The sequence below is a fragment of the Autumnicola lenta genome, assembly GCF_031846515.1.
In the GTDB taxonomy this organism is placed as follows: domain Bacteria; phylum Bacteroidota; class Bacteroidia; order Flavobacteriales; family Flavobacteriaceae; genus Autumnicola; species Autumnicola lenta.
In genome coordinates this window covers 1-57,671 of sequence record NZ_JAVRHO010000014.1, presented here as the reverse complement: position 1 = coordinate 57,671, position 57,671 = coordinate 1, and the positions used below count along the sequence as shown (strand labels likewise).

General features: G+C 38.8%; 59 protein-coding genes (1 of these 59 running past the window's edge). 45 read left to right on the top strand and 14 right to left on the bottom strand.

Features of this window, described 5'->3' with window-relative positions:
- From ybeY to RM545_RS11070, 4 genes are all read left to right on the top strand, one after another.
- Positions 1 to 144 carry the 3' end of an rRNA maturation RNase YbeY gene (gene ybeY / locus RM545_RS11085; protein WP_311495386.1) on the top strand. 276 nt of this gene lie to the left of the window's left edge, so only the last 144 of its 420 coding nucleotides appear in the window; its start codon lies beyond the left edge, outside the window; the stop codon is at positions 142 to 144.
- Between the two features lie 20 nt (positions 145 to 164).
- Positions 165 to 2,036, top strand: a complete 1,872-nt coding sequence (gene mnmG / locus RM545_RS11080) for a tRNA uridine-5-carboxymethylaminomethyl(34) synthesis enzyme MnmG (RefSeq protein ID WP_311495344.1) — start codon at positions 165 to 167, stop codon at positions 2,034 to 2,036.
- A 62-nt stretch (positions 2,037 to 2,098) separates the two neighbouring features.
- Positions 2,099 to 2,941 carry a class I SAM-dependent methyltransferase gene (locus RM545_RS11075; protein WP_311495343.1) on the top strand — a complete coding sequence of 281 codons (843 nt, stop codon included), beginning with the start codon at positions 2,099 to 2,101 and terminating at the stop codon, positions 2,939 to 2,941.
- Between the two features lie 235 nt (positions 2,942 to 3,176).
- Complete coding sequence (locus tag RM545_RS11070) at positions 3,177 to 3,692, top strand: OmpH/Skp family outer membrane protein (RefSeq protein WP_311495342.1); 516 nt, start codon at positions 3,177 to 3,179, stop codon at positions 3,690 to 3,692.
- A gap of 143 nt (positions 3,693 to 3,835) precedes the next feature.
- Here RM545_RS11070 and RM545_RS11065 read toward each other — a convergent pair whose 3' ends face one another.
- Positions 3,836 to 4,990, bottom strand: coding sequence for a DNA polymerase III subunit (locus tag RM545_RS11065; protein ID WP_311495341.1), 1,155 nt, complete (start codon positions 4,988 to 4,990; stop codon positions 3,836 to 3,838).
- Positions 4,991 to 5,137: 147 nt separating this feature from the next.
- Here RM545_RS11065 and RM545_RS11060 point away from each other — a divergent pair, with 147 nt between their 5' ends.
- The 3 genes from RM545_RS11060 to RM545_RS11050 are packed head-to-tail and all read left to right on the top strand — an operon-like array spanning position 5,138 to position 8,948.
- Complete coding sequence (locus RM545_RS11060; protein WP_311495340.1) at positions 5,138 to 6,322, top strand: phosphoglycerate kinase; 1,185 nt, start codon at positions 5,138 to 5,140, stop codon at positions 6,320 to 6,322.
- Between the two features lie 41 nt (positions 6,323 to 6,363).
- On the top strand, positions 6,364 to 7,947 hold the full coding sequence (locus RM545_RS11055; RefSeq protein WP_432264584.1) for a lytic transglycosylase domain-containing protein: 1,584 nt from the start codon (positions 6,364 to 6,366) through the stop codon (positions 7,945 to 7,947).
- 23 nt (positions 7,948 to 7,970) lie between these two features.
- Positions 7,971 to 8,948, top strand: coding sequence for a DUF4837 family protein (locus tag RM545_RS11050; protein WP_311495339.1), 978 nt, complete (start codon positions 7,971 to 7,973; stop codon positions 8,946 to 8,948).
- 48 nt (positions 8,949 to 8,996) lie between these two features.
- Here the strand turns inward: RM545_RS11050 and RM545_RS11045 are convergent, their stop codons facing one another.
- Positions 8,997 to 9,206 carry a twin-arginine translocase TatA/TatE family subunit gene (locus RM545_RS11045; protein ID WP_311495338.1) on the bottom strand — a complete coding sequence of 70 codons (210 nt, stop codon included), beginning with the start codon at positions 9,204 to 9,206 and terminating at the stop codon, positions 8,997 to 8,999.
- 218 nt (positions 9,207 to 9,424) lie between these two features.
- Between RM545_RS11045 and RM545_RS11040 the strand changes: the two genes are divergently transcribed.
- From RM545_RS11040 to RM545_RS11015, 6 genes are read left to right on the top strand one after another with little or no spacing between them, the layout of a single operon-like run.
- Positions 9,425 to 10,294 (top strand): M23 family metallopeptidase, encoded by an 870-nt coding sequence (locus tag RM545_RS11040; RefSeq protein ID WP_311495337.1) that lies wholly within the window; start codon positions 9,425 to 9,427, stop codon positions 10,292 to 10,294.
- A gap of 2 nt (positions 10,295 to 10,296) precedes the next feature.
- The gene (locus RM545_RS11035) at positions 10,297 to 11,778 is read left to right on the top strand and encodes a GH3 auxin-responsive promoter family protein (RefSeq protein WP_311495336.1); all 1,482 of its coding nucleotides are present in this window, start codon (positions 10,297 to 10,299) and stop codon (positions 11,776 to 11,778) included.
- Between the two features lie 25 nt (positions 11,779 to 11,803).
- Positions 11,804 to 13,492 (top strand): DUF6909 family protein, encoded by a 1,689-nt coding sequence (locus RM545_RS11030; RefSeq protein ID WP_311495335.1) that lies wholly within the window; start codon positions 11,804 to 11,806, stop codon positions 13,490 to 13,492.
- 9 nt (positions 13,493 to 13,501) lie between these two features.
- On the top strand, positions 13,502 to 14,047 hold the full coding sequence (gene rfbC / locus RM545_RS11025; protein ID WP_311495334.1) for a dTDP-4-dehydrorhamnose 3,5-epimerase: 546 nt from the start codon (positions 13,502 to 13,504) through the stop codon (positions 14,045 to 14,047).
- Positions 14,044 to 14,910, top strand: a complete 867-nt coding sequence (rfbD, locus tag RM545_RS11020; RefSeq protein ID WP_311495333.1) for a dTDP-4-dehydrorhamnose reductase — start codon at positions 14,044 to 14,046, stop codon at positions 14,908 to 14,910. Before rfbC ends, rfbD begins: the two co-directional genes overlap by 4 nt.
- Positions 14,910 to 15,725: a glycosyltransferase family 2 protein gene (locus RM545_RS11015; protein WP_311495332.1), complete on the top strand. Its 816-nt coding sequence runs from the start codon at positions 14,910 to 14,912 to the stop codon at positions 15,723 to 15,725. The genes rfbD and RM545_RS11015 overlap by 1 nt, the downstream gene beginning before the upstream one ends.
- On the opposite strand, the gene RM545_RS11010 is transcribed toward RM545_RS11015, so the two are convergent.
- Positions 15,718 to 17,028, bottom strand: coding sequence for a phenylacetate--CoA ligase family protein (locus tag RM545_RS11010; protein WP_311495331.1), 1,311 nt, complete (start codon positions 17,026 to 17,028; stop codon positions 15,718 to 15,720). The genes RM545_RS11015 and RM545_RS11010 overlap by 8 nt on opposite strands.
- 87 nt (positions 17,029 to 17,115) lie before the next feature.
- Here RM545_RS11010 and purD point away from each other — a divergent pair, with 87 nt between their 5' ends.
- A complete protein-coding gene (gene purD, locus RM545_RS11005) occupies positions 17,116 to 18,390 on the top strand; it encodes a phosphoribosylamine--glycine ligase (protein WP_311495330.1) in 1,275 nt (424 codons plus the stop codon).
- Here purD and RM545_RS11000 read toward each other — a convergent pair.
- Positions 18,382 to 18,612 (bottom strand): DUF6341 family protein, encoded by a 231-nt coding sequence (locus tag RM545_RS11000; protein WP_311495329.1) that lies wholly within the window; start codon positions 18,610 to 18,612, stop codon positions 18,382 to 18,384. The two genes, purD and RM545_RS11000, sit on opposite strands and share 9 nt — an antisense overlap.
- A 47-nt stretch (positions 18,613 to 18,659) precedes the next feature.
- Between RM545_RS11000 and RM545_RS10995 the strand changes: the two genes are divergently transcribed.
- The 3 genes from RM545_RS10995 (at position 18,660) to RM545_RS10985 (ending at position 21,416) form a co-directional block, all read left to right on the top strand.
- Positions 18,660 to 19,583 (top strand): DUF6427 family protein, encoded by a 924-nt coding sequence (locus RM545_RS10995; protein WP_311495328.1) that lies wholly within the window; start codon positions 18,660 to 18,662, stop codon positions 19,581 to 19,583.
- 135 nt (positions 19,584 to 19,718) lie between these two features.
- Positions 19,719 to 20,327, top strand: a complete 609-nt coding sequence (locus RM545_RS10990) for a DUF4254 domain-containing protein (protein WP_311495327.1) — start codon at positions 19,719 to 19,721, stop codon at positions 20,325 to 20,327.
- Between the two features lie 6 nt (positions 20,328 to 20,333).
- Complete coding sequence (locus tag RM545_RS10985) at positions 20,334 to 21,416, top strand: glycosyltransferase family 9 protein (protein ID WP_311495326.1); 1,083 nt, start codon at positions 20,334 to 20,336, stop codon at positions 21,414 to 21,416.
- Between the two features lie 73 nt (positions 21,417 to 21,489).
- Here the strand turns inward: RM545_RS10985 and RM545_RS10980 are convergent, their stop codons facing one another.
- Entirely contained in the window at positions 21,490 to 22,539 is a 1,050-nt protein-coding gene (locus RM545_RS10980) for a ferredoxin--NADP reductase (RefSeq protein ID WP_311495325.1), read from the bottom strand.
- A gap of 97 nt (positions 22,540 to 22,636) precedes the next feature.
- On the opposite strand from RM545_RS10980, the gene RM545_RS10975 reads away from it, so the two are divergent.
- The 19 genes from RM545_RS10975 (at position 22,637) to RM545_RS10885 (ending at position 41,136) form a co-directional block, all read left to right on the top strand.
- Entirely contained in the window at positions 22,637 to 24,118 is a 1,482-nt protein-coding gene (locus RM545_RS10975; protein WP_311495324.1) for a DUF5687 family protein, read from the top strand.
- A gap of 9 nt (positions 24,119 to 24,127) precedes the next feature.
- Complete coding sequence (locus RM545_RS10970) at positions 24,128 to 24,859, top strand: ABC transporter ATP-binding protein (protein ID WP_311495323.1); 732 nt, start codon at positions 24,128 to 24,130, stop codon at positions 24,857 to 24,859.
- A gap of 92 nt (positions 24,860 to 24,951) precedes the next feature.
- A complete protein-coding gene (porW, locus tag RM545_RS10965; RefSeq protein ID WP_311495322.1) occupies positions 24,952 to 27,480 on the top strand; it encodes a type IX secretion system periplasmic lipoprotein PorW/SprE in 2,529 nt (842 codons plus the stop codon).
- The gene (locus RM545_RS10960) at positions 27,481 to 27,696 is read left to right on the top strand and encodes an AtpZ/AtpI family protein (protein ID WP_311495321.1); all 216 of its coding nucleotides are present in this window, start codon (positions 27,481 to 27,483) and stop codon (positions 27,694 to 27,696) included.
- Positions 27,696 to 28,079, top strand: a complete 384-nt coding sequence (locus RM545_RS10955) for a hypothetical protein (RefSeq protein ID WP_311495320.1) — start codon at positions 27,696 to 27,698, stop codon at positions 28,077 to 28,079. The genes RM545_RS10960 and RM545_RS10955 overlap by 1 nt, the downstream gene beginning before the upstream one ends.
- A 136-nt stretch (positions 28,080 to 28,215) precedes the next feature.
- Positions 28,216 to 29,304 carry a F0F1 ATP synthase subunit A gene (atpB, locus tag RM545_RS10950; protein ID WP_311495319.1) on the top strand — a complete coding sequence of 363 codons (1,089 nt, stop codon included), beginning with the start codon at positions 28,216 to 28,218 and terminating at the stop codon, positions 29,302 to 29,304.
- Between the two features lie 25 nt (positions 29,305 to 29,329).
- Complete coding sequence (atpE, locus tag RM545_RS10945; protein ID WP_311483444.1) at positions 29,330 to 29,551, top strand: ATP synthase F0 subunit C; 222 nt, start codon at positions 29,330 to 29,332, stop codon at positions 29,549 to 29,551.
- Between the two features lie 84 nt (positions 29,552 to 29,635).
- Positions 29,636 to 30,130, top strand: a complete 495-nt coding sequence (locus RM545_RS10940; RefSeq protein WP_311495318.1) for a F0F1 ATP synthase subunit B — start codon at positions 29,636 to 29,638, stop codon at positions 30,128 to 30,130.
- A 7-nt stretch (positions 30,131 to 30,137) separates the two neighbouring features.
- The gene (gene atpH, locus RM545_RS10935; RefSeq protein WP_311495317.1) at positions 30,138 to 30,692 is read left to right on the top strand and encodes an ATP synthase F1 subunit delta; all 555 of its coding nucleotides are present in this window, start codon (positions 30,138 to 30,140) and stop codon (positions 30,690 to 30,692) included.
- Between the two features lie 41 nt (positions 30,693 to 30,733).
- Positions 30,734 to 32,320: a F0F1 ATP synthase subunit alpha gene (atpA, locus tag RM545_RS10930; RefSeq protein WP_311495316.1), complete on the top strand. Its 1,587-nt coding sequence runs from the start codon at positions 30,734 to 30,736 to the stop codon at positions 32,318 to 32,320.
- An 88-nt stretch (positions 32,321 to 32,408) separates the two neighbouring features.
- Positions 32,409 to 33,269, top strand: coding sequence for an ATP synthase F1 subunit gamma (atpG, locus tag RM545_RS10925; RefSeq protein ID WP_311495315.1), 861 nt, complete (start codon positions 32,409 to 32,411; stop codon positions 33,267 to 33,269).
- Positions 33,270 to 33,632: 363 nt separating this feature from the next.
- Positions 33,633 to 34,076 carry a hypothetical protein gene (locus RM545_RS10920; RefSeq protein ID WP_311495314.1) on the top strand — a complete coding sequence of 148 codons (444 nt, stop codon included), beginning with the start codon at positions 33,633 to 33,635 and terminating at the stop codon, positions 34,074 to 34,076.
- 49 nt (positions 34,077 to 34,125) lie between these two features.
- Entirely contained in the window at positions 34,126 to 35,568 is a 1,443-nt protein-coding gene (locus RM545_RS10915; RefSeq protein ID WP_311495313.1) for an oligosaccharide flippase family protein, read from the top strand.
- Positions 35,565 to 35,999: a dUTP diphosphatase gene (gene dut, locus RM545_RS10910; protein ID WP_311495312.1), complete on the top strand. Its 435-nt coding sequence runs from the start codon at positions 35,565 to 35,567 to the stop codon at positions 35,997 to 35,999. Before RM545_RS10915 ends, dut begins: the two co-directional genes overlap by 4 nt.
- Positions 36,000 to 36,023: 24 nt before the next feature.
- Positions 36,024 to 36,671 (top strand): hypothetical protein, encoded by a 648-nt coding sequence (locus tag RM545_RS10905; RefSeq protein ID WP_311495311.1) that lies wholly within the window; start codon positions 36,024 to 36,026, stop codon positions 36,669 to 36,671.
- Positions 36,672 to 36,681: 10 nt separating this feature from the next.
- Positions 36,682 to 37,692, top strand: coding sequence for a sugar phosphate nucleotidyltransferase (locus RM545_RS10900; protein ID WP_311495310.1), 1,011 nt, complete (start codon positions 36,682 to 36,684; stop codon positions 37,690 to 37,692).
- A gap of 82 nt (positions 37,693 to 37,774) precedes the next feature.
- The gene (locus RM545_RS10895; protein ID WP_311495309.1) at positions 37,775 to 39,145 is read left to right on the top strand and encodes a tetratricopeptide repeat protein; all 1,371 of its coding nucleotides are present in this window, start codon (positions 37,775 to 37,777) and stop codon (positions 39,143 to 39,145) included.
- Positions 39,146 to 39,919 carry a lipoprotein insertase outer membrane protein LolB1 gene (gene lolB1, locus RM545_RS10890; protein WP_311495308.1) on the top strand — a complete coding sequence of 258 codons (774 nt, stop codon included), beginning with the start codon at positions 39,146 to 39,148 and terminating at the stop codon, positions 39,917 to 39,919.
- Positions 39,916 to 41,136: a murein hydrolase activator EnvC family protein gene (locus RM545_RS10885; protein ID WP_311495307.1), complete on the top strand. Its 1,221-nt coding sequence runs from the start codon at positions 39,916 to 39,918 to the stop codon at positions 41,134 to 41,136. The genes lolB1 and RM545_RS10885 overlap by 4 nt, the downstream gene beginning before the upstream one ends.
- A 76-nt stretch (positions 41,137 to 41,212) precedes the next feature.
- Here the strand turns inward: RM545_RS10885 and RM545_RS10880 are convergent, their stop codons facing one another.
- Together RM545_RS10880 and RM545_RS10875 are read right to left on the bottom strand one after the other, a co-directional pair.
- Positions 41,213 to 41,722 carry an acyl-CoA thioesterase gene (locus RM545_RS10880; protein ID WP_311495306.1) on the bottom strand — a complete coding sequence of 170 codons (510 nt, stop codon included), beginning with the start codon at positions 41,720 to 41,722 and terminating at the stop codon, positions 41,213 to 41,215.
- A gap of 61 nt (positions 41,723 to 41,783) precedes the next feature.
- Positions 41,784 to 42,713 (bottom strand): HU domain-containing protein, encoded by a 930-nt coding sequence (locus tag RM545_RS10875; protein WP_311495305.1) that lies wholly within the window; start codon positions 42,711 to 42,713, stop codon positions 41,784 to 41,786.
- A 96-nt stretch (positions 42,714 to 42,809) separates the two neighbouring features.
- Between RM545_RS10875 and dprA the strand changes: the two genes are divergently transcribed.
- Complete coding sequence (dprA, locus tag RM545_RS10870; RefSeq protein WP_311495304.1) at positions 42,810 to 43,910, top strand: DNA-processing protein DprA; 1,101 nt, start codon at positions 42,810 to 42,812, stop codon at positions 43,908 to 43,910.
- Positions 43,911 to 43,919: 9 nt separating this feature from the next.
- Here the strand turns inward: dprA and RM545_RS10865 are convergent, their stop codons facing one another.
- Entirely contained in the window at positions 43,920 to 44,339 is a 420-nt protein-coding gene (locus RM545_RS10865; protein ID WP_311495303.1) for a hypothetical protein, read from the bottom strand.
- Between the two features lie 44 nt (positions 44,340 to 44,383).
- Entirely contained in the window at positions 44,384 to 45,352 is a 969-nt protein-coding gene (trpS, locus tag RM545_RS10860; RefSeq protein ID WP_311495302.1) for a tryptophan--tRNA ligase, read from the bottom strand.
- A gap of 75 nt (positions 45,353 to 45,427) precedes the next feature.
- Between trpS and RM545_RS10855 the strand changes: the two genes are divergently transcribed.
- The gene (locus RM545_RS10855) at positions 45,428 to 46,171 is read left to right on the top strand and encodes a lysophospholipid acyltransferase family protein (RefSeq protein WP_432264583.1); all 744 of its coding nucleotides are present in this window, start codon (positions 45,428 to 45,430) and stop codon (positions 46,169 to 46,171) included.
- On the opposite strand, the gene RM545_RS10850 is transcribed toward RM545_RS10855, so the two are convergent.
- The 4 genes from RM545_RS10850 to recA form a co-directional block, all read right to left on the bottom strand.
- Complete coding sequence (locus RM545_RS10850; protein ID WP_311495300.1) at positions 46,168 to 47,631, bottom strand: cell envelope integrity TolA family protein; 1,464 nt, start codon at positions 47,629 to 47,631, stop codon at positions 46,168 to 46,170. The two genes, RM545_RS10855 and RM545_RS10850, sit on opposite strands and share 4 nt — an antisense overlap.
- Before the next feature lie 31 nt (positions 47,632 to 47,662).
- Positions 47,663 to 48,205 (bottom strand): RNA polymerase sigma factor, encoded by a 543-nt coding sequence (locus RM545_RS10845; protein WP_311495299.1) that lies wholly within the window; start codon positions 48,203 to 48,205, stop codon positions 47,663 to 47,665.
- 12 nt (positions 48,206 to 48,217) lie between these two features.
- Complete coding sequence (locus tag RM545_RS10840; RefSeq protein WP_311495298.1) at positions 48,218 to 48,718, bottom strand: hypothetical protein; 501 nt, start codon at positions 48,716 to 48,718, stop codon at positions 48,218 to 48,220.
- Between the two features lie 107 nt (positions 48,719 to 48,825).
- A complete protein-coding gene (gene recA / locus RM545_RS10835) occupies positions 48,826 to 49,839 on the bottom strand; it encodes a recombinase RecA (RefSeq protein ID WP_311495297.1) in 1,014 nt (337 codons plus the stop codon).
- 206 nt (positions 49,840 to 50,045) lie between these two features.
- On the opposite strand from recA, the gene trhO reads away from it, so the two are divergent.
- From trhO to RM545_RS10800, 7 genes are all read left to right on the top strand, one after another.
- Positions 50,046 to 51,077, top strand: a complete 1,032-nt coding sequence (trhO, locus tag RM545_RS10830) for an oxygen-dependent tRNA uridine(34) hydroxylase TrhO (RefSeq protein ID WP_311495296.1) — start codon at positions 50,046 to 50,048, stop codon at positions 51,075 to 51,077.
- A 208-nt stretch (positions 51,078 to 51,285) separates the two neighbouring features.
- Complete coding sequence (locus RM545_RS10825) at positions 51,286 to 52,455, top strand: PSP1 domain-containing protein (RefSeq protein ID WP_311495295.1); 1,170 nt, start codon at positions 51,286 to 51,288, stop codon at positions 52,453 to 52,455.
- Complete coding sequence (locus RM545_RS10820; protein WP_311495294.1) at positions 52,448 to 52,939, top strand: gliding motility lipoprotein GldH; 492 nt, start codon at positions 52,448 to 52,450, stop codon at positions 52,937 to 52,939. Before RM545_RS10825 ends, RM545_RS10820 begins: the two co-directional genes overlap by 8 nt.
- An 11-nt stretch (positions 52,940 to 52,950) precedes the next feature.
- Positions 52,951 to 55,287 carry a penicillin-binding protein 1A gene (locus RM545_RS10815; protein ID WP_311495293.1) on the top strand — a complete coding sequence of 779 codons (2,337 nt, stop codon included), beginning with the start codon at positions 52,951 to 52,953 and terminating at the stop codon, positions 55,285 to 55,287.
- 110 nt (positions 55,288 to 55,397) lie between these two features.
- On the top strand, positions 55,398 to 56,096 hold the full coding sequence (locus RM545_RS10810) for a CoA transferase subunit A (protein ID WP_311495292.1): 699 nt from the start codon (positions 55,398 to 55,400) through the stop codon (positions 56,094 to 56,096).
- 32 nt (positions 56,097 to 56,128) lie between these two features.
- The gene (locus RM545_RS10805) at positions 56,129 to 56,488 is read left to right on the top strand and encodes a four helix bundle protein (protein ID WP_311495291.1); all 360 of its coding nucleotides are present in this window, start codon (positions 56,129 to 56,131) and stop codon (positions 56,486 to 56,488) included.
- 149 nt (positions 56,489 to 56,637) lie between these two features.
- Positions 56,638 to 57,291 (top strand): 3-oxoacid CoA-transferase subunit B, encoded by a 654-nt coding sequence (locus RM545_RS10800; protein ID WP_311495290.1) that lies wholly within the window; start codon positions 56,638 to 56,640, stop codon positions 57,289 to 57,291.
- A gap of 87 nt (positions 57,292 to 57,378) precedes the next feature.
- Here the strand turns inward: RM545_RS10800 and RM545_RS10795 are convergent.
- Positions 57,379 to 57,671, bottom strand: a 293-nt coding sequence (locus RM545_RS10795) for a DUF6616 family protein (protein ID WP_311495289.1), incomplete at its 5' end; no start/stop codon positions are given.

Below are 57,671 nucleotides of genomic sequence, written 5' to 3'. Positions count from 1 at the left end.
GTAGATTTTGATGAGGAATTAAAAAGAGTTATTATACACGGGGTGTTGCATCTTTGTGGATATAAGGATAAATCTGAAAGTGAAAGCGCTTTGATGCGACAAAAAGAAAACGAAAAAATGGAATTGTTCCACGTGGAACAATAACTGTAAAAAGAAGAAATTGAATGTTTGAAAAGGAATATGATGTTATAGTTGTTGGAGCGGGTCACGCAGGGAGTGAGGCTGCGGCTTCTGCTGCTAATTTGGGTTGCAAAACTCTTCTTGTAACAATGAATTTGCAGAATATTGCGCAAATGAGTTGTAATCCTGCAATGGGCGGGATCGCTAAAGGACAAATTTTAAGGGAGATTGATGCTCTTGGCGGCTATAGCGGATTGGTTAGTGACACCAGCGCGATTCAGTTTAAGATGCTTAATAAATCAAAAGGACCTGCGATGTGGAGTCCAAGGGTGCAGAGCGATAGAATGCGTTTTTCTGAAGACTGGCGGATAAGATTGGAACAAACTGCGAATCTGGATTTTTACCAGGAAATGGTTGCTGGTTTAATAATAGAAAATGGAAAAGTAACAGGAGTTAAAACTTCCCTTGGACTTGAAATAAAAGGAAAGTCTGTAGTATGTACTAACGGAACTTTTTTAAATGGGCTTATTCATATAGGGGATAAAAATTTTGGTGGAGGAAGAGCAGGGGAGAGAGCTGCTACCGGTATAACAAAAGATCTTATTGAAGCAGGATTTGAAGCTGGCAGAATGAAAACCGGAACACCTCCTCGTGTAGACGGAAGGTCTTTGGACTATTCAAAAATGGTGGAGCAGCCAGGGGATGAAAATCCTGGTAAGTTCTCTTATTTGGATGAAACAAAGCCGCTGCAAAAACAGAGGTCTTGTCATATGACTTATACTTCTAATGAAGTTCATGAAATTTTAAAAGAAGGTTTTGACAGATCACCTATGTTTAACGGAAGAATTAAAAGCATTGGTCCAAGGTATTGTCCTTCTATAGAAGATAAAATAAATCGTTTTGCAGATAAGGATCGGCATCAGCTTTTTGTGGAACCAGAAGGATGGAATACTGTCGAGGTTTATGTAAATGGCTTCTCTACTTCATTACCGGAAGATGTACAATTTAAAGCATTAAAATCTGTTGGGGGTTTTGAGAATGTAAAATTCTTTCGTCCGGGGTATGCGATCGAATATGATTATTTTCCGCCTACTCAATTAAAGCATACACTCGAGACAAAATTGGTTGAAGGTTTATACTTTGCAGGACAAATTAATGGTACGACAGGATATGAAGAAGCAGCTTGCCAGGGATTAATGGCAGGAATAAATGCGGCTTTAAAAGTACAGGAAAGAGAGGAATTCATAATACAAAGGAATGAAGCTTACATTGGTGTTTTAATCGACGATTTAATCACAAAGGGAACAGAGGAGCCGTATCGAATGTTTACGTCGAGAGCAGAATACAGAACTTTGCTGAGACAGGATAATGCTGATTTTCGTTTAACAGAACGCTCTTATAATTTAGGTCTTGCTTCTGAAAAGCGAATGTTTCGCATGGAAGAGAAAAAGAAAAAGTCTATGGAGTTTGTTACTTTTTTAAAGGAGCAAAGTGTAACTCCCGAATATTCTAATCCGGTTCTTGAAGACAATAGTTCAGCTTTAATGAAGCAAAGTGATAAGATTTTCAAGATCTTTTCAAGGCCTAATATAGCTATGTCCGATATTCGATATTTTCCCGGGGTTGAAGAGTATATTCAGGAGCATGATCTTAACGAAGAGGAGCTGGAACAAACAGAAATTCAGGTGAAGTACTCAGGATATATAGAAAAGGAAAAGAATAATGCAGATAAGCTCAACCGACTTGAGGATATGAAAATTCCGAAGAATTTTGATTATTCCAAGATAAAATCTATGTCTTTTGAAGCACGGGAAAAACTGAACAAGATTCAGCCTACTTCAGTTTCTCAGGCATCAAGAATAAGCGGAGTAAGTCCAAACGATGTTTCAGTTTTGCTGGTATATATGGGAAGATAATTTGAAATTGTTCCACGTGGAACTATGACTCTAATTTCTATTATTAAATTTTTATTCTCTTTATGGCTGACCAAAAATTTTTTCTTTCCTGTAAAGACTATCTTGTTTCAGGGGAAGAATTCGATCTTTTCTGGAGTGATAAGTATGAAATTCTTGAAACAAAACCTGCTCCACTAGATCTCTCTTTTTATTACTCCAGTGACAATTATATTTCCCATACAGATTCCAAAGAAACGTTTAGAGAAAAATTATATCAGCGGGTAAAAAATTTTATGCTGAACAAAAAGCTGGGATGGATAAAGAAATATAAAATGTCCGGCAAATTATTAGATGTTGGTGCTGGTACTGGTGATTTTTTAATTGAAGCAAAGAAGCAGGGGTTTACAGCTTATGGAGTAGAGCCAAACGAAACAGCTAGGGGAGTGGCTTTTCATAAAGATGTGAATTTGGAAAAAAGCTTTAAGGATCTTGAAGATACTAACTTTGACGTTATTTCTATGTGGCATGTTCTGGAGCATATCCCAGATCAGGAAAAAGAAATTACTTCGCTATACAATTTATTAACTGAAGATGGAATTTTAATAGTAGCTGTTCCCAATTTTAAAAGTTATGATGCTACTTTTTATAAAGAATATTGGGCAGGTTATGATGTGCCCCGCCATCTTTATCATTTTTCTCAAAATGGTCTCACCTCGTTTTTTTTTGACAACAACTTTGAGCTGGTAGAAAAGCGTCCGCTTATTTTCGATTCCTATTATGTAAGTTTACTTTCTGAAAAACATAAGACGGGATCATGGAATTATTTCCGGGCATTCTACACCGGCCTTAAGTCAAATATGAGAGCTCGATCCTCTTCTGAATATTCCTCTCTAGTTTATTTCTTTAGAAAAAGACAAAAACCTTAAATAAAGCTTTATTTAAGGTTTTTGGCAATAAAAACATATAACGACCTGCTTTGGGGGAGAAAGGCTTGAAAAAAGCTTCTAATGGGATGAGTTTTTATAGAATAAGTTTATTTGTGTTTACATAAGAATCATTATTTCTTATAAATACTATTATTATTCTTATATCGGACTTCAGTGGAAATATTTATTTACTTTCTTACATTTGCGCCAAATTAAATTTTAAGAAAATAAGAACATGAAAAAAATTTTAGCAATTCTGGTTTTAGGAATTTTTATGACTTCCTGTAATCAGGAAAAAACAGCATATGTTGATACTTCAAAATTAATTCAGGAGTATAAGGAGATGAAAGATGTGGAGGCGGAATTTACAGCTAAGTCAGATTCTGTAAGACAACAATTGGATGCCGCTGCCAGCGAATTTCAAAAACAAGTTCAGGAATACCAGGCTAACATGAATACTATGAGCCAGACTGAACGCCAGGAGAAAGAACAGGAATTAATGAGACAGCAGCAAATGTTACAGCAACAGCAACAAAGCCAGGGTGGTCAATTACGCGCCCAAAGTGATGCTGCCGTAGATTCTATTGTAAGTAAAGTTAAAGATTACGTACAGGATTATGGTCAGGAAAACGGTTACACCTACATTTTTGGTTCTAATGATGCTGCTAACAGTATTATGTTTGCGAAGGATGGAAAGGATTTAACTGAAGAAATTCTTGAAAAATTAAATGCAGATTACGAGACTGAATAAATATTATTCTTTGTTACAAAATTTAAGCCTCAGTTTGACTGGGGCTTTTTTGATTTTGAAAAGAATGGATCACTACTCTTCAGCAGCGAAGTTAATTTTGTAGTTTTTCCTCAAAGCAATAGTGCCGAAAATTGCCGTTTTCGCTAGGCCGCCTTTTTGTGCAGAAATCGTGTAAGTTTAATTGAAAGATCGGTAAAAATAATTTTTGCATTCCCGTTTCTCTCTATATGATAAGCTGCTTCCTCTAGGGCCTGAGAAATTGGGATAATATTACCACCATGTATGAATGGTGCAAAATTTTCTAATTTAAAATTTGGTGTCTCAGGTAAAAGATAAACTAAACCTTCGGCTTTATAATTCATCATTAATGCCTGCCGGAAAAAATCTATACAAAATTCCAAAAAGCTCTTCTGAGTTTCTCTTCCCAAAGCGGCAATTTCTTCGCTCCAGCTAATTAATTCCAGAACTGTAGCTTTATTTCCTTTAGCTTTAAAAGCTGTTCGAACCCATTGTATAAACCATTTTTCGAACTGTTCATCACCAGATTTTTTCTCGTAAATGTGAATGGCATTAGTGTAGCTTCCATTGGCCTGATGTGCCGTTTTTAGTGCTTCACTTTTGTCACAATCATATTTATCTATTAAAGCCTGGGCAATGTCTGCTTCAGCTAAAGGAGGAAAGTGGAGGGTTTGGCACCGGGAACGTATCGTTTGTATAATTTGTTCCTCATCTTCGGTTATCAGGATAAAAAGTGTCTTATTCGGCGGTTCTTCAATTAATTTAAGCAGTTTATTCGCCGCTGCAGTATTAATTTTTTCAGCCATCCAAATAAGCATCACCTTAAATCCACCTTCATAAGATTTTAGGGAAAGCGACTTCACAATGTCTTGTGCTTCATCTACACCAATCTGTCCCTGCTTTTTCTCAATTCCTATTTCCTGATACCAATCGAGTAGATTTGCATAAGGATTGGAGGCAACAAATTTTCTCCATTCTGTAAGAAAATTGGAAGAAACGGGGTGGCTCTTAACCTTATCATTGGTTGCAACAGGAAAAGCAAAATGAAGATCAGGATGCGAAAGATTGTTAAATTTCACGTTGCAAGATGAAACTCCGGAGGAATTTTCACCCTCAGAATTCTGGCAGAGAATATACTGTGCATAAGCGATGGCCATAGGAAGCGTTCCGCTGCCCTTTTTTCCTACAAATAACTGCGCATGTGGAATCCTGCTCCTGTCTGCAGTAGTTGTAAGATGTTTCTTTATGTGCGGTAAACCTATTATATTGGAGAAAAGCATAAGCAAATATATAATTTATATGCTCTTTTATATCTTCGGAAAAAATTATATTTGTAATAAGACCGCCCTCAGAAAGGGCAATTATCAATAAATCTATTTAACACAGCTAAACAAACAGCGGTGTAGATTGTAAAAAATAAAAATTAGATGAAAACATTAGACGATTACAACTTCAAAGATAAACAGGCGTTAATAAGGGTAGATTTTAATGTACCTTTAAATGAAGACCTGGAGGTTACAGATAATAACCGTATTGAGGCAGCAAAACCAACTATTCTGAAAATTCTTGAAGATGGAGGAAGTGTGGTACTTATGTCGCACCTGGGAAGACCTAAAGGAAGAGAAGAAAAGTTTTCATTGCGGAATGTTGTAGAGGAAGTAGCCAAGGTTATTGGGGTAAAGCCAAAGTTTGTTGAGGATTGTATTGGGGAGGATGTGAAAAAAGCTGCTTCTGATCTTAAACCGGGAGAAATTCTGCTTCTTGAAAACCTGCGTTTTCATGATGAAGAAACCAAAGGAGATAAAGAATTTGCAAAAAAGCTGTCTGAGTTTGGAGATATATATGTGAATGACGCTTTTGGTACGGCACACCGGGCACACGCTTCTACAACCATTGTAGCTCAGTTTTTCGATAAAAAATGCTTTGGATATTTATTGGCTAAAGAAATAAAAAGTCTTGATAAGGTTTTAAATAGCAAAGAGAAACCTGTAACTGCTGTTTTAGGAGGAGCAAAAGTATCTTCAAAAATTACAGTTATTGAGAATATTCTGGACAAGATCGATCATCTTATCATTGGAGGTGGGATGACATATACCTTCATTAAAGCCCAGGGAGGTAAAATTGGTACATCTCTTGTGGAAGATGATAAACAGGAATTAGCTTTGGAAATACTTAAAAAAGCCAAAGAAAAAGGGGTTCAGGTACATTTACCGGTAGATTCGATTATTGCAGATAGTTTTTCTGAACAGGCCAGTACCCAGATTGAACGTGTAGACGAAATTCCTGATGGTTGGATGGGTCTTGATGTAGGACCAGAAACGTTAAGAAATTTTTCAAAAGTAATTTCAGATTCTAAAATTATCCTTTGGAATGGACCACTGGGAGTTTTTGAAATGGATGCTTTTGCAAAAGGAACAATAGAATTAGGTAAAGCCATAGCAGAAGCTACTGAAAAAGGGGCTTTTTCTCTTGTAGGTGGTGGAGATTCTGTCGCGGCAGTTAAGAAATTTGGTTTGGAAGACCGGGTTAGTTATGTATCTACCGGAGGTGGAGCAATGTTGGAAATGCTGGAGGGAAAATCCTTGCCGGGAATAGAAGCAATAGGTAAATAAAATAATGTGTGTAGACTATGGACTATGCAGAATAACTGGAAATGATGATTAGAAGGGGAATGTTGATCATCTTCTCACTTATAGCACTTAACACTTATGCGCAAAATGGGAAGAAAAAGCAGGTGGAGAAAACAAATTTTAGAGTTCAGATTTTTCAGAAATCTGTTGACACTGAAATTGAACTGGCTGAACCTGACCCCGAATTTAAAAACAGAATCCCGATCTCTGCTATAGTTCGGGATTCTTCAACTGTGGCATTAAAAGATCTGCCCCGTGCACGTAAAATAGATTCTATTTGGAAACAGGAACTTACAAATTCTGATCTGTTTGAAACAATGCATAAAAGTGTTCTCGAACAGGATTATTCAGAAGTAGTTTATACTGAGCTTCCAACAGATACCCTTAAAGCGCGGCTTAAGAACCTTAATGCCAGAACTCCTTTTAATATTGAATATAATCCAAGTCTGGAAAGTGTAATAAAATCTTATCTAAAGCGCAACAAGCATGCTATGGAGCGCCTTATGGCATTGAGTGACTATTATTTTCCTCTTTTTGAGCAGGAACTGGACCGCTATGATATTCCGTTGGAGATAAAATACCTTGCAATAGTAGAATCTGCACTTAATCCTAGAGCAAGATCAAGAGTTGGGGCTACTGGATTGTGGCAGTTTATGTTCCCTACGGGTAAAATGTTCGATCTTGATGTTAGTTCTTATGTAGATGAGCGTATGGATCCGGTAAAATCTACTGAAGCAGCAGCACAATATTTAGCAAGTTTATATAAGACTTTTGGGGATTGGGATCTTGTTCTCGCTTCATACAATTCCGGTCCGGGGAATGTTGCAAAAGCGATACGCAGGAGTGGAGGATCTGTTGATTATTGGGATCTAAGAAGATATCTTCCACGTGAAACAGCAGGTTATGTGCCCGCTTTCCTGGCAACTTTATATCTTTTTGAGTATGCCGAAGAACACAATTTTCAGCCCAATCGACCCGATGTCGCTTATTTTGAAACTGATACCATAAGGGTAAAAGAAATGCTGAGTTTTGACCACATTTCAAAAATTACCGGAGTTGATAAAAATATGCTGCAATTTTTAAATCCGAGTTATAAGCTTGATGTCATTCCTTTTGTAAAGGATGAAAATTATACGCTAAGGCTTCCCAGGCCTTCAACCGGTGCGTTTGTTTCGAACGAAGCTGCGATATATGAATATGTTTCAAGTGATTTAGAGAAGGAAAAAGAAAACCTTCCGCAGTATGTGAAAACAGAAGAGCGGATTAGATATCGTGTTAGAAGCGGAGATTATTTGGGTCGTATTGCTGAAAAATATGGAGTTGGTGTAAGCGAAATTAGAAAATGGAATAATTTAAGAAGTAATAATTTAAGAATTGGGCAGTATCTTACGGTATTTCCAAGGAAACCTGTTGTAGCACAGCAATCAGAAGAGGCTGAAACACGCAATAGCAATAATCCAAAAGTATATAAAGTCAAGAATGGAGATTCTCTTTGGAGTATATCAAAAAAGTTTCCAGGAGTTACGGTACAGAATTTGAGGAGTTGGAATGATATGAATAGTAACACACTTAGACCTGGAATGACATTAAAGATTTCGAAAGGCTGATATCATAATCCAAAACCATCAAAATGAAAAAAAGTTTTCTTCTTCTCCTCAGTATTATATTCTTAGTTTCCTGTAAGAACGATTCCACAGAAAATGAACGTATTCTTTCAGATTCCTCCGGAAATATTAATCAGCTTACTGTAGTAATGGAAAATAACCTTTGGGAGGGTGAAGTAGGTGAAGTGGTAAGAAACCATCTTGCAGCACCTGTAGACGGTTTACCGCAGGAAGAACCTTTATTTTCTTTAAGCCAGATACCACCACAGGCTTTTTCGGGTTTTGTCAGGAAAAATCGCTTGTTTCTGCATGTCGAGAAAGGGACAGAGCGTGCTTTTGGAATTCTACGGGAGGAATACGCTAAACCCCAGACTGGTGTTGTAGTGAAAGGGCAGACGAATGAAGATTTGATTGATGTAATCAAGAAAAACTCTGATAGTATTGTAGAAATTCTTAAGAAAACAGAATTAAAAGAAAAACAGCGTAGGATTGGGAAATCTCTTAAAGATGATGAAATCCTAAAGGAAAAACTTGGAGTGTCCTTGAAGATACCAACAGCTTATCGGTATGCCATGAATGAGGAGGATTTTATATGGATTAGAAAAGAAATTCCAAAAGGATTAATGGAAATTCTTATTTACGAGGTGCCACTTAGAACTATAGAGAATGATACTAATGTAATAGGCAGTATTATCAAAATGCGTGATTCTATTGGAAAGAAATACATACCCGGTCCTGTAGAAGGAACCTATATGCAAACTGAAGAAGCATATGCTCCCTATCTTTTTGAATCAAGTATAGATGGACACTTTGCTTATGAAACCAGAGGAACCTGGGATGTTAAGAATGCTTTTATGGCTGGTCCTTTTGTGAATTATGCAGTAAGAGATGAAGAGAATGACAGATATGTAATTCTGGAAGGTTTTGTGTTTTCCCCGTCTATGGCAAAAAGGGATAATATGTTTGAACTCGATGCGATACTTAGATCAGCTAAAATAGACTAAAATAAAAACCCAACCGGAAGGTTGGGTTTTTTAAAATATCTTTCTTTTTTATTTCCTATCCTCTGGAACATGCTTCGGATCCTGAGTTGCATTTGGATCCTCGTCGTCTTTAGAAGCGTCTTTAAATTCTTTTATACCGCTACCTAACCCTCTCATTAGTTCTGGTATTTTACGTCCTCCGAAAAGGAGAAGTATCACAACTACAATTAAGATAATCTGGGGCGCTCCTATTACTAAGGGTAATATTAATGCGTTCATATTTTTGAGATTTAGTATTGCAAACTTAACAAGAATTCACTAATATAAACGTTAAGAAGTGACAAAATTGTATAAATTTAACTTAGGCTTTGGTGCTTTTTGGGAAACTTGAAATGATTTTGGACCACTTATAAATACAAATTCAGGCAGGATTAACTACAGGATGTTTTTAATTAGCATTCTTTTTTTACTATATCTTTGTATACTATTGAATTTAAATGGCAGATAAATCAAAAAATAAAAGGAAGTTCTCGAAGAAACTTTTGCATAAGTATCGGCTCGTTATTCTTAATGAAGATACTTTTGAAGAAAGGCTTTCTTTTAAACTTACAAGATTAAATGTTTTTGTAACAATAACCCTTAGTGCAATTATATTAATTGCAGCAACCACTTATATTATTGCTTTCACACCTCTAAAAGAATATATTCCCGGTTACTCATCTGCCAAACTTAAGGAGAGGGCGGTGAATCTGGCGTATACTACAGATTCCCTGCAAGGAGTAATTAGAATGAATAATCAATATTTGGGCTCTATAAAAAGCGTACTCACCGGAGATCTTGAAGCTTATGCCTTAAACAGGGATTCTGTTTTGGCAGATTCCGAATATAATCAGGATATGGAAGAGGTTGAACCTTCACGAGCCGATTCTTTGCTGAGGGAACAGGTCGCGCAGGAGGATAAATACAATATTTTACCTGGTGCAACAGAAAATATTAACTTTTCGCTTATTGCACCGGTAAAAGGCTCTATTTCAGAAGAATTTGATGCAGATGAAAAGCATTTCGCCGTAGATGTGGTGGTTGCAAGGAATTCGCCAATAAAATCTATTGCAGACGGGCGTGTCATTTTTTCGGAATGGACTACAGAAACAGGTTACGTAATAATCGTAAAGCACGGGTACGACTTGCTTTCGGTATATAAACATAATGCTTCCCTTACAAAAGAGCAGGGGGATGCTGTAAGAGCAGGAGAAGTAATTGCTACGGCAGGTTCTACAGGAGAATTTACTACTGGACCGCATCTTCACTTCGAATTATGGAATGAAGGAACCCCTGTGGATCCTACAGAATATATAGATTTCAACTAACTATGTCTTTAAAATCTTTAGGAGCAAAAATATTTGCCAAACAAGTGCAAAATAGTATAAGGAAATGGTCTTCTAAGCCTGAGGATACTCAAATGAAGGTTTTCCAGCAGTTAATAGCTAAAGGAAAATACACGGCCTTTGGTAAGGATCATAATTTTAAGCAAATTAAGACTTATAAGGATTTTGCTGAAAATGTGCCGGTGAGGGACTATGAAGAACTAAAATCTTATGTAGACCGTATGGTAGGCGGGGAAGAAAGTGTTCTGTGGCCGGGAAGGCCTCTTTATTACGCCAAGACTTCAGGAACTACAAGCGGTGCAAAATATATACCGCTTACAAAGGATTCTATGCCCACGCATATCAACGCTGCCCGGAACGCTATATTATGTTATATCGCTGAAACCGGAAACTCTTCTTTTGTAGATGGTAAAATGATTTTTTTACAGGGCAGTCCGGAAATGCAGGATAAAAATGGAGTTAAACTCGGAAGGCTCTCAGGAATCGTAGCTCATTACGTTCCCGCATACCTTCAAAAAAACCGACTGCCGAGCTGGGAAACTAATTCTATCGAGGATTGGGAAACTAAGGTCGACGCAATTGTAGAAGAAACCCAAAAGGAGAATATGACCGTTATTAGTGGGATTCCGTCATGGGTGCAAATGTATTTTGAACGCCTGCAGAAGAAAACTGGCAAAAAAGTCGGTGATCTTTTTCCAAACTTCAATTTGTTTATTTATGGCGGAGTCAACTTTGAGCCCTATCGTTCGAAATTTGAAAATCTGATTGGCAGGAAAGTAGATAGCATTGAACTTTATCCCGCTTCTGAAGGATTTTTTGCTTTTCAGGATAAACAGGATGAAAAAGGGATGCTGTTACAGCTGGATTCCGGAATGTTCTATGAATTTATAAAAGCTGAAGAATTTTACAGTAATAATCCGGACAGGCTTAGCATTGGAAAGGTCGAAATTGGCCAAAATTACGTGATGATCGTTTCCACTACGGCTGGATTATGGGCGTATAACGTGGGCGATACCGTTCAGTTCACCTCTACAAAACCATATAGACTTATAGTGTCTGGAAGAATAAAGCATTTTATTTCCGCTTTTGGGGAGCATGTAATTGCTAAGGAAGTAGAAGAAGCTATGCAGATAGCGACATCTGAAACAGATGCCAGAATAAGCGAGTTCACAGTTGCACCGCAAATCACCCCGGGAGGGGAGGAGCTGCCTTATCATGAATGGTTTATAGAATTTGAAAAGGAGCCGGAAGACTTTAAGAAATTCAACGAGATTCTGGATAAATCTATGCAAAAGCAAAATTCTTATTATTTCGATTTGATTGAAGGAAAAATTCTTCAACCTTTGAAAATAACCAAAGTTCCGCGTGATGGATTTCAGAAGTACATGAAATCCATTGGAAAATTGGGTGGGCAGAATAAGCTTCCGCGGTTGTCTAACGATAGAAATATTGCTGATAAGCTGTAAATAATTTAGAGAATTAAAAGAATATATGTCGAATTTAAAAATTCAGGGACGCACACGTGCTCAGGAAAGTTCCAGCGCAATAGAAAGAATGTACATTACTATGCGCCACCTGTTTAACAGGGGATTTTATAAACCCATGGGTGTTTCTGGAGAAACCCTTAGAGAAGCTTTATTAACATTACGGCCCGAAATCTATGGTTCTGTTGCTGATGATAAAGCCGAATTAAGCGGACTTTTATATGTTATAGACCGCCTTCCAAAGGGAATAGAAGAATGCCGGTTTATTAACCTTACAAGTGATGAAGGTTATGGAAATTCCCACTTTAAACCCATTATTCCACCAAAGAGACGTAGAAACTGTTATCGTATAGACGATGAACAGATGAATATTGAAATTACACGTGGTCGTTCAGAAATTTATGATATTCTTACTCACCTTACATTTCTGTTTATAGAGTCTCACAAAATCATGCGACGTGTAGTAATTGATGAGGAGGGAAGTGTAACACGGGATTGGCAAAAACTGGAAAAAGCTGTTTTACAAAGCCAGGAGCTTACTCAGGCAGAGCGGGAAGTTGCACTTACACATACCGCTAATATCCTGGGTAGAACGTTTAATGAGGTTACGACAATCTATCCTAAATTTTCTCTTCCAGAGAATCAGGAGCGTTTCCTTAACATCATTTACTGGCTGGGAAAACTGGCAATTTCAGAAATTGTAGAGAATAATAAACGGCTTATCACCTTCAGTCAGGTACTTCGTGAGCGGTTGGGGCAGCACATCCACGGAGAAATATGGGCAGATAAAATAAAGCAATATTTATTAGCTGAAAATCTTACGCACCGTCCAATTCACATTATAAGTGCGAATATGCATAGTGTGATGAATACCCTATTTACACCAATTGCGCTTAAGGCCGAATTGAAGAAGAAAAAGCCTCTGGGCATTTATGAGGATTTGAGCGATAGCGGAAATGGACCTTTGCGGAATAAAGTCATTAAGGCTGCACTTAGTAAAGGAATGAAGTTTATTGAAGATGAAAGCGGTACCAATATAGATGTTCAGGTTTTCGACACTGCAAAACTTGAAGAAGGTTTTAAAGTTGATAACTTTATTAAAAAACCTGAAGAAGAGAAACCGGTAATCATTGTAATGGATTATGCTTTTGGAGAGCAGGCTTACGAAACCATGGATGAACTTTTGAAACCTTATACTTTTGAGGATAATGAAATTCATATGAATGTGAAATCTATTTCCATAATGGGAAAAGCGGGGATATTGGAAGGTGCAAAAGGGGATATTATGGTTCCTACCGCACATTTGTTTGAAGGAACTGCAGATAATTATCCTTTTAAAAATGAGCTGTCAAAAGAAGATCTGGAAGGACATGATATTCATGTGGTAGACGGCAGCATGATTACGGTCCTGGGAACATCTCTTCAAAATAAGGATATTTTACGGTTTTTTCACGACTCCACCTGGAATGTGAGCGGTCTGGAAATGGAAGGGGCACATTATCAAAAAGCCATACAGGCAGCGGCAAAGTTACGCTGGAATATAGATGGTGATGTAAAAGTGCGTTACGCTTATTATGCATCAGATAATCCTTTGGAAACCGGAAGTACACTGGCCTCGGGAGGTTTAGGAACCACCGGCGTGAAGCCAACGTATCTTATCACCGAAAAAATTCTAGAGCAAATATTCAATTCTTAAATTAATAATATGCAGGCAGAAGAAACGCCTTTAAAAGACTGTTTTTTAATAAAACCTTCTGTTTTCACAGATAAGCGGGGGATTTTCCTGGAAAGTTACCATCGAAAAAGATTCGCAGAAGTTACCGGAATAGAAGATGAATTTGTTCAGGATAACCAGTCGGTTTCGAAATTTGGCGTTTTACGGGGCCTACACTACCAAACCGGCGAATTTGCGCAAGCAAAATTAGTACGGGTGATTCACGGGAAAGTGCTGGATGTGGTGGTAGATTTGCGGCCAGATTCAAAAACATTTCAAAAGACGTACAAGGTCGTGCTGGATGATCACAATTTGCATCAGTTATATATTCCAAAAGGTTTTGGGCACGGCTTTCTTACCTTATCCGAAACTTCTGTTTTTGCCTACAAATGTGATAAATACTATACACCCGGCGCAGAATCGGGAATAATTTATAACGATCCAACTTTAAATATTCAATGGGATTTTCCTGAAGAAAAAATGATAATATCAGATAAAGATATGCAGCAGCCAACTTTTAAGACGCTATTTAAATGAAGTCAATTTTAGTTACAGGAGCCTCAGGGCAACTAGGGAGATGTTTCCAAAAGTTGTCAGAACAGTATAGTCAGTTCGATTTTGTTTTCATGGATTCTTCAGAATTGGATATTACAAATAAATGTAATTTGCATAATCTTTTTGGGGCAAAAGATTTTGATTATTGCATAAACTGTGCGGCTTATACTAACGTTGAAAAAGCAGAATCTGAGCAGGAGAAGGCCTTTAAAATTAATGCTGAAGCGGTTAAAGTTCTGGCCGAAATTTGCCATTTTTCGAGTACCACCTTATTTCATTTTTCTACAGATTATGTTTTCAATGGAAAATCAAATGTCCCTTATTCTGAAGATCATAAAACCGATCCTATTAACGTGTATGGGGCTTCTAAGCTCAAGGGAGAAGAAAATATCCGGAAATCTACCAATAAATACTTTATTTTCAGGACCTCCTGGCTTTATTCGGAATTCGGGCATAACTTTTTCAACACCATTCTTAGAAAAGCTGAAGAAAAAGCAACTTTAAACATTACCACTGCCCAAAAAGGTATTCCTACAAATGCAAATGATCTTGCAAAACTTGTGATGGATATTATTTCTACCGAAAATGCCAATTATGGGGTTTATCATTTTAGCAACGAAGGGGAAGCGACCTGGTACGAATTTGCAGAAGCTATCCTTGAAATTTCGGGTCATTCAGATATCGTACTTAAAAAAGATGATTCCTATAAAACTATTGCCACTCGGCCAGAGTATAGCGTACTTAGCAAAAAGGAGTTACAGCAAAATTTCAATTTGCCGTTGCTGCACTGGAGAGAAAGCCTGGAGAAATTATACAATTCGGAAATCTTAAAGCAAAGCTCCTAATGCCAGATTCGGTTTTGGAAAATTCAGAAGCCAGCAACACTGGAAAATCAGCTTTGGTTTCTATTATAATGCCTGCCTATAATTCAGCCGAATTTATTACAGAGGCAATTCTTTCTGTTCAGAAACAAACCTATTCTAACTGGGAGCTTCTTGTTATAGATGATGCTTCTAAAGATTTTACACTTACAAAAATCAAAAAACTGGCAAAGAAAGAGCCGCGGATTAAAATTTTTGAAAATAAGGAGAACAAAGGCACTGGTTTTAGCCGGAATAAGGGAATTAAAGCCGCTCAGGGTGATTTTATAGCTTTTCTGGATGCGGACGACCTTTGGAAAGCTAATAAGCTGGAAACACAGCTGGAATTCATGAAGAACAATGAACTCGCTGTTTGCTATTCCAGTTACGAACGCATTACCGAAAATGGGCAAAAAAAGAATGAGATTATAGAAGCACTGCCATACTTAACTTACCAGAAATTACTAAAGGCCAATTATGTGGGAAATCTTACCGGTATGTACGATGTAAGGCACCTTGGTAAAATTTACGCCCCCGAGGTTCGAAAACGGCAGGACTGGGCCCTGTGGCTTAAGGCAGTAAAAAAAGCGGAAATAGCTAAAGGGGTAAAGGAGCCGCTGGCACTTTACCGTATGAGGAGAAATTCTATTTCTGGTAATAAGCTGGAAATGCTTGTGCATAATTTTAGCATCTATCATCATGTACTCGGCTTTAGTGTTTTTAAAAGCTTAAGATGTATGGGAATGTTTCTAAAGGAGCAGTTACTGGTAAAAACGCGGCAGTTAAAACGTACTAAATAAGGGAAGTGAATTGTTTCAGTTTTCCGCTTTTGCTTCGCTTGAGCATGTTTTTTCGTTCAAAATCTACTTTCAAATCTTTTCCCACATAAGTTTGAATGGCAGCGGTGATTTTTTGAATCTGGTTTTCAGCAAAATTATCTTCACTTACATATTCGATCTTAAGAGAATCCATTGCGGTTTGTGTAATTACAAACTCTTTAATATTTCCGGTATCGGTAATTATGGTTTTGGTAACGTAATAAAACGTAAGGCCCGGCACCACTTTGCCGTCTGCCAAATGCGCAATATCGTTGGTGCGGCCAATCAGTTTTTGCAGTTTTGGATGTTTATGACTACTGTCTTCAGATAAAATCCCTGTGTCACCAATATCATAGCGAATCAGAGGATGTGCTTTGTTGTAAAGCGAAGTAATCACCACTCTTCCTTCTTCTCCCGGGGGCAGGATATTGTTCTGCTCGTCAAGGATTTCTACAAAAAGATCTTCGGAATTTACAATCCACTCTTCTTCAGTGTTTTCAAAAGCAATTAATCCGACTTCACTGGCGCCGTATTCATTTAAAACTGGAATACCGAAAGATTCCTCCATCAGGATTTTATCATTTTCAAATAGGCGTTCAGAAGTCACGATGCAAACTCGAAGACTGGGGCAAATGTCTTTTAAAGTAATATTTTTATTCTTCAGAAATCTTGCGAACAACAGGATAGCGCTGGTGTATCCGTTTATATATTCAAATTTGGTTTTTTTAAAGCGTCGCAGAAACGTTTCCATTTTTTCGTCGCTCAAGTTGAAGATGTTAAATCTTCGGCGCAAGCTAATTCTATCTTTCACCCGCTCCTGGATATTTCCGTAGAAATCCAACGGAATTCCGTAGAACCGTGCCTGTAAGGATTTATTGAGGTCTATCCCGTGCCAGAGATAGCGGTTACTAAATCCGGCCCAGCTTAAGGCATGTGCAAAACGGTCTTTGGCAAAAATAAACGGTTGTCCGCTGCTTCCGGAAGTTTTTCCAACATAGGTGGTTTTCCGGTTACTGTAACCTTCACTTAACCTATTTTGCAGAGGTTGCTGAAGATCTGACTTTTTCATTACAGGAACATCTTTCCAGTTTTTGCAATTTTTGGTAGGACAAAACTGCCTGTAAAATTCATTGTTTTCGATGTGAAATTTTAGAATAGAATCACGCTGCCTTTCAAGATATTCCCGATACTTTTGCTCAGGAATTTCCTGGATTTGTTGTAACAATTTTTCTGCCCCGTTAATTGGGAAATTGTTAAGCTGTAAAGAAAGCCTGAACCACTCCAAATGCGTTAATTTCGTTTTTTGTAGAAAATAATTGGTGCTTCAATTTACAAACAATTATTTTTGGCACAACAACTAAAACAGTTCCAGATGAAAATATTAATTCTTGGCGCCGGTGGCCGCGAACATACCTTTGCACATATGATCTCTCAAAGTGAGCGATGTAGTAAACTTTTTGTTGCTCCGGGTAATGCGGGAACTTCAAAAATTGCTGAAAATGTAGATTTAAAAGTCACAGATTTTGAAGCAATTAAAAATTTCGTGCTGGAAAAAGGAATTGAAATGCTTGTGGTAGGACCCGAAGATCCCCTGGTAGAAGGAATAGCCGATTTCTTTTCTCAAAATGAGCAGCTAAAGAATATTAAATTAATTGGCCCATCCAAAAGAGGCGCCCTTCTGGAAGGAAGCAAGGAACGCGCAAAGGAATTTATGCTGATGCATAAAATCCCAACCGCAGCTTATGAAAGTTTTACCGAAGAAAGTCTGGAAGCGGGAAAATTGTTCCTGGAAACGCTTGATGCGCCTTATGTGCTGAAAGCTGACGGTCTTGCAGCGGGAAAAGGAGTGCTGATTCTTGAAGACCTCGAAGAAGCAAAAGCTGAACTTGAACGGATGTTGGCCGGTAAGAAATTTGGTGCAGCCAGTGCCAAAGTGGTAATCGAAGAATTTTTGGATGGAATCGAACTTAGCGTATTTGTTTTAACTGACGGAAAAAACTACAAAATTCTGCCAACAGCAAAAGATTACAAGCGTATTGGCGAGGGCGATACCGGCCTAAATACAGGCGGGATGGGTGCAATCTCCCCCGTACCTTTTGCAGATAAGGAATTTATGCAGAAAATCGAGGAGCGTATCGTAAAACCTACGGTTGATGGCTTAAATGAGGAAGATATAATTTATAAGGGCTTTATTTTTATCGGACTTATAAAAGTTAATAACGATCCTTACGTTATCGAATATAATGTGAGAATGGGCGATCCCGAAACTGAAGTTGTTTTACCAAGGATAAAATCAGATTTGGTTGAGGTGCTGGAGAAAACTTTTGACTCTAAACTGGATGAAGTTAATCTTGAAATAGACGATCGTGCGGCGACTACCGTGATGATGGTTTCCGGGGGATATCCCGAAGCTTACGAGAAGGGTAAGGAAATTTCAGGACTGGAAGAGGTGGAGGATTCGCTTCTTTTCCACGCCGGAACAAAAATGGAAAACGGAAAAGTGGTTACCAGCGGTGGCCGCGTTATTGCGATTACCTCACTGGATATGGATTACAAAAAGGCACTAAAAAAATCTTATCAAAATGCAGAAAAACTCCATTTTGATAAGATGTATTTTAGAAAGGACTTAGGTTTTGACCTATCCTAAGAAGGAATGTGCTTTTGGATCCCTGTTTTCTTCGTTGTTATCGTTGTAGGTTTTTAACTGCTTCATCCAGTAAAGGAAGGCGAGAAAACCAACAATAACAAAGAGAAAATTCAACGCATTAGCCAGGAACCAGGATTCAAGTTCCATTTCGCGTATGTAATCGAACGGAGCAAAAAGGACATTTACGAACAGATCCTCAATTCCTTCAAATAAATCTTTCATTGTATAACTTTGTTATATTAATTGTTACAAAAATATAAAAAACGGCAATGCTAACAAGCTTTTTTGGCAAATCAACTCCTGTAAATGTCATTGCAGTAGCGATTTTTATGACTGCTTTCTTCGTTTTCGCCAATTTTGACGCCTTATTTGTCAATTTTGAGTTGCTGCCATTTATAGAGAAACTCGCAGTTTTAGCCGTTTTTCTCTTGAGTGTAATGGTACTCAATTTTATAGCAAAGAAGAATGAGCTAACAAAGAGAAGCGCCTATAAAATTCTCCTTTTTGCTGTTTTTGCCACTTCTTTTCCAGCGCTTTTGAAGAATGATCAGGCGATAATTGCCAATTTATTTGTGCTGCTTTCTTTTCGAAGGATTATAAGCCTGAAATCCCGAAAAGTGGTCCAACAGAAGATTTTTGATGCTACCTTCTGGATTTGTATCGCTTCTTTATATTATTTCTGGTCAATTTTGTTCCTTTTGGTCGTATTTGCGGGTATTCTTTCCTACGCTTCTTACTTTAAAAACTTCCTTATACCGATAATTGCCTTTTTAGCGGTCGCTCTTATTACCGAAGCTGCACATCTTCTTATTTACGAGAGTTTGTACAGCTTTTCAGATTGGTTCCAGCCGATGAATTTTCAGTTTGAAAATTATCAGGATCTGGCGCTTTTAGTTCCGTTAAGTATTATCCTCGCATTATTAATTTGGACAATGCTTTTCTACCTTTCGGTTATTCAAAAGGCGAGCATAACACGGCGCCCGGTATTAAACCTGGTGATGTTAAGCCTTACAACTGCAATTTGCGTGGCTGTTCTTTCCCACAACAAGAACGGTAGTGAATTTATATTTTTCTTCGTGCCTCTCAGCATTATAGCTTCCAATTACTTCGGAAATAAAAAAGACAGGATCTTCAAAGAAATACTTCTGATTCTGCTAATTCTGATGCCGTTTTGCATTCCGTTTATTTTTTAAACTGAAGAAAATTATTTCCGTGGTAAATATGCGCTTCAGAAAAGTTATTTGAGCTTTGCGACTTTTAAGAACTATTGTAAATTATAATACCTTTGCATCAAGCTGAAGTTAAACCACAGGAAAAAAAGAAATACTATGTTTTCAGATAAAGCTAATCACGTTTTTCAGGAAGTTATCGAAAAGTATCACGAAAAAGATACTGTAGATCAGGATTTTGAGAATCCTTATGACCAAAAAGAGGATTTAATTGGTCACCTTCTTTACAGGAAATGCTGGATAGATACAGTGCAGTGGCATTATGAAGATATTATTCGGGATAAAAATATAGATCCTGTAGCTGCTTTGGAGTTAAAAAGAAAAATTGATGCTTCCAACCAGGATCGTACCGATACAGTCGAATATATCGACAGTTATTTCCTTGAAAATTTTAAAGAAGTGAAACCAAAGGAGGACGCAACGATAAATTCTGAAAGTCCTGCCTGGGCAATAGATCGCCTGTCTATCCTTGCGCTTAAAATCTACCATATGGGAGAAGAGGCCAACAGGGACGATGCTTCGCAGGAACACCAGATGGCTTGTAAGGCTAAACTAGATGTTTTGCTGGAACAGCGTGTAGATCTTTCTACGGCAATTAATCAGTTACTGGAAGATATCGCCAACGGGGATAAATATATGAAGGTTTACAAGCAAATGAAGATGTACAACGACGAAGAACTTAACCCTGTTCTTCGTGACAAAAAGTAATTTGTAATGAAAAATGAATCTTCTAATACTTCCTCTGCCAGTCGTCGTGCTGTGGAAAAGAAGGTTCATATTCTGGTAATTCGCTTGTCTGCCATGGGTGATGTGGCGATGACAGTGCCGGTTCTCCGCACCCTGATTAGTACTTATCCGCAGTTAAAAATCACAGTTTTGACCCGCGGATTTTTTGCTCCAATGTTTAAGGATATTCCAAATATTTCTGTTTATGAAGCAGATGTAAATGGCGTGCACAGCGGTGTTATTGGCCTGGGGCGACTGGCGAAAGAGCTGCGGGATGAGGAAATAGACATGGTTGCCGATCTTCACGATGTGTTGCGGAGTAATGTGCTAAATTCTGTTTTTTATCTCTTCGGAATCCAGGTGAAGCAAATAGATAAAGGCCGAAGTGATAAAAAAGCCCTTATCCGTGCTGAAGATAAAGTTTATAAACAGCTAAAATCCACGCATCAGCGGTATGCCGATGTCTTTGAAGAATTGGGTTATCCAATTTCACTGAAGGACTACAAGTTCAATACAAAATTTCCTCTTTCTGAAGGAATTAAAGCAATTACCGGCGATCACAATAAAAAATGGCTGGGAATTGCACCTTTTGCACAACATGCTTCCAAATCCTATCCTTCAGATCTAATGGAAAAAGTGCTGAACGAACTTCAGCAGGACGAAAATGTGAAGATTTTCCTGTTTGGTGGTGGTAAGGAAGAACTTCCGAAGCTTAAAGAGTGGGAAGAGCAATTTTCAGAAGTAACATGTATAGCAGGAAATTTCTCTTTTGAAGAGGAACTGGCTTTAATTGCCAATTTAGATGCCATGGTTTCTATGGATAGCGGCAATGGGCATTTAGCGGCAATGTATAATGTGCCGGTAATTACAATTTGGGGGTTAACGCATCCTTATGCGGGCTTTGTACCTTTTAATCAGCCTCCTGATCATTCAATCTTACCCGATTTGGACAAATTTCCCTTAATTCCCACTTCTATTTACGGAAAAAAGGTGCCTGAAGGCTATGAAAACGCAATGCGAAGCATTCCGCCGCAAGCTATTGTGGAAAAAGCACTTACTATTCTGAAGTAATTCTGAAGTTTTTATGTGCACTCAAAGTGCAGGCCGAAAATTGGCAATTTTCGGCCTACAGTAAATTTCAGCTTTAGACATCGTCATAATCCACCTTTAAAGTAGGCGTGGTAGGCTGCGCCTGGCAGGTTAAAATTAGTCCTTCTTCCAATTCATCATCAGTGAGGATCTGGTTTTTTCTCATTTCTGCTTTTCCTTCAGTAATCCTGGCAATACAGCTGCTGCAAATTCCGCCCTGGCAGGAGTAGGGGACATCAAGATCATTTTCCAGCGCTGCATCCAGCACGGTTCCCTTCATATCCATGGTAAGGGTTGTTTCTTCGTCGTCTACAAGGATCGTTAGTTCGGTCTGGCCTTCAACATCTGCTTTTACTTCTCCGGTATCTTTACTGGAGAACAATTCAAACAGGATTTTTTCTTTAGAAACGCCGTTTTCAAGCAGAATTTCGCTTACCTGGTTGATCATTTCTTCTGGTCCGCACAAGAAGAAGGTTTTAATTGGCTGATCTTTAAACCTGTTCTTCACGACAAAATTGACGGTGCTTTTTTCTATACGGCCAAAATGGGCATTTTCTTCACGTGTCCGGCTGTAAACAAATTCGATAAAAAGCCGGTCGGGATATTTAGCCTGAAGCTCCAGAAGTTCCTTGAAAAATATAGTTTCCCCGGGAGATTTATTACCGTAGGTAAGGATAAACCTGCTCTTTGGTTCTTCAAATAGAACGGTTTTGATCATAGAAAGAACGGGCGTAATCCCACTACCGGCAGCAAAGGCGGCATAATTGTTTATTTCACCTTCAGCGGGAGTTAGTACAAATTTCCCTTCGGGAGGATGTACTTCCAACGTATCTCCTGCTTTTAGCTGATTATTGGCAATAACCGAAAATTTACCTCCTTCAACCTCTTTTACAGTAACTTTAAAATCTTCGCTACCCGGAGCTGAACAAATGGAATATGCTCTTCTCAATTCTTCTTCCCCAATGGTAGTTTTGATCGTAATATACTGGCCTGCTTTAAAGTTAAACTCTTCTATTAAATCCTGCGGAATTTCAAAAGATATACTTACCGCCTGAGGCGTTTCCCGAATAATTTCTTTTATTTTTAACGGATAAAATTGACTCATCAAAAAAAATTTATTTGCAAAAATACAAAGTATACCTGTTTTTAAAGTGTAACAAACAGCTAAAATTCTGTACTAGTAATATAAAGACCTTTAAAATATGTTTAAACTGTTTTTCTCTTTGGAATGGAAGGCTTTTTTTAGGTCGGCTAGTTTTGGAAAAAGTATAGGGCTTAAAATTTTCCTTGTTTTTATGGCGCTTTACTTTGCCGGCGCATTCCTGGTGATTGGCATAGGCTTGTATCCAATGCTCCAGGAGTTTTATCCAGATCAGGACACTTTAGAAGTGGTAAACAGTTATGTACTGCTGTGGCTGGTATGCGAGCTACTTTTCAGGTTTCTTTTACAAACTTTACCGGTAATGGATATAAAGCCTTTACTTAACCTGCCAATACCAAAACGCAAGGTCGTAAATTTTGTTCTCGCGAAATCCCTTTATTCTTTTTACAACATACTTCCCTTATTTGTTATTATTCCGTTTGGTATCTTCTGTATAGTTGAAAGTGATTACGCTACTATCGAGATCCTGGCATGGATGCTGACTGCGTTCTCGCTAAGCCTGTGCATAAATTTTACAAATTTCATTATTAAGAAGCGTTTTACAGACAACCTGAAGGCACTCATTCCCTTCGTAATTATTGTGGCTGCCCTTGCGGCACTGGAATACTTCGGTGTTTTCCAAATAACAGTAATTTTTGGCGATGCTTTAGATTTTATGGTAGCACAGCCTTACCTGGCATTTGTTCCTGTTATTCTATTAATAATACTTTATAAATGGAACCAGTTAAACCTGGAAAAGAAATTCTATCTGGATGCAAGCCTTAAGGAAAAGTCTAAGGCTGCAAATACCAGCGATTTTATCTGGACGAGGAAATTTGGTAGTATCGCCCCTTTTCTTCAGCAGGATTTAAAGTTAATCTGGCGTAACAAGAGGCCAAAAACCACGGTCTATTTGTCTCTGTTCTTTGTTTTTTACGGACTGATTTTTTATACAAATGATAATCAGGAAATGTCGTCATTTCTGGTTTTAATAGGAATTTTAATAACGGGCATGTTTATGATGAATTTCGGGCAATTTATTCCGGGTTGGGATTCTGCGTATTACCCAATGATCATGGCTCAAAATATTCCGCTGAGGCAATATCTGGCGTCAAAGGCAGGTTTAATTACTTTTAGCGTTGTGGTACTGGCAATATTATCTACTCCGTATGTTTATTTTGGATGGAATATTTTATTGCTGAATATGGTATGTGCGCTTTATAATATTGGAGTGAACGTGCCGCTTTTACTTTATGCCGGTTCCTTTAATAAAAAAAGAATCGAGCTGGATAAAAGTCCGTTTATGAACTATCAGGGTACCGGCGCCGCACAATGGTTGGTAGGTCTTCCTTTAATGATCATACCTATGTTTATTTTCTGGATCATCAATAAATTTTTGAATTTTAATACAGCAGTAGGTATTTTGACTTTACTTGGGGTAATTGGTATATTTCTAAGGCCAAGACTATTGGATTTTCTTGCAGGTCTTTATAAGAAGAGAAAGTATGCTATGATCCAGGGATTTAAACAAAGCGGGGAATAAAATTAAGTTATGATAACAGCAACAAATCTTTCCAAAGTTTACGGCGGAACAAAAGTTCTGGATATTGAACATCTTGATATTCCTTCAGGACAAAATTTTGGTCTTGTAGGAAACAACGGGGCCGGAAAAACTACCTTTTTCAGCCTTCTGCTGGATTTGATTCAGCCGAGTTCTGGAAACATTTTTAATAACGATATTACGGTAAGCCAGAGTGAAGCATGGAAACCTTTTACCTCTTCTTTTATAGATGAAAGTTTCCTGATTGGTTACCTTACTCCGGAAGAATATTTTTATTTTGTTGGGGAACTAAGGAATCGAAATCGTGCAGATATTGATGCTTTTGTATCACAATTTGAAGATTTCTTCAACGGAGAAATCGTCGGAAGAAGAAAATATCTTCGGGACCTTTCCAAGGGAAATCAGAAGAAGGTTGGGATAATTGCCGCGCTTATTGGTAATCCTGAAGTAGTAATTCTGGATGAACCTTTTGCAAATCTGGATCCCACAACGCAATTCCGTTTAAAGAAAATTCTAAAGGATTTATCTGAAGTTTCAGGAACAACTGTTCTTATTTCCAGTCATGATCTTATTCATGTTACTGAAGTTTGTGAACGGATTGTGGTACTGGACAGGGGAGTTATTGTAAAAGATATAAAAACTTCAGAAGCAACACTAAAAGAATTGGAAGCTTATTTTGCAGGAGACCAGATTGAAATGGAGGAGCCAAAGGAGGGAATCTAAGTAGCTGCACTTTGTGTTTGTAAAAAGAAGCGTATTTTTGCACACTAAAGTACCTGTATTTGAGTTATTCATGGTACTAAGAAAGCGCTGATTTGAACAAATTTATCCGAATTCTTTTTCTTATAATTGTCGTGAGCATCGCCTTTAGCTGTTCCCGAAAAAGGGATACTTTCCTTAGCCGCAACTGGCACGCAGTAACTACAGAATATAATACACTTTACAACGGAAGCCTTGCGCTGCAACAGGGGCGGGAGGAATTAAACCAGAATTACGCGGATAATTATTGGGACATTTTGCCTGTTGAAAGAATGCAGATTGATCAAAATATAACACTTCCGGACAGTATAAGAAATCAGAACTTTGGCAGGGCAGAGGAGAAGGCGGTAAAGGCTATACAGCGTCACTCGATGTTAATTGAAAGTAAGGAGCGTAATCCACAGATAGATGAAGCTTATCTGTTGCTTGGTAAAGCCCGGTATTTTGATCAGCGGTTTGTTCCTGCGCTGGAAGCCTTTAATTATATACTTCACAAATATCCCGCGAGCGACAATATTAATTATGCGCAAATTTGGCGGGAAAAGACCAACATGCGCCTGGAAAATGAAAGGTTGGCGATAAAAAACTTAAAGCGGATCATCGAGAATTACAACATGGAAGAGCAGGATTTGGCAGATGCCAACGCCACGCTTGCCCAGGCCTATATTAACCTGGAGCATCAGGATAGTGCGATTGCCCCGTTACAGACCGCTGCAGAGTTCACTAAGAAAAATGAAGAAAAAGGGAGGTATTATTTTATTTTAGGACAGCTGCACAATTTTCTGAATCAACCAGACCAGGCTAATGTTGCTTTTGATGAAGTCATTGCTCTTAACAGGAGTTCCCCAAGGATTTACATGATAAACGCACATGTGCAGAAAGCGCGCAACTTCGACTATGATTCAGGGAATATTGAAGAGCTTCGGGAATTGCTGACAGAACTTGAGGAAGATCGGGAAAATCGGCCTTTCCTGGACAAAATTTATTTTCAGATTGGGGAATATTACAGTCGGCTGGATTCTACAGATCTTGCTGTAGAATATTACAACAAATCTTTGAGTTCCCCTCGTAGTGATATTTACCTAAAGTCTATCAACTACGAAATTTTGGCAAATATCAAGTTTGATAATAGTGATTATCGGGAGGCCAGTTTATATTTTGACAGTACACTCGCTACAATGTCTCCCCAACTCAGGGAATTCAGGACGATCAAGAAAAAAAGGGACAACCTGGAGGACATCATTCAGTATGAAAAAATTGCGGAAGAAAATGACAGTATTTTAAGGATATCCGCTCTTTCTGAAGAAGAGCAAATCGCCTACTTTACAACCTATACTAACGATTTAAAAGCCGCTTATACAGAGGAAGTGCTCGCCGGAAGAAACGACGTGGCTCTATCTCAAAATAATTTTGGACCTCTGGTCCCAATGGCAGCAAATGCAGGAGCACCTGTAAGTAATTTTTATTTTTACAACGAATCCCGGGTGGTTAACGGTGCGCGTGATTTTTTAAGAAATTGGGGAAGAAGGGAACTTTCAGATAACTGGCGGTGGGGAGATAATAATATTACTTCGGGTACAGCGCAGGTCCAAAATGAATTTCTGGAGATAGATATAGCAACAGATCCACGTTTTGACACCATGTCTTATGTAAGCCAAATTCCCAGTGACCAGTATACATTGGATAGCCTGACGAGGGACAGGGATTTTGCTTATTATCAGCTGGGAATTATCTACATTGAGAAATATGGAGAGTACGATCTGGCTTCGGCAAGGCTGGAGCAGCTTCTGGAAAACACACCAGAAGAACGGCTGGTACTTCCGGCAAAATATAATTTGTATAAGGCTTACCAGGCTTCTGGAAGGTTCCAGGAGATGGAAATGATTAAGCAGGACATTCTTCAGAATTATCCTGACTCCCGCTATGCTGCTTATATTGAAAATCCGCAGAGTCTTGCCGGAAATGGCAATTCTCCCGATGCTGTTTATGATGAGGTTTATATAAGATTTGAAGAGGAGCAATATGCTGAAGTTATTGCAGAAACGACTGCTTTAGCAACTCAATATACCGGGGATGAAATTGTTCCAAAGCTGGAATTATTAAAGGCTATGGCTATTGGGAGATTATATGGTTTGGCAGATTATAAAAAAGCTCTTAATCAGCTTGCGTTGACATATCCACAAACCGAAGAAGGAAAAAAAGCACAGGATATTTATAACCGGGCTATTCCGCAGCTCGAGAATCTTCAGTTTACTGAAGGAAATGCGCAAAATAGCTTTAAACTTTTATATGCTTTTGATGCCAGTGAAGAAGCAGAAATGGATAAACTGAAGGAGAAAATAGACCAGGCGCTGACAGATTTGGACTACGATCTTTCAACTTCTACAGATGTTTATGATCCTGATCTTAGCTTTGTGACGGTACACGGCCTTAAGAGCAGAAATGCTTCTTTGGGTTTTGCAGAACTGCTTCAGATAAACAAAAATTATAAAGTGGAGCGGGAATTTATCCTGATTTCTGAGGGGAATTATAGGGTTGTTCAGATAAAAAAGAATTTAGAAGATTACCTAAATCAATTTGAATAAATGAAAGACGATCAGCGAAAATACCTGCATCTTATTAATATTGCTTTCCAGATGGGAATTATTATCGCTGCAGGGGTTTTTCTTGGCATCTGGCTGGATGAAAAATTTCCGAATAAATATTCAGCTTTTACGATAGGTGTTTCGCTGCTGGGAGTTTTTATTGCTTTATACCAGGTTTATCGCGGGATTAGTGACATGAATAAAGATGAAAATTAATGAAAGGAAAAATAGTTGCATTTTTAAAGGTTTTACTTCCTTTTGCCCTTATTCTGGGGTTTATCCAATTTCTAATCATTCAATATATTGTTGAGGTAGAATTATACTACAGTATATTTTCCATTTATACTTTTCATATCCTGGTTACTTTTCTTATATATCTTGCGCTGGTTTTTGTTAATGCAAATTTTGAAGATAAAACTGGTTTTGCTTTTATGAGCTTAAGCCTTTTTAAAATGCTGGCAGCCATTATTTTTCTATTGCCAATGATGCTCGCTGAGGTTGAAGCTATTTTTGGCAGTTTAATTTCTTTTTTTATTTCTTATTTTTTCTTTTTGATTTTCGAAACGATCTATGTAGTAAAGCTTATTAATTCTAAATAATTAACTGACAATCAATAAAATCACTAAAAGGTTGATTTGGGTTAAAAAATTATATAGCGGACTTTCAGATAAAAATTAAAAGTATACCTTTGCACGGAAATTTAGAGCCCATATTTTTTTAAGTAGAACAGGTAACATGACAGCACACAAATCTTTTATGATTAAAGTGTACTTTACACTAGCTTTTGCCGTACTTCCTTTAATTTCTTTTGCGCAGGAGCACGAAACTGCCGAAGGAGCAGAAGAAACTTTTAATCCAACGGACATGATTATGCACCACATAGGGGATTCCCATGGGTGGCACTTTTTTGGAGAGGGAGAGGATGCCTTCACTATTCCGCTTCCTGTTATCCTCTATACTGATAATGGGCTTGTAACTTTTATGTCCAGTGAATTTCATCATGATACTGAAGGGCTGTATGTTGTTGAAGAAGACGGAATGCGCTTTGTGAATTATCATGAAAAAATATATCGTCTCGAAGATGGAGATCAAACCATTGAATTAGATGAGGAACATCACCCTGTTAATGCCAGTAAACCCTGGGATTTTTCCATAACTAAGAATGTGGCGGCAATGTTAATTACCGTTGTTTTAATGCTTATCTTGTTCCGTAGCCTGGCCGGCCATCACACAAAGAACAAACATGCTCCAAAAGGATTGAACAATGCGCTTGAAGCACTTGTTATTTTTGTAAGGGATGAGATAGCAAGGCCGCAAATAGGGGAGAAAAAATATATGAAGTTTATGCCCTTTTTATTGACGGTATTTTTCTTTATCTGGATTACCAACTTGTTAGGCTTATTGCCCGGAGCGGCAAACGTCACAGGAAATATTGCAGTAACGGTTTCTTTGGGTCTGTTCACCCTGGCCTTAATAATTATGAACGGGAGTAAAGATTACTGGAAGCACATATTTTGGATGCCGGGTATCCCTACTTTTGTAAAGCCCATTTTGGCGGTTGTCGAAGTAATGGGAGTTATCATTAAGCCACTTGCACTTATGATTCGTTTATTTGCGAACATTACCGCAGGACACATTATTATCCTGAGTTTAATCGGGTTGATATTTTTATTAGAAAACGCAGGGGTTGCAGGAATATCTGTTCCTTTTGCATTATTTATAACAGTACTGGAATTGCTGGTAGCATTCCTTCAAGCGTTTATTTTTACGATTCTGTCGGCCTTGTTTATCGGGATGGCGGTTGAGGAACATGAACATCATTAATTTTTAATTTTTAAATTTTTCAACTATGGAATTATTGTATGTAGGTCTTGCAGCTTTAGGTGCTGGTTTGGCAGTTGTGGGAGCAGCTATTGGAGTTGGTAGAATCGGTGGCTCTGCCATGGACGCTATCGCCCGTCAGCCGGAAGCTTCTGGTAAAATCCAGACAGCTATGATTATCGCTGCTGCACTTGTAGAAGGTGTTGCTCTTTTTGGAGTGGTTGCCGCTTTACTAGGTGTATTAAGATAATTAAATTATTAAAGTCTCTTCGTAACGGTTGGTTGCGAAGAGACTTTATTTAAAATGATGTTTTAACTATTTTCTAAATAAACTATGGATTTAATTACTCCTGAATATGGCTTGTTTTTCTGGCAAACCATTGTTTTTTTGATATTGATATTTTTAATGGCCAGGTTCGCCTGGAAACCCGTTTTAAATGGTCTTAGACAAAGAGAAGAAACTATTAATGACTCGCTGGCCTCTGCAGAGAATGCAAGAAAGGAAATGCAGAATCTTAAGGCCGATAATGAAAGACTCATGCAGGAAGCCCGGGCAGAGAGAGATGCTGTTCTGAGGGAAGCGAGGGAGCTAAAAGAAAAGATAGTGGCAGATGCTGCTGAAGAAGCTCAGGAAAAAGCTGATACTATTGTAGCCCAGGCTAAAACAAGTATAGAAATGGAAAAACGTGCAGCAATGGCTGATATAAAAAATCAGGTTGCCAGTCTTTCTATAGAAATTGCCGAAAAAGTAGTTCGTAAAGAATTGTCAAGTAAAGAAAAACAGCACCAGATGATTGATGATATGCTGGGTGATGTTACTTTAAACTAATTTTGATATGAAGGGAACAAGGGCAGCACAGCGTTATGCAAAGGCAATAATTTCTTTGGCAGGTGAAAAGAATGTCACCAAAGAGGTTAAGCAGGATATGGATTCTATAATAAAAACCATTGCCGGAAGTAACGATTTAAGAAATCTGCTAAGCAGTCCGGTCGTAAGAGATGGTATTAAAAAAAGTGCTTTAAAAGAAATTTTTAAAGATGCCAATGGAGTCACTCTGGGAGCTTTTGATATTTTAATCGAAAACGGGAGGATTAGTAACCTTGATGCTGTAGCAAAGCAATATCTTAAAATTTACCATGGCACGAGTGGTATGCAGGAGGCAATTGTTACTACTGCGGTTCCTATAAATACTAATCTGGAAGCTAAAATTCAGAATAAGATAAAGGAATTAACAGGTGCCGGTGCGCTTCTTAAAAATGTTATTGACGAGAGTGTGATTGGTGGATTTATATTAAGAGTTGGGGATTTACAATATGATGCAAGTATTGCCCGAAACCTTAATAACCTGAAAAGAGAATTTAAAGACAATACATACGTTTCAAAAATTTAGAAATTAACGCAATTAGGCGTCTTATTATATAATAAATAATTATGGCAGAAGTAAATCCTGCTGAAGTATCAGCAATATTAAAAAGACAATTATCAGGTTTTGAAGCAGAAGCCTCTTTAGACGAAGTTGGAACTGTCCTCACCGTTGGTGATGGTATCGCCAATGTTTATGGGCTCGCTAATGTACAATACGGTGAATTGGTTCAGTTTGAAGGTGGACTTGAAGGGATTGTTCTAAACTTAGAAGAAGATAATGTTGGGGTTGTACTCCTCGGGCCATACAGGCAGGTAAGAGAAGGATCTGTAGTTAAGAGAACACAACGTATTGCATCTATAAAAGTTGGTGAAGGTATTGTGGGCCGTGTTGTGGATACTTTAGGAAATCCTATAGACGGTAAAGGAGCTATAGAAGGTGAAACTTACGAAATGCCATTAGAGAGAAAAGCTCCCGGTGTAATTTATCGCGAGCCGGTTACCGAGCCTTTGCAAACAGGTATTAAATCGATCGATGCGATGGTTCCCGTAGGTAGAGGTCAGCGTGAGCTTGTAATTGGTGACCGCCAGACCGGTAAAACCACCGTGTGTATTGATACTATATTAAATCAGAAGGAATTTTACGATGCCGGTGAGCCGGTATATTGTATATATGTTGCTATTGGGCAAAAAGCTTCTACAGTTGCAGGTATTGCAAAAGTTTTGGAAGATAAAGGTGCTTTAGCTTATACTACTATTGTCGCTGCAAATGCATCAGATCCTGCTCCAATGCAGGTTTATGCTCCGTTTGCCGGTGCTGCAATAGGTGAATTCTTTAGAGATACAGGTCGTCCTGCATTAATCGTGTTTGATGATTTATCTAAGCAGGCAGTTGCTTACCGTGAAGTTTCCCTTTTACTTCGTCGTCCACCGGGACGTGAAGCATACCCAGGGGATGTTTTCTTCCTTCACTCGAGATTACTTGAACGTGCTGCGAAAATTATAGGTAATGATAAAATTGCCGGGGAAATGAATGACCTTCCGGATGTTTTAAAAGATAAAGTAAAAGGTGGTGGATCTTTAACAGCTCTTCCGCTAATTGAAACACAGGCAGGAGACGTTTCAGCATATATTCCAACTAACGTAATTTCGATTACTGATGGACAGATCTTCCTGACATCAGATTTATTTAACTCTGGTGTTCGTCCCGCAATTAACGTAGGTATTTCGGTATCACGTGTTGGTGGTAACGCGCAGATCAAGTCCATGAAGAAAGTTGCAGGTACTTTAAAACTTGACCAGGCGCAGTTCCGTGAACTGGAAGCTTTTGCTAAATTTGGTTCAGATCTTGACCCTGCTACACTAAGTGTGATTGAAAAAGGTAAGAGAAACGTGGAGATCCTTAAACAAGGACAGAACGATCCTTATCCTGTAGAAAATCAGATAGCGATCATTTTTGCAGGTTCTAAAAACCTTTTAAGAGATGTTCCTGTAGATAAGATCAGAGAGTTTGAAAAGGATTATCTTGAATATCTGGACGCCAAGCACAGAGATACTTTAGATACTTTAAAGTCTGGTAAATTAACAGATGAGGTAACAGATACATTAACTTCTGTAGCTAAAGAGCTTTCTGCGAAATACAAAAATAAAGACTAAGTAAATTCCCCTCCCATCCTCCCCGAGGGGGAGGGGTTATTTATGAACTTATTAATTTTCTCCCCTTTGGGGAGATTAAGTGGGGATTATGGCAAACTTAAAAGATTTACGTAACAGGATAACTTCGGTATCATCAACGATGCAGATTACCAGTGCCATGAAAATGGTTTCTGCTGCAAAGTTGAGTAAGGCGCAGGACGCGATAACCGCTATGCGTCCTTATTCTGAAAAGTTAACCCAACTATTGCAGGATTTAAGTGCGACCCTGGATGATGATGCTAGTAGCAAATTTGCAGAAGAACGGGAAGTGGAAAACATTTTGATTGTTGCTATTTCTTCAAACAGAGGTTTGGCAGGTGCTTTTAATACAAACATCATAAAGGCGGTAAGGAATAAAGCCAAGAGTGACTATCCTGGGAAAAACGTAGAAATATATACTATCGGAAAAAAGGCAAATGATATTTTATCCAGAAATTTTAATGTTTACAAGAACAATAATGAAATTTATGATGAGCTGACCTTCGATAATGTTGCTGAAATTGCTGAAGAATTAATGCAGTTATTCCTGGATGAGCGATACGATAAAATTAAGATCGTTTATAACCAATTCAAGAATGCCGCTACGCAAATAGTAACAGAAGAGCAGTTTCTTCCTATTGAGAAATTTGATACCGAAGAAAACAAGCAACTGGATTATATTTTTGAACCTTCGAAGATAGAAATTGTAAAAGAACTCATTCCTAAATCTCTTAAAATGCAGCTGTACAAAGCGCTGCGTGATTCTTTTGCTTCAGAACATGGGGCACGTATGACGGCAATGCACAAAGCAACTGAAAATGCGACAGAGCTTAGGGATGACCTAAAATTATCTTACAACAAAGCACGTCAGGCTTCCATTACCAACGAGATTTTAGAAATTGTCGGTGGAGCGGAGGCTCTAAGCAATTAGCGACTGAAAGGAGCAAATGCTTACAGGAGCGGAGGCTCTAAGCAATTAGCGACTGAAAGGAGCAAATGCTTACAGGAGCGGAGGCTCTAAGCAATTAGCGACTGAAAGGAGCAAATACTTACAGGAGCGGAGGCTCTAAGCAATTAGCGACTGAAAGGAGCAAATGCTTACAGGAGCGGAGGCTCTAAGTTAGCGACTGAAAGGAGCAAATACTTACAGGACCGGAGGCTCTGAGCAATTAGCGATCTTAGTCCCAATTAACAACTAAAGAAGAGCAAAACAGTTTATATAAACCCGGAGCAGATCGCTTCGGGTTTTTCTTTGGCATCTATTTTGTTTGGTTATCTTTAATGAACATCTATTATGAAACATATATACTTTATTTTCAGCAGTATTTTAATTTTTAGTTTTTTTACAAATTGTGGCGGCAATAAAGGTTTGCAGGAGCATGCACCGACAAAATTTCAGGATGCTTATACCACTATGGAAAATTCCAAACTCAATTTGCACATTCCTGTTACTGTAATTCAGGATAGCCGTATTTCTCTGGACAGCGTTTATTTCCGCGGAATGAAATCTGCACTTGTACAAAATGAGGAACTTCCAAATGAGTATGTTGCAGAATTCAATATTAAGGATTCAGAAACGGTGATGAGCGCAGATCCAAGAGAGGAATACGGTAACAAAGCTCCTCAGAAACCGCAAGAAAGTCCGTTTGATATTGAAAGTAATGAAGCGATCCTGGTGTTTAGTCAGGATAATCAAAGAAAATATTATAAAGTATCAGACATAACCGACCGGAATTAGGCGCTTAGTTTCTTATTTATTAAGATATTTGTAAAAACTAACCCACCGCTTGAGTACGTTAAAACGCTTTTTTCAGGACACTATAATTTACGGTTTTGCTACGGTTTTACCACGGCTCATGAATTTTATTCTTGTCCCGCTGCATACAGAATATCTGGGACCGGCAGGATATTCTGTTAATACCACATTCTATGTTTGGGCCACATTTTTTAATGTGATTCTTACCTATGGTATGGAAACCGCCTTTTTCCGGTTTTTTAGCCATTCCGAAGAAAAAGGGAAAGTCTTTTCGACTTCGTTTATTACGCTAAGTTGTACCACGGTCATTTTCTTTGTTCTGGTCTTTATTTTTAGGGGTTGGATTACTACATTGGTGGATTTACAGCCGGTATATTTCAATTATCTGCTGGGAATATTGGCACTGGATACTTTAGTTGTAATTCCTTTTGCTTATTTGCGTGCTACCAATCGTCCTCTAAAATTTGCCTTGGTAAAAGTGCTGAATATTTTGGTGGTGGTTCTTCTGAATTTCTATTTTTTCTGGTTTGTATCAGAATTTCCGAAATATTCGCCAGATATCGTGTTGTCGAATTATTCTGAGGTAGATAAAGTAGGATATATATTCATAGCAAATCTCGCTGCCAGTGCAGTAACATTTTTAATTTTACTTCCCTACTTCTTTAGAACCAGAGTGGACTTCAGCATGACCATTTTAAAACAAATGTGGAAATATGGCTGGCCGGTTATGGTCGCAGGTCTGGCTTTTGTAATTAATGAAAACCTGGACAAGCTGTTGCTAAAGGAAATGATCTCAGACGAAGTTATGGGAGCCTATGCAGGCTGCTATAAATTGGCTGTTTTTATGATGATCTTTATTCAGGCTTTTAGAATGGGGGCAGAACCTTTTTTCTTCAATCACTCAAAGCAGGACAATGCAAAAGAAACCTACGCCACCATCCTGGAATATTTTGTCATTGCCGGTAGCATGATCCTGGTGGTGCTGGTGGTATATATAGACTTCTTTAAACAGCTTGTTATAAGGGATGAGGAATATTGGTTCACGATCGCCATTGTTCCCGTTATCCTCCTTGCCAATTTGTTTATGGGGATTTACCATAATCTGGCGGTATGGTATAAATTAACAGATAAAACAAGAATGGGCATGTACATATCACTTTTTGGTGCTGTAGTTACTGTTCTTTTTAATGTGCTTTTAATCCCGGTTATAGGTTTTATGGCTGCAGCATGGGCAACGTTGGCGGCATATGGGAGTATGATGCTCATTTCCTTTTTTCTGGGCCGCAGGTATTATCCTGTTCCCTATAATTTAAAAAAGATAGGGATGTATTTACTTATTTCTGTAGGGCTTTGTGTAATTTCCTTTAAATTCTTCAGGGAAAATTATCTGGCAGGATCGTCTTTTGTAATTTTGTTCCTGCTCATAACTTTTTTCAATGAACGGAAAGATCTAAAACGAATATTGAATCAATGAAAATTAAAATAATAAATAAGTCCGCACATAATTTACCAAATTATGAAACCGAAGCTTCGGCAGGAATGGATCTGCGGGCCAGTATTTCAGAAAAAGTTCTTTTAAAACCTTTGGAAAGGGCTATAATTAAAACCGGACTTTTTATAGAACTTCCGGAAGGTTATGAAGCCCAGGTGCGGCCAAGAAGTGGTCTTGCTGCAAAGAAGGGAATAACCGTTCTCAATGCTCCCGGCACTATAGACGCCGATTATCGCGGAGAGATAGGTGTGATTCTTGTAAATCTTTCCAATGAAGATTTTACTGTAGAAAATGGGGAGAGAATTGCACAAATGGTGATTTCAAAACATGAACACATCTCCTGGGAAGAAGTGGATATCCTGGGAGAAACTTCCCGTGGTGTGGGAGGTTTTGGAAGTACGGGGAATAATTAAGAGACTAATAAATATTACCATTGAATGAAGTTCGACAACGAATTTAAAGAAGCTATAAGCCATTTGCCCGATAAGGAAAAGGACAAATTAATTTTACGATTACTAAAAAAAGACCTGAATCTGGCCAATCGTTTACATTTCGAACTGGTAAGTACGATTACCGTAGAAGAAAGGCGCGATAAAATGAAGAAGCGAATTATAGCCGAGGCAAAAAATATGGGCGAGCGGTTTTATTCTGTAGGTTACCTAAATATGGAAATAAGGTCATTAAGTGGTGAAATTAGTGAACATGTTCAAATAACAAAGGATAAAATTGGTGAAGCAAGTTTAAATTTACTTCTGCTTTTAGAAGTTTTAAAATATAACAACAACAATATTATACTGGGAAGGCCTGCTAAAGTTAGAAAACTTTGTATTGCAATAATTGCAAGAGTATTTAAAATTCTAATTTTGATCAATAAGATGCACGAGGATTATCTGCTTGAATTTGAAGAAAATCTTCGTGACCTGGGGTTATTGATTGGAGAAAATTCTCATTTAATGAAATTTGCCATTCAACATGGTTTAGATGTAAATTGGCTTATCCAGGGAGAAATTCCTGATGACATTATAGAAATACATAAAGATCTTAAAGAACGAGGTTATTTAAGCACAAGAGTTATACAATTTTAAAATAAGAAAAATGAAGATTATAGTACCAATGGCAGGACGTGGATCAAGATTACGTCCTCATACTTTAACTGTTCCAAAGCCATTAATTCCTATTGCAGGGAAACCTATAGTACATCGATTGGTGGAAGATATTGCAAAGGTTTTGGATGAGAAAATAGACGAAGTGGCCTTTATAATTGGGGAAGATTTTGGTGAAAAAGTAGAGACCGATCTTAAGAAAATTGCTGAAATTCTAGGTGCAGCATGTAGTATTTATTATCAGGACAAACCTTTGGGAACCGGCCATGCAATTATGTGTGCGAAGGAATCTCTTAGCGGCCCGGCAGTTATTGCCTATGCCGATACACTTTTTAAGGCCGATTTTACGTTAGACAAAGATGCCGACAGTGTGATTTGGGTGAAACAGGTGGATAATCCAAGTGCTTATGGGGTAGTTCAGCTTAATGACCAACGGGAGATTACAGATCTTGTGGAAAAGCCGGAAGATTATGTCTCAGATTTGGCAATTATCGGCATCTACTATTTTAAAGATGTCGCTTTACTAAAGAAAGAGTTGCAGGGAGTACTTGATAAAAACATCATCAGGGGCGGAGAGTACCAAATTAATGATGGTATTGAAGCCATGAAGCAAAACGGACTCAGATTTGTACCTGGGAAAGTTGACGAATGGATGGACTGCGGAAATAAAAACGTTACCGTGGAAACTAACGGCAGAATGCTTAACTTTTTGCATCAGGACGGCGAAAAGCTGATATCCGATTCGGTGAAAATAAAAGATTCTGAAATTACAGAACCTTGTTATATTGGTGAAAATGTAGAATTGACCAATGCAAAAATAGGTCCTAATGTTTCTATTGGAAACGGTACAAAAATTACTGATTCCACAATCAAAAACAGTTTGATACAGACTTTTGCTGAAGTAAAGAACGCAAAGCTGGATAATGCCATGATTGGGAACTTCGCCAAATTTGATGGTGATTTTTCTGAAATAAGTATTGGGGATTATTCGGTTTTAGAATAAGGAAAAAGTAAACCTCGCAGATTTTCAAAACCTGTGAGGTTTTTAAAAAACCCGGTCTTCAAGGGCCTCAAAGGTGTTATAAATGAGAAGAACCATCCTGATATTTGCCATTTTAGGGACTGTACTCTTTCAGGAGGTACAGGCCCAGGAGGAGGAGCAAATGCTTCAGGAGGTGAACAGGGACGATCTTGGGAATGTTTCAGACCAGTTTCAGGAGAATTTCTTTGAGGCACTTAAGCAAAAGGGGATTGAGAACTACGAAAAAGCGATAAGTGCCCTGGAAATCTGCAAAAAGCTGCAGCCAGACAACGCTGTGGTCTTTTTCGAGATCGGGAAGAATTACAGGGCGATGGAGCAGTACGAAAAGGCGGTGGAAAACTTCAGTATTGCACATGAGCTTGAACCGGGAAGAGAAGCAATCCTTGCAGAGCTCTATAGTACATACATGGAAGTACAGGATTATGCTGCCGCCGCTTCAGCAATTAAGAAGCTCGTGAAAATTGACAATTCTTATACTGAAGATCTTGCAAATGTCTATATGCTTAACCAGCAGTACGATGAGGCTTTAGCTGTTCTTGACAACCTTGATAAAAAGCTGGGCAACAGCAATTATCGGGAAAGGATGCGGAGACAAATTTATGCTTTAACAGACAACACGGTAGCTCAAATTGACAATTTAGAAGAAGGAATTGCTGCCGATCCCGAAAATGAACAAAATTATCTCAACCTGATTTATGTTTACAGTCAGGATGGTAATCAAGAGGAAGCCTATAATACTGCACAGGAACTGCTTACTGCCCATCCCGGCTCTAGTCTGGTTCACCTTGCGCTGTATAAATTTTATCTGAATAGGGGAGAACCAAAGGAGGCTGTTAACTCCATGAAAATTGTTTTTAGAAGTGAAGAAGTAGATCCTGATTCTAAATACAAGGTGCTGAACGATTTCTTACTCTTTGTACGGGAAAATCCTGAGTATGATGAGGAGCTAATGGAAGTAGCCGGTTTACTTTCACAACTTGAAGAAAAACCGGAGCTATATCAGGAACTGGGGCTATATTTTTTGAAGAATAACAGGAAGAAAGAAGCACTTGAGTTTTTCCAGAAAGGATTGGAAAAAGATTCTAATAACTTCAATCTTACGAAAAACACGCTTCTGCTTCAGTTAGAATTCAGGGAGATGGAAGCAGCAAATGAATTAAGTGAAGGTGCTCTCGAGATTTTTCCGGCTCAGCCGATATTTTATCTTCTCCGGGGGTTAACTTTAAATGCTCTCGAGAGTTATCAGGAAGCAGAGGAAATTCTTACTTTTGGCCTGGATTATGTAATAGATGACAGGCGAATGGAAGCCGACATTTATGAGCAGCTCGCAATAGCCAATGCTGGATTAAATAAAGCCGGAAAGGCAGAAGAATTCAGCCGGAAAGCCGAAATGTTAATGAAAGAAATTAATTAGATGTACAGTAGAATAATAGTATTAGTAGTTCTAACAACGATAATGGTCTCCTGTGGAGGTGGGCGCGGGACCAAAAGGATAGCGACTAAAGATGCTGAGGCAGCCAATATTATTGCAAAGCACTACGATAACGAAATTCAGTATAACACAGTATCGGGAAAACTGAGGGCGGTTTATCAGGATGAAGATAGGACGCAATCGGTAAACCTTAGCTTCAGGATGGAGAAGGATAAAGCCATCTGGATGAGCGCCACTGTTCTTGGCTTTCCGGTTGCCAAAGTTTATATCACGCCCAACTCGGTAAGTTATTATGAAAAAATCAGTAAAAGTTATTTTGATGGTGATTTCAGTTTGATTAGTGAATGGCTGGGAACTCCTTTGGATTTCAATAAACTCCAAAACCTGTTGATTGGGCAGGCCATTTATGATCTACGGGAAGAAGCCTATGAAATGGTGCAGAGCCCCCGTGGTTATCAGTTTTTACCTGAAGAAACCAACAGCAGTATAAAAAAAATGTTTTTACTGAACCCTGCTAGTTTAAAAGCATCTGCTCAACAACTTGCGCAGGAAGCCGAGAGCAGGAGCGTTACTATAACTTATTCGGATTACCAGACGATAGATGGGAAGTTATTTCCTGAAAATATTAAAATTATAGCGAATGAAGGTGGTCAACCTACTAACATTGAAATTACCTATCGCTCGGTAGAGTTTGATGAAGAAGTGAGCTTTCCGTTTGATATTCCTTCAGGATATGATGAAATTAGTGTAGAATGAGACTGAAGAAGATTGTAAATATCGCTTTTTTTTTGATTCTGGTATGTGTCGGTGTTAATGGTTTTTCACAGACGAACCGGGAAGAACTGGAGAAAAAGAGACTGGAGTTAAGAAATGAGATCAGGCGGATTAATGAACTCCGATCTACGAATAAACAGAAAGAAAAATCTGTTTTAACACAGGTTGAGGATCTGAGTCAGCAAATTAAAAGCACAGAAAATCTTATAAAAGTCACCAATCAACAGGCGAACCTGCTCACGCAGGAAATCAATTCCAATACGAGAAAAATTTCCTCATTGCGTAAAGAACTTGAGCAACTAAAAGAGGACTACGCAAGAATGATTGAAAAATCATATAAAAGTAAATCTCAGCAGAGCAGGGTAATGTTTTTATTGTCTTCTCAAAGCTTTCTGCAGGCCTATAAGCGCCTTCAGTATATGAAACAGTATACAAACTACCGGAAGCAGCAGGGAGAGCAAATAAAGGCTCGTTCTGAAGATTTACAGCGCCTTAATTCCAGTCTGGCAAGCCAGAAAGAGGAAAAGGAGAAACTAATTGCTGAAAACCGGAAGACGAGACAGCAATTGGAAGAAAACCGAAAGTCACAGCAGGCGTTAATGGCCACGATTAATAAAAAAGAAGGGCAATTTGCAACTCAAATAAGACAGCGGCAGCAGGAAATTAATAAAATTGACCAGCAAATTGAGGAAATGATACGTGCATCGATTGCAAAAGCAAACGAAGGAAGCGGCTCTACTTCCCGGGACGTGTATGAACTTACACCTGCTGCAAAAGCACTGGCTGCAGATTTTGCCAAGAACAAAGGGCAGCTGCCATGGCCGGTGAAATCTGGAGTGGTAACCATGCAATTTGGGGAACATGCACACCCTATTGTGAAGACCGCGAGAATAAACAATAATGGTGTAAACATAGATACAGATACCGGTGGAAAAGCAAGAGCGGTTTTTAACGGTACAGTGAGCGAAGTGCAGCTTCTAAAAGGGGCAAATAAAGCGGTGATGGTGAGACATGGAGATTATATTACCATTTACGACAATCTTGATAAAGTATATGTGAAAAAGGGAGATGTCGTGAGCACCGAGCAGGAGATAGGGGAAATCGCAACAAATCGTAGTACAGGCAAGACAACCTTACATTTCCTGATCTTCAAAAACACTCAGAAAATGAATCCGGCAGATTGGGTTTATCAGATGTAAAATGAATATTTTATCTCTATAGAAGCAATTTTTTGGCCTATAGAGAATGCACAGAATTCTTTCTAATTAGAATAACTTATTTAAACAAAGCTTTAAGCTCTGTGGCTTCATTGGGTTTAAGTTTTCCTGCCAGCACCAGGCTTAACTGTTTGCGCCTAAGGGCAGCAGCAAAACGATCTTTTTCAAGGTCTGTTTCTGGCTGGAGTGGCGGTACCTGAATTGGAGCGCCCGTTTCATCTACCGCAACAAAGGTATAGATAGCTTCATTAGCCTTAGATCTTTGCCCACTTTCCCTGTCTTCAACCCACACATCTATAAAAATTTCCATAGAAGATTTAAAAGCGCGGGAAACAGCAGCTTCCACTGTTACTACACTTCCAAGGGGAACAGCTTTATTAAAAGCAACATGATTTACAGAAGCCGTTACAACGATCCTGCGGCTATGTCTTCGTGCGGCAATACTTGCAGCGCGGTCCATGCGTGCCAGCAATTCTCCACCAAACAAGTTGTTCAACGGATTAGTTTCACTGGGAAGTACCAGATCTGTTAAAGTTGTACGTGATTCTGCGGGCGTTTTAGCGTCCATTTAGTATCGGGATTTTCGGCAAAAATAGGGCGCAAAAGATGATTTATGCGCTAAAGAAGTATTAAAGTTCCTGAACAAGTAACCAGGCAGATTCGTTGGTTTTTTTAACCTCACGAAGCATGTTTATAGCATCCCTCCTGGTCTGGTGGCTCGCATACACCACCTGATGAAGACCGTATTTATTAGCACCTATTAATCGCGCTTTGTGGCCTTCAGCACGAAGTTCATCCACTTTTTTTGCGGCATTTTCCTCGACTCTAAAAGCACCGGCGACAATATGATAGTTTCCGGATTGCTTTTCAACATTAAAAGTTACTGCCGGTAAAGGATTGTCAATTATAAAGGTTGCCTGCTGGATTTGTTGCTGAAGCTGACCTTCGGCTTCCTGTTGTTCTGCAATGTTATGTTTGGAAACCTGGTCGCTGTAAATATTTAAACCTGCAAGACCGGAAAGTCCCAGTGCCAGTATTCCTACTGCTGCATACTTTAAATACGAAGATTTACGTCTTTCCGGAGTAAAAAGAAAAGGCGCTTTCTCTTCAATTTCTTCAACTTGTTCCTTATAAACTTCTCTATTTACCACTCCTGCCTGGAAAGAATCCAGTCCAAAGGAATCTGTAAAATAATTTATGCTGTTGTAAGGTTCAAATGCTATAATATTTTCTGAAGAAAACACAAACTTGCCGATATTTGGCAAATCTGCCTGCTTATCTTCCTCGAGAGACTTTTCAAGCGAAGCTGCAAATTCACTAATTGCATAAACCGCATTGCTGTAAGAAACCTTTTCAGCCTCCGCAGTATAATTGGCAAGAAGACCATCGTTCTTCTGCAATTGCCTGTTAAAGGAAACGGTCTTTTTTGGAGGATAGAAAGATTCTGTTTCTTCATCTATATAAGCGGACTGCTTCTGAGAAAGGAAAGCTCCAAAACCCGGAAGTATCACGCATTCGTAACGATAGAGTAAATCCTGAATGTGCTTAGCTATGTTCATCGGTACAAAAATAAGAGTTCCAGCAGTAGGATAAAGTTACCGAAAGAATTTTTATTAACAAATGTTTTTTTCTGTATTTTTAGGCAAACTCCCTTAATGGATTCCTCTGAACTGATTAATATCCTTGCTTTACAGCATATCCCTAATCTTGGGGACAACACCGCAAAAAAGCTAATCAGGCATTTTGGAACTGCCGAAGCAATTTTTAAAGAAAAAAAGCATAATTTATTAAAGATTAACGGAATTGGTGAATCCCGGCTCCAGGGATTCCATAACTCTGATCATTTTAAAGCTGCAGAAAATGAACTGAAGTTTATCGAAAAAAACAATATTGGATATTCTTATTTTCAGGATCAGGATTACCCTGAAAAACTCAAACACTGCTTTGACGGTCCAATCCTGCTTTTTAAAAGAGGCAATATCGATCTTCATCAAAAAAGAATCATAAGCATAGTTGGTACCAGAAGGATTAGTAGTCACGGCACGGCTTTTTGTGAAGAATTAATTGAAGAACTTAGTCCGCTTGATCCCGTAATAGTTTCCGGATTTGCTTATGGGGTGGATATTACAGCGCAAAAAGCTGCGGTAAAACATGGATTGCAGACGGTTGGCTGCCTTGCACATGGCCTCAATCAAATTTATCCGAAGGTTCATAAAAGGTATATGCCTCAGGTTGAAGAAAACGGTGGGTTTTTTACTGATTTTTGGAGTACTGACAATTTTGATAGAAATAACTTTTTGAAAAGGAACAGGATTATAGCCGGATTAAGTGAAGCCACAATAGTTATTGAAAGTGCCGAAAAAGGTGGCTCCCTGGTTACAGCCGATATTGCCAATTCCTACAACCGGGAAGTCTTTGCCGTGCCCGGCCGACCCGGAGATGTGCACAGCAAAGGTTGTAATAATCTTATTAAATCTCAGAATGCGCATGTGCTGACCTCTGCTGCAGATCTTATTTATATCTTAAACTGGGAGATAGAGAAGAAAAACGCAGCTGTTCAAAAGCAGCTCTTTGTAGAGCTGGAACCAGATGAGGAGGCCATTGTGGAATTTTTAAGGGAGAAGGGAAAAGCACAATTAGATACAATTGCTCTAAATTGTAATTTTCCGACCTATAAAACCGCATCGCTTTTACTTAATATTGAATTAAAAGGAGTGCTGAGGCCCCTGCCGGGAAAATTATTCGAAGTGATTTAGAAAAGAACATTATACAACTTCAAAACCATCTCCATAAGCTTCCTCTTCAGTTAAGAAAACGCCTTCTATAATTTCAATAATTTCGGTAACTTCATTTAAATAAAAACAGAATTCTTTAAGTGCTCCTTTTTCTTCGGAAATTTCGCTGATGTCGCACAGAATCTCTTTCGAAACAGCGTAATCCTTCTGGTATTGGGGAGTTGTCACCCGTAGAATAAAAATATCCTTTATCTCCTTCTGAAGCTGCGTTCCATCCTCTAATTCTGCTTTAAGCAAAAAAGGCTCATCTTCTAAGATATCAACCTTCTCTACATCTTCTACTTTAAAAGATTTTGTCCAGAGATATTGCTGTTTATCTTGTTGATGTTCATCGGCTTTATCATCAGAAAAATCAACATTTACAGATTTATAAACTATTTTAAGCGTCATGTGTGCTGGTAGATTTTTTATAGAACATTAAACCTTTACCGTTCCTAATATCCAACTTTTCCCCTAACGCGTTTTAAAACTCCGTTGGCTACTGCGGAAGCTTTTTCAGCACCAAGACTTAATGCTTTATCCAGTTCCGGAAGGTTGTTCATATAATACTCATACTTCTCTCTTGGCTCCTGAAATTTCTCCTTCAGAACTTCAAAAAGTGCTTGTTTAGCATGTCCGTAACCATAATTTCCGCCTTCATAATTCCCTCTCATCTCCGCAGTCTGAGCCTCTGTTGCCACAAGTTGATATAACGCAAAGACATGACAGGTGTCAGGGTTCTTCGGTTCTTCCAGAGGAGTACTGTCCGTCTGGATTCCCATTACCTGTTTCCGTAGCTTTTTATCTGTCTGGAAAAGGTTGATGGTGTTCCCTTTGGATTTACTCATCTTTTCACCATCGGTTCCCGGCACATACATAGTATTTTTTTCAACCTTAGCTTCAGGAATAACAAAAACCTCTCCCACTTTTGTATGGAATCTGGACGCGACATCACGTGTAATTTCCAGATGTTGCAACTGGTCTTTCCCTACCGGGACAACTTCAGCATCATAAAGAAGGATGTCTGCCGCCATCAACATGGGATAATTGAATAATCCCGCATTAACATCTTCCAGCCGGTCTGATTTATCTTTAAAAGAATGTGCGAGCGTCAAACGTTGGAAAGGAAAAAAACAACTTAGATACCAGGAAAGCTCTGTAACCTGCGGAATATCACTTTGCCTGTAAAAAACGCTTTTCTCAATGTCCAGACCGCAGGCGAGCCAGGTGGCCGCTACAGAATAGGTGTTGTTCCTTAGAGTTTCCGCATCTTTAATCTGGGTTAAAGAGTGCATGTCTGCAATAAAAATAAAAGAATCATTTCCCGGCTGATTTGCCATATTTATCGCCGGCATTATTGCACCCAATAAATTTCCCAAGTGCGGTGTTCCCGTACTTTGTACTCCCGTAAGTATTCTAGACATTGTTCTTTTTCGATTTTTTACAAAGTTATCTTTTTTAGCGAAATCAGTCGACTCATTTTAGTACTTTTGGTTCCTATGGGGGTACTCAAAAAGTTCGCATTATCTTTATGGCGTCTCTGGTTCTATATATTACTGGGACTACCTATTATAATAATGTTACCAGTTCTACTGGTTGTAGCTTCTTCAGAAAAATTTTATCCTCAATACTTTATCTGTGCAAGGATCTGGGCCAAATGCATTTTGTACGGGATGGGTTTGTTTCCAAAAGTAAAGCATGAACAGCAGATGGAAAAGGACAAGAGTTACATGCTTGTGGCCAATCATACTTCTATGGTGGATATTATGCTGATGCTGGCAGTAAATAAGCATCCGTTTATTTTTGTTGGAAAGATGGAGCTGGCAAGAATTCCGCTTTTTGGATATTTTTACAGGCAAACCTGCATTTTGGTGGACCGAAAAAGTCAACGCAGCAGGCAGGAGGCTTTTAATGAGGCACAGCGAAGGCTAAAACAGGGAAATAGTATCTGTATTTTTCCCGAAGGAGGTGTTCCCGGGCATCAAAACCTGTTGCTGGATGAATTTAAGGATGGCGCTTTTAGATTGGCAATAGAGCACCAGATTCCTGTTGTACCTTTCACTTTTTATGATACTAAAAAGCGCTTCTCGTACGACTTCTTTTCCGGTGGACCCGGGAAGCTTCGGGCAAAAGTGCATCATTTTATTCCTACTAAAGGAATGGCTGTGGCAGATAAAAGAACACTTAAAGAACAAACGCGGGAAGTAATTCTACAGGAGCTTAAAAATCCTTCTTTCGATTAAAATTTATAACTTAAACCGGAGTAAATTCCGAAGAAAAACGGCTGCACATCTTCAGTGTTTTTAAAGGTATTAAGCTGATATTTAAAAATAGGTTCAAGATTTACTTCGAAATTAGGAATGAGTTCATAGCCTAGTCCAACACCGATATTTGTACTAAAACTAACATTATTAATATTGTTGGCTTCGCCAAGTTCTGTTCTCTGATTATTTGACGTAAGGCTCACGCTGTTGTTATCAAGAAAAAGACTACTACCACCTCCAATGAGGCTTAAATCGAATTTGTTATCAATTAAAGCATATTCTATCTCCACAGGAACTTCTATAAATCCATATTGCTGATTTATTTCTCCGGGAATACTCACAGCAGCAGCTCCAAAGCTATTAGATAACTGGTCAAAATTCGGCAAACCTGATGCCGGAGCCTGAGTGGCAATTTCTACAACATTAAGCTCGGTGCGATAATCTATACTTGCAATATTTTGAGCAAAGGCTGTGGTGGTATAGGAAATTTGCTCAATATTATAACTTATATTCATCTTGCTCACACCGGTTCGAATTTTCACTTTTTCAGATAAAGTATAGGCAACATTTACCCCGTAGGCCATCGTTACCTGCGAAGAAGAATTATTATTACTGAAACTGGGAGAAATTGCATTGCCGCTGCCCATATTATCATAGAAAATAGGTGCCGCAAAGGTGCTAAGTCTGATTTTGCTTTTTTCGGCCTCTGCTAATTTAACATCCGGCTTATTTTTTTCTTCAGCAAGCGCTGCAAGGGCATTTTTCTCTTCTTTTTTGGCTTCTGCAATGTTTTTTTGAGCAATTTCTTCCTGAAACTGCTTTTTATCAGAATTTTCTTCATTTCCTGCCTCAATTTGGCCTTTTTCATCCTCGTAAGCCTCTTTTTGACTAGCGATTGCTTCAGAATTTATATTTTCTTCAGCATAAGCATCGTTTTTATCTGAAGCATTTTGAGCAATGCCTGTTTTTTGCCAATTATCGGCATTATATCCTTCAGTCGGTGTATTTTCTTTTCTGTCTTCTGAAGAATTTATCGTATTTTCTTCAGTGCTTTTATTATTACCAGCTAATCCGAAATTTGACGAGCTACCGGTAGTGCCGGAGATTATATTATTAAGTAATTGTGAAGCATTTTTGATAGTAGAATTATTTTCGGGTAAATTAAATTGGGGACGGTAGATGTCTTCATCTTCCACAACGAACTGCGTTTCGGGAGTTGCTCCCGGTCCCGTATTTAAGAAGTATGCGAGTCCCAGAATGACAGCAATAGTGGCAGCGACTCCGCCCACTTTGTACCATAGCGGAATAATAAGCGGCCTTTTACGCTTCTTTTCTTCCAGCCTGGCTGCAATATTTTTCCAGACTTCTTCCCTTGGAGAAGCTTCAAAATCCTTGAATTTCTCCTGGTAAAGCCGGTCTATATTTTTTCTTTCTTTCATCTTCATCAATTTATAGGCTAATCAGCCTCAGCTATAATGACTGTGCCTGACTGTCGTTTTGATGGCTTACAATTTTATCCTTCAGAATATTCCTGGCCCGCGCCAGGTTGGATTTTGAAGTTCCTATAGAAATTCCCAGTAGTTCAGAAATTTCCTGGTGGGAATGCCCGTCCAGCGCATAAAGGTTAAAAACCTGCCTGTACCTATCCGGCAATTCCTGGACAGTTTTCAGTAAAAAATCTGCATGAATTTCATCTTCTTCTACCTCAACATCGGGTTCTTCCATTCGGTCTTCGTTTATAATTTCATAAAACCTGTGTTTTCTGTGCTTTTGAAGAGCGGTATTTATAACAATACGCTTCATCCAACCTTCAAACGAACCCTGGTCTTTGTATTGGGAGATTTTTTCAAATATGGTAAGGAAGCCGTCCTGAAGATTATCTTCAGCTTCGTGATAACCGGAAGAATATTTGAGGCACAGGCCAAAAAGCTTATCGGCGTATAACCGGTAAAGCTCCTCCTGTGCCTTAATATCCTGTTTCTTACAGTTTTTTATGAGCTTCTTTAGACTCACCAAATCTTGATGTTAATTGCTGCTTTCGTCTCCTGTACCTTCTTCTTCAGAATCGTCGGGTGCGCCAACCGGAACATCCACAGTAATATATTCTCTTTCATTTGTAGAAGATACTCCGGTTAATAATTTAAACTGAATCGTGGTGTACTGTGAGCTCGAAGAAACATTGAAATTTTCACGGGCTCTTTTTGTTTCAGTAAGCTCACCCTCTTCGTCGCATTCAGTTAAATTTGGATCATAAGAAGTGATTGCATGAATGTAGTAAACAAAAATATCCTCATCATCTTCATCTTCTGCACCTGCCTGATCGAAACCCGCAAAAGTGTGGCATGCATCAGGCAATTCATAAGTAACGTCAATTTCATAATCCTCGCCGGGTTCAATAAATTCCGGTAAATTATGACCAGTAATTTCAGCAAGTTCATAAGCAATGTTAAGGCCGTCGTCATCAGTATCACAGCTCACAAAAGTCAACACCGAAATTAGTAACAAAGCAAACTTTTTCATTTTCATTTAAATTAGGGTTTATAATTATTTTTCTACCCTATAGATGCAAAAGTGCTGAAAAGGTTGCGTCAAGCTCAAAAAAAATCCCTTCGAAAAGGGATTTTAAAAATTTGCTATTCGTTAGCGACTTTAATTGCTTGCTTTATCTTGGTTTCCAGCTCATCCATTAAATCTGGATTGTCTTTAAGGATCGTTTTTACAGCATCCCTTCCCTGGCCGAGCTTAGTATCTTCGTAGCTAAACCATGATCCGCTCTTTTTGATGATTTCATAATCTACACCAATATCAATAATCTCCCCGATTTTAGAGACACCTTCGCCATACATGATATCAAATTCGGCAGTTTTAAAAGGAGGTGCAACTTTGTTTTTCACCACTTTTACGCGGGTTTTGTTACCCATCACATTGCTGTTGCTGTCTTTAATTTGTGTCGACCTTCTAATATCCAGCCTTACCGAAGCATAAAATTTAAGCGCATTACCACCCGTAGTAGTCTCAGGGTTTCCAAACATTACTCCAATTTTCTCCCTCAACTGATTAATGAACATTACCGTACAATTGGTTTTGCTAATGGAAGCAGTCAGTTTTCTAAGTGCCTGGGACATTAAACGGGCATGAAGTCCCATTTTGGAGTCTCCCATTTCCCCTTCAATTTCACTTTTTGGGGTTAAAGCCGCAACAGAGTCGATTACAATAATGTCTATCGCTCCCGAACGGATTAGATTATCTGTGATTTCAAGAGCCTGCTCACCGTTGTCTGGTTGTGAAATAATCAGGTTTTCTATATCTACACCAAGTTTTTCAGCATAGAAACGGTCAAAAGCATGTTCTGCATCAATAAAAGCAGCGATACCTCCGGCTTTTTGAGCTTCAGCAATAGCATGAAGCGTAAGGGTGGTTTTACCCGAAGATTCCGGTCCGTAAATTTCAACAACCCTACCGCGCGGATATCCTCCCACACCCAAAGCCAGATCAAGTCCCAGCGAGCCGGTTGGAATGGCATCTACATCCACGATCGCCTGATCGCTCATTTTCATAACCGTACCCTTTCCATAGGTTTTATCCATCTTATCCAGGGTAAGCTTAAGGGCCTTTAATTTTGCTTCTTTTTCTTTATCGTTGCTCATAATTTTTTTACTTTTTGAAGAGCTGCTAAATTAACATAAGTTTTGCTGCATCACAATTTTAAAATAGGCATTCTCTATCTAATATATTTTTACTGTAACTAATTAAAGATAAACTTATTTGAAGCTTCTAAAACAAATTTCTGCTTTTTCATTTTAAGCCTTATCTTTGCTCAAATTTTTCTTTTACTCTTATAAATTGGTATAGCATGCAACTGTACAATAAATTAAGCGCTAAAGAGAGAGCAGCATTAATTGAAGAAGCCGGGGAAGACCGGTTGACGCTCTCTTTCTATGCCTACGCGAAAATAGGTAACCCCGAATTATTCCGAAACCATTTATTTATAGCCTGGGACCACATGGGCGTTCTTGGGAGGATTTATGTGGCCCACGAAGGTATAAATGCCCAGCTTTCTGTTCCTGCTCAAAATTTTGATACCTTCAAAAAATTTCTTGATGAGATCTATTTTCTTGAGGATGTACGGTTGAATATCGCTATTGAGCACGATGCAAAAGCTTTTTTAAAGCTGAAGGTAAAAGTGCGCAACAAGATAGTTTCCGATGGTCTTAACGATGCCAGTTTTGATGTTACCAATCGCGGAATTCACGTAGATGCAGAAAAATTTAATGCGCTGTTAGAAGATCCCAATACCGTATTGGTGGATATGAGGAACCACTACGAGAGCGAAATTGGGCATTTTAGAGGTGCCATCACTCCAGATGTGGATACCTTCAGGGATTCGTTGCCAATAATTGAAGAAGATTTAAAAGATTATAAGGAAGATAAAAATCTGGTAATGTATTGCACCGGCGGAATCCGGTGTGAGAAAGCCAGTGCTTATTATAAGCACAAAGGCTTCAAAAAAGTTTTTCAACTTGAAGGGGGAATTATTGAGTATGCCCGGCAGGTAGAAAATCAAAAACTGGAGAATAAATTCATCGGAAAGAATTTTGTGTTCGATCACCGTCGTTCCGAGAGAATTTCAGAAGATGTTATTGCGCATTGCCACCAGTGTGGGAAACCTTGTGACACCCATGTTAATTGTGCTAATGAAGCTTGTCACCTGTTGTTTATTCAGTGTGAAGACTGCGCCATGGAAATGAATGATTGCTGTTCTGAAGATTGCATGAAAACCAATTCTTTGCCTTACGAAGAGCAAAAAGAACTGCGCAAAGGAAAGGGCAACAGCAATAAAATCTTTAAGAAGGGACGCTCAAAGGTTTTGAAATATAAAACCTAAGTTGCCGTTCTGTAAATGGTGGTGCCAATAAATATTGGTATCTTTACTGTTAATATTTTTTACTAATCTAAAGGTGGTGCCGAAAGATTTGTATCAGATTGCCGTTAAAGTTCGCTTTACAGGCTTTCCGGAGATGCAAAATGTTGAATTTTAGAGCATGTCGATAGTACAGATATAAAAGGCAGCTACCTACAATATATATAAATTTATGGCTTGCACCAGTTGCTCGACCGGTAAAGACGGTCAGCCAAAAGGATGTAAAAATAACGGAACCTGCGGAACAGACGGATGTAATAAACTTACTGTTTTTGACTGGCTTTCCAATATGTCTCTCCCTAATGGCGAAGAACCCTTTAATTTTGTTGAGGTACGCTTCAAAAACGGGAGGAAACATTTCTTCAGAAATTCTGAAAACCTAAGCCTTAGTATGGGGGACGTGGTGGCTACAGAAGCTTCGCCGGGCCATGATGTGGGGATCGTTAGCCTCGCAGGGGAGCTTGTTAGGGTTCAAATGAAGAAGAAGAAAGTCGCACCAGATAGTGATGAGGTTTTAAAAGTTTATCGCAAAGCTTCGCAGCGGGATATTGATGTTTGGCAGGAAGCGCGTGACAGGGAAGATAAAATGAAGGTTCGCGCACGGGAAATCGCTATTCGCCTTAACCTTCAGATGAAAATTAGCGATATCGAATTCCAGGGGGATGCTTCAAAAGCAACCTTCTATTACACTGCAGACGATCGGGTGGATTTCCGGCAGCTAATTAAAGAATTCGCAAGAGAGTTCAATACCAGGATTGAAATGAAGCAAATTGGCCTGCGCCAGGAAGCTTCACGATTAGGAGGTATTGGTTCCTGCGGAAGGGAATTATGTTGTTCTACGTGGTTAACAGATTTTAGGTCTGTAAGCACTTCTGCAGCTCGTTATCAGCAACTTTCTTTAAATCCGCAAAAGCTTGCAGGACAGTGCGGGAAGCTGAAATGTTGTCTTAATTATGAGCTCGATACTTATCTTGAAGCTTTAAAATCTTTTCCAAGAACAGACACTAAACTCTACACCAAAAAAGGAACGGCAGTATGTCAGAAAATTGACATTTTTCAGGGGGTACTTTGGTATGCTTACGAAGGGGAATGGATGAACTGGCATAAATTAACTGCAGAACAGGCTAATAAGATTATCGTTTCCAATAAGAAGAAAGAACCGGTTGGTAGCCTGGAAGAATATGAAGTTGTTTTACAGCTGGAAGAGAATAAGAAGCCCGATTTTAATAACGTAGTTGGGCAGGACAGTCTTACCCGTTTTGACAATCCGAAGGCTTCTACAGGAAAAAGAAGAAATAAGAAAAGAAAGAAGAGGAAAGGTAAACCTTCAAAAAATGGGTAAAGGTCTTTTTTTACTGTTGACGGTTTTTTCTTTTTTAGGTTTGTATTCCTGTGATTCAGACCGTGTTTTCGATGAATATAAACCGGTGTCTTCATGGAATAAAGATTCTGTTGTTGCGTTTAGGGTAGATGAACTGGATTCACTGGAGACATACGATCTTTTTTTGAACATTAGGAATAACAGTGAATATAAGTACAGCAACCTTTTTGTAATTACCGAAATTGAATTTCCGTATGGTAAGGTAATTACCGATACGCTGGAATACGCCATGGCGGCGCCAGATGGAACATGGCTTGGTACGGGTTTTGGTGATGTAAAGGAAAGTAAACTCTGGTACAGGGAAAATGTACGTTTTCCGGAGCCGGGTGAGTATGAAGTCCGCATAAAACAAGCCATGCGAAAGAATGGTGAAGTGGAAGGAATAGAAAATTTAGAAGGTATTACCCATGTGGGCTTTCGCATAGAGCATAGCGCACAGCAATAGTTATAAAGTAAATGGCTACGTCAAAAAAAAAGAAAGCAGCACCCAAAAAAAGTAAAATATCCTACATCATTGGTTTCTGGAGCATATTTGGAATAGGAATTCTTCTTGTAATTATCCTTTTTCTAATGGCCGGCTGGGGTGCATTTGGTAAAATGCCGACTTTTGAAGAGCTCGAAAATCCTGAAACAAACCTGGCTACAGAAGTTTTTTCTTCCGATGGAAAAACCCTTGGCAAATATTACAATGAAAACAGGACACCGGTAAAATATGATGATTTACCAGAAAATCTTGTAAAAGCGCTAGTAGCAACAGAAGATGAAAGGTATTATCACCACTCCGGGATTGATGCCCGCGGTACACTTCGTGCTGTGGCTTACTTAGGATCAAGAGGTGGTGCGAGTACCATCACTCAGCAGTTATCAAAATTGCTGTTTTCTGATACTCCCAATAATAAGGTGGAACGTGTTTTCCAGAAGATTAAAGAGTGGGTTATTGCCACGCGATTGGAGAGACAATATACCAAGCAGGAGATTATTACTATGTACTTAAATAAGTACGATTTTCTTTACCAGGCAGTGGGAATCCGTTCGGCCTCAAGGATTTATTTCGGAAAGGAGGCAAAAGAATTAAAAACTGAAGAAGCTGCCGTTCTGGTAGCGATGCTTAAAAATCCAATTTTATATAATCCTGCAAAGGAAGAGTTCAGAGATAATGCGCTTAGAAGGAGAAATCAGGTGCTTAAACAAATGGAAAAGAATGGGTATTTGACTCCTTCAGAAAAGGATTCGCTGCAGTCCCTTCCACTTAAATTAAATTTTTCTCCTGAAGGGCACGATGAGGGAATGGCAACTTACTTTCGGGCTTATGTACAGCGCTTTCTTAGTGAATGGATTGATGAAAACCCGAAGCCAGATGGTTCAGAATATAATATTTACCGTGACGGTTTAAAGATTTATACAAGTATAGATTCAAAAATGCAGGAATATGCTGAAGAAGCTGTAGACCGACATATTTCACATCTTCAGAAGGAATTTACACGACAAAATAAAAATAATCCTACGGCACCTTTCCGTGATGTGGATGAAAGCGAAGTTCAGCAGATTGTTAATAGCTCCATTAAGCGATCAGTCCGGTGGAAGGAAATGAAGGATAAAGGAATATCTGAAGATGAAATCCTTGCTTCTTTTGATAAAGAGCGGGAAATGCGTGTTTTTGACTGGACCAGTCCTAACCACACAAAAGATACCATTATGACGCCACGGGATTCGATTTTTTACTACAAATCTTTTCTTCAGGCAGGAATGATGTCTATGACACCTCAAACCGGGGAAGTAAAAGCCTGGGTAGGAGGTACCGATTTTAAACACTTTAAATACGACCATGTTAAACAGGGGAAACGTCAGGTTGGGTCTACCTTTAAACCTTTTGTTTATGCTACGGCGATCGATCAACTAAAATTATCCCCTTGTGATACGCTTCCGAAGAATAGGTTTACGATTGAAGAGGGAAAGTATGGACTTCTTAAAGACTGGTCACCTCAAAACGCCGGAAACGATGCCGACAGTTACGTAGGTATGATTTCCTTAAAAGATGCGCTTGCCAATTCTGTAAATACAGTGACTGCCAGACTTATTGATAAAACCGGCCCCAGACCTGTAATAGACTTGCTGGACAAGCTGGGAATAGATACTGAAAATATTCCTGAAGTACCTTCTATTGCGCTTGGTACTCCAGATTTAAGTTTATTCGAAATGGTTTCTGCATACAGTACTTTTGCTAACGAGGGTGTGTATGTAAAACCTGTTATTGTTAATAGAATAGAAGATAAAAACGGAACTGTGTTATTCCAAAATGTTCCGCAGACCCGCGACGTGCTTAGCAAGGAAGCCGCCTATGTAACCGTTAATCTTTTAGAAGGGGTAACCCAGTCTGGATCTGGAGTTAGATTAAGAGGTAACTATGCGACTAACCTGGATCATTATAAGCGTGCTGTTACGGGTTATCCTTATAATTTCGATACCAGTATTCCAATTGCGGGAAAAACGGGAACTACCCAAAACCAGAGTGATGGCTGGTTTATGGGCATGGTTCCTAACCTGGTTACCGGCGTTTGGGTTGGAGCAGAGGACAGATCTGTCCATTTTCCAACTATAACTTATGGACAGGGAGCGACTATGGCGCTGCCTATTTGGGGAATGTACATGAAGGACGTTTATGCCGATGATGCGCTGAATATTTCCAAAGGAGAATTTCCTAAACCTGAAGATCTTACTATTGAAGTGAATTGTAACAACTATGTAGGTTCTAATGACCCTGATAGTGATGTTCCCGATGAACTGGATTTTTAGAATTACATTAAAAATTTGCATCTGTTTTTTCTGATATCTTAATTTACTGTGGCTTTCGCATTGTTACAGCTATTTTATTTTCGTATTTTTCTGAATAAAAATTTTAGAAGATGATTCGAAAAGCTGTAGCTAATGTAGAGGAAGCCTTAGAGGGAGTTAAGGACGGAATGACTTTGATGCTGGGAGGATTTGGCCTTAGTGGGATTCCCGAAAATTCCATTTCTGAGCTTGTACGACTCAACATTAAGAATCTTACCTGTATTTCCAATAATGCCGGAGTCGATGATTTTGGCCTTGGACTTCTACTTCACAAGAAACAAATTGATAAAATGGTATCTTCTTATGTGGGGGAAAATGCTGAATTTGAAAGACAGATGCTTAGCGGTGAACTGGAAGTAGAACTTATTCCTCAAGGCACGCTGGCAGCAAGATGCCAGGCAGCTCAGCAGGGATTTCCTGCTATCTATACCCCTGCCGGTTATGGAACTGAAGTTGCCGAAGGTAAAGAAACCCGGGAGTTTGACGGAAAAATGCATGTGCTTGAAGAGGCTTTTAAAGCAGATTTCTCTTTAGTAAAAGCATGGAAAGGGGATAAAGCAGGTAATCTTATCTTCAAGGGAACTGCGAGAAATTTTAATCCTTTAATGTGTGGTGCTGCAAAAGTTACAGTTGTAGAAGTAGAAGAACTGGTGGAGCCCGGAGAACTCGATCCAAATCAGATCCATATTCCGGGAATATTTGTACAAAGGATCTTTGAAGGAAAAAATTATGAAAAGAGGATTGAGAAGAGGACGGTACGGGAAAAGTAATTTGAAAATTTGCCAATTTGAGGATTTGAAAATTGAGAGATGACAGGAAAAATATAATTGTAGATAAAACCTTTGAATTTGCACTAAAGGTCATTAAATTTTCTGAAGAGTTAAGAGAAAATAAAAAGTTTGAACTTGCTTCGCAATTTTTTAAATGCGGCACTTCAATAGGAGCAAATGTTCGAGAAGCTCAGAATGCTGAAAGTCCGGCAGATTTTATACATAAGTTTAAAATAGCAGCAAAAGAGGCAGATGAATGTGCGTATTGGCTGGAATTATGTCAAAAATCTGAATTGCTGCCCGATCCACCGGAAGCGCTAAAGGTAGAAATAGATAGTATTATCAGAATTATATCTAAAATTATTAGTTCAAGTAAGAGGATTGGTAAATGAAGTTTAAAAGGTATAATGCTCCAATTAAAGTAACTTTAATTGGATTTATATATGAAAAAGCTGCAAAAGAGCCCGAATAAGAAAAATGATTAAAGACGGATAAAAACATTTTCAAATCAGCTAATTTTCAAATTCTCAAATTAAAAGAAATGTTAGACAAAGAAGGAATCGCGAAGCGAATAGCAAAAGAAGTTAAGGATGGATATTACGTCAATCTTGGAATTGGAATTCCCACACTGGTCGCAAATTTTGTTCGGGATGATATTGAAGTTGAATTCCAGAGTGAAAACGGAATTCTGGGGATGGGACCTTTTCCTATAGAAGGAACTGAGGATGCCGATCTTATAAATGCCGGAAAACAAACCATTACTGCACTTCCCGGTGCCAGTTTCTTCGATTCGGCCATGAGCTTCGGAATGATCCGTGGTAAGCATGTGGATCTGACCATTCTTGGCGCAATGGAAGTTGCGGAAAACGGTGATATAGCCAATTGGAAAATTCCGGGGAAAATGGTGAAAGGAATGGGAGGCGCGATGGATTTAGTTGCTTCCGCAGAGAATATTATAGTGGCTATGATGCATACCAACAGGGCCGGAGAATCTAAATTACTTTCCAAATGTACACTACCGCTCACAGGGGTCGGCTGCGTCACAAAAATTGTGACGAATCTGGCTGTGCTTGAGGTTACCAAAAATGGTTTTAAGCTTCTCGAACGAGCTCCGGGAGTCAGTACAGAAGATATAAAAGCAGCAACGGCCGGAAAGCTAATTATTGAAGGGGAAATCCCGGAGATGCAATTATAACTTTTCCTTCTGAAGATTCAGCTGGTTTATAGATTCGGCAATGAATTAAAAAAGAAGAAAAGTCGAAATAGCATCACAGGAGACGACTTAACCTCCCTCATTTATTCCTGTAGCGTTAGCCTCTAAATTAATCATAAATTCCAGTGCCTGGTCTAAAGGTATTATTTCACCTCTGCTGTTAACCTGAGAAAAACAATCATACCAACCAGAATCTGAAATAGCTTTTTCCAATTTTTTCACATAGTCCCGTGAAGGCATTTTCCAAACGGCCATGTAACGGTAATCGCTTCGATGAGGTGTATGTTCATCATTCATTGCCCAACCTACATTCTCAACTCCTGAATTGGTTAACTCCTTTATTCCGTCATTTACCTGGTTTA

Bases quoted from the DNA above. Each gene is read 5' to 3' on its own strand.
- mnmG (WP_311495344.1), top strand. From the start codon at position 165: ATGTTTGAAAAGGAATATGATGTTATAGTTGTTGGAGCGGGTCACGCA.
- RM545_RS11075 (WP_311495343.1), top strand. From the start codon at position 2,099: ATGGCTGACCAAAAATTTTTTCTTTCCTGTAAAGACTATCTTGTTTCA.
- RM545_RS11070 (WP_311495342.1), top strand. From the start codon at position 3,177: ATGAAAAAAATTTTAGCAATTCTGGTTTTAGGAATTTTTATGACTTCC.
- RM545_RS11065 (WP_311495341.1), bottom strand. From the start codon at position 4,990: ATGCTTTTCTCCAATATAATAGGTTTACCGCACATAAAGAAACATCTT.
- RM545_RS11060 (WP_311495340.1), top strand. From the start codon at position 5,138: ATGAAAACATTAGACGATTACAACTTCAAAGATAAACAGGCGTTAATA.
- RM545_RS11055 (WP_432264584.1), top strand. From the start codon at position 6,364: ATGATGATTAGAAGGGGAATGTTGATCATCTTCTCACTTATAGCACTT.
- RM545_RS11050 (WP_311495339.1), top strand. From the start codon at position 7,971: ATGAAAAAAAGTTTTCTTCTTCTCCTCAGTATTATATTCTTAGTTTCC.
- RM545_RS11045 (WP_311495338.1), bottom strand. From the start codon at position 9,206: ATGAACGCATTAATATTACCCTTAGTAATAGGAGCGCCCCAGATTATC.
- RM545_RS11040 (WP_311495337.1), top strand. From the start codon at position 9,425: ATGGCAGATAAATCAAAAAATAAAAGGAAGTTCTCGAAGAAACTTTTG.
- RM545_RS11035 (WP_311495336.1), top strand. From the start codon at position 10,297: ATGTCTTTAAAATCTTTAGGAGCAAAAATATTTGCCAAACAAGTGCAA.
- RM545_RS11030 (WP_311495335.1), top strand. From the start codon at position 11,804: ATGTCGAATTTAAAAATTCAGGGACGCACACGTGCTCAGGAAAGTTCC.
- rfbC (WP_311495334.1), top strand. From the start codon at position 13,502: ATGCAGGCAGAAGAAACGCCTTTAAAAGACTGTTTTTTAATAAAACCT.
- rfbD (WP_311495333.1), top strand. From the start codon at position 14,044: ATGAAGTCAATTTTAGTTACAGGAGCCTCAGGGCAACTAGGGAGATGT.
- RM545_RS11015 (WP_311495332.1), top strand. From the start codon at position 14,910: ATGCCAGATTCGGTTTTGGAAAATTCAGAAGCCAGCAACACTGGAAAA.
- purD (WP_311495330.1), top strand. From the start codon at position 17,116: ATGAAAATATTAATTCTTGGCGCCGGTGGCCGCGAACATACCTTTGCA.
- RM545_RS11000 (WP_311495329.1), bottom strand. From the start codon at position 18,612: ATGAAAGATTTATTTGAAGGAATTGAGGATCTGTTCGTAAATGTCCTT.
- RM545_RS10995 (WP_311495328.1), top strand. From the start codon at position 18,660: ATGCTAACAAGCTTTTTTGGCAAATCAACTCCTGTAAATGTCATTGCA.
- RM545_RS10990 (WP_311495327.1), top strand. From the start codon at position 19,719: ATGTTTTCAGATAAAGCTAATCACGTTTTTCAGGAAGTTATCGAAAAG.
- RM545_RS10985 (WP_311495326.1), top strand. From the start codon at position 20,334: ATGAAAAATGAATCTTCTAATACTTCCTCTGCCAGTCGTCGTGCTGTG.
- RM545_RS10980 (WP_311495325.1), bottom strand. From the start codon at position 22,539: ATGAGTCAATTTTATCCGTTAAAAATAAAAGAAATTATTCGGGAAACG.
- RM545_RS10975 (WP_311495324.1), top strand. From the start codon at position 22,637: ATGTTTAAACTGTTTTTCTCTTTGGAATGGAAGGCTTTTTTTAGGTCG.
- RM545_RS10970 (WP_311495323.1), top strand. From the start codon at position 24,128: ATGATAACAGCAACAAATCTTTCCAAAGTTTACGGCGGAACAAAAGTT.
- RM545_RS10960 (WP_311495321.1), top strand. From the start codon at position 27,481: ATGAAAGACGATCAGCGAAAATACCTGCATCTTATTAATATTGCTTTC.
- RM545_RS10955 (WP_311495320.1), top strand. From the start codon at position 27,696: ATGAAAGGAAAAATAGTTGCATTTTTAAAGGTTTTACTTCCTTTTGCC.
- atpB (WP_311495319.1), top strand. From the start codon at position 28,216: ATGACAGCACACAAATCTTTTATGATTAAAGTGTACTTTACACTAGCT.
- atpE (WP_311483444.1), top strand. From the start codon at position 29,330: ATGGAATTATTGTATGTAGGTCTTGCAGCTTTAGGTGCTGGTTTGGCA.
- RM545_RS10940 (WP_311495318.1), top strand. From the start codon at position 29,636: ATGGATTTAATTACTCCTGAATATGGCTTGTTTTTCTGGCAAACCATT.
- atpH (WP_311495317.1), top strand. From the start codon at position 30,138: ATGAAGGGAACAAGGGCAGCACAGCGTTATGCAAAGGCAATAATTTCT.
- atpA (WP_311495316.1), top strand. From the start codon at position 30,734: ATGGCAGAAGTAAATCCTGCTGAAGTATCAGCAATATTAAAAAGACAA.
- atpG (WP_311495315.1), top strand. From the start codon at position 32,409: ATGGCAAACTTAAAAGATTTACGTAACAGGATAACTTCGGTATCATCA.
- RM545_RS10920 (WP_311495314.1), top strand. From the start codon at position 33,633: ATGAAACATATATACTTTATTTTCAGCAGTATTTTAATTTTTAGTTTT.
- dut (WP_311495312.1), top strand. From the start codon at position 35,565: ATGAAAATTAAAATAATAAATAAGTCCGCACATAATTTACCAAATTAT.
- RM545_RS10905 (WP_311495311.1), top strand. From the start codon at position 36,024: ATGAAGTTCGACAACGAATTTAAAGAAGCTATAAGCCATTTGCCCGAT.
- RM545_RS10900 (WP_311495310.1), top strand. From the start codon at position 36,682: ATGAAGATTATAGTACCAATGGCAGGACGTGGATCAAGATTACGTCCT.
- RM545_RS10895 (WP_311495309.1), top strand. From the start codon at position 37,775: ATGAGAAGAACCATCCTGATATTTGCCATTTTAGGGACTGTACTCTTT.
- lolB1 (WP_311495308.1), top strand. From the start codon at position 39,146: ATGTACAGTAGAATAATAGTATTAGTAGTTCTAACAACGATAATGGTC.
- RM545_RS10885 (WP_311495307.1), top strand. From the start codon at position 39,916: ATGAGACTGAAGAAGATTGTAAATATCGCTTTTTTTTTGATTCTGGTA.
- RM545_RS10880 (WP_311495306.1), bottom strand. From the start codon at position 41,722: ATGGACGCTAAAACGCCCGCAGAATCACGTACAACTTTAACAGATCTG.
- RM545_RS10875 (WP_311495305.1), bottom strand. From the start codon at position 42,713: ATGAACATAGCTAAGCACATTCAGGATTTACTCTATCGTTACGAATGC.
- dprA (WP_311495304.1), top strand. From the start codon at position 42,810: ATGGATTCCTCTGAACTGATTAATATCCTTGCTTTACAGCATATCCCT.
- RM545_RS10865 (WP_311495303.1), bottom strand. From the start codon at position 44,339: ATGACGCTTAAAATAGTTTATAAATCTGTAAATGTTGATTTTTCTGAT.
- trpS (WP_311495302.1), bottom strand. From the start codon at position 45,352: ATGTCTAGAATACTTACGGGAGTACAAAGTACGGGAACACCGCACTTG.
- RM545_RS10855 (WP_432264583.1), top strand. From the start codon at position 45,428: ATGGGGGTACTCAAAAAGTTCGCATTATCTTTATGGCGTCTCTGGTTC.
- RM545_RS10850 (WP_311495300.1), bottom strand. From the start codon at position 47,631: ATGAAAGAAAGAAAAAATATAGACCGGCTTTACCAGGAGAAATTCAAG.
- RM545_RS10840 (WP_311495298.1), bottom strand. From the start codon at position 48,718: ATGAAAATGAAAAAGTTTGCTTTGTTACTAATTTCGGTGTTGACTTTT.
- recA (WP_311495297.1), bottom strand. From the start codon at position 49,839: ATGAGCAACGATAAAGAAAAAGAAGCAAAATTAAAGGCCCTTAAGCTT.
- trhO (WP_311495296.1), top strand. From the start codon at position 50,046: ATGCAACTGTACAATAAATTAAGCGCTAAAGAGAGAGCAGCATTAATT.
- RM545_RS10825 (WP_311495295.1), top strand. From the start codon at position 51,286: ATGGCTTGCACCAGTTGCTCGACCGGTAAAGACGGTCAGCCAAAAGGA.
- RM545_RS10820 (WP_311495294.1), top strand. From the start codon at position 52,448: ATGGGTAAAGGTCTTTTTTTACTGTTGACGGTTTTTTCTTTTTTAGGT.
- RM545_RS10815 (WP_311495293.1), top strand. From the start codon at position 52,951: ATGGCTACGTCAAAAAAAAAGAAAGCAGCACCCAAAAAAAGTAAAATA.
- RM545_RS10810 (WP_311495292.1), top strand. From the start codon at position 55,398: ATGATTCGAAAAGCTGTAGCTAATGTAGAGGAAGCCTTAGAGGGAGTT.
- RM545_RS10800 (WP_311495290.1), top strand. From the start codon at position 56,638: ATGTTAGACAAAGAAGGAATCGCGAAGCGAATAGCAAAAGAAGTTAAG.